Annotated in this window: 48 protein-coding genes and 1 riboswitch (2 of these 49 only partly in view); of the genes, 41 read left to right on the top strand and 7 right to left on the bottom strand. The window is 37.4% G+C overall.

Annotated elements, in window-relative coordinates; genetic code table 11:
• The 7 genes from cas4 to JJQ93_RS09445 all read left to right on the top strand — a co-directional run.
• Positions 1 to 88 carry the 3' end of a CRISPR-associated protein Cas4 gene (gene cas4 / locus JJQ93_RS09475; RefSeq protein ID WP_274893606.1) on the top strand. Its footprint begins 410 nt before the window's first position, so only the last 88 of its 498 coding nucleotides appear in the window; its start codon lies beyond the left edge, outside the window; it ends in the stop codon at positions 86 to 88.
• Positions 85 to 1077 carry a type I-B CRISPR-associated endonuclease Cas1b gene (cas1b, locus tag JJQ93_RS09470; protein ID WP_274893605.1) on the top strand — a complete coding sequence of 331 codons (993 nt, stop codon included), beginning with the start codon at positions 85 to 87 and terminating at the stop codon, positions 1075 to 1077. Before cas4 ends, cas1b begins: the two co-directional genes overlap by 4 nt.
• A gap of 12 nt (positions 1078 to 1089) precedes the next feature.
• Positions 1090 to 1353 (top strand): CRISPR-associated endonuclease Cas2, encoded by a 264-nt coding sequence (gene cas2, locus JJQ93_RS09465; protein WP_085113686.1) that lies wholly within the window; start codon positions 1090 to 1092, stop codon positions 1351 to 1353.
• 172 nt (positions 1354 to 1525) lie between these two features.
• Positions 1526 to 3094 (top strand): ClC family H(+)/Cl(-) exchange transporter, encoded by a 1569-nt coding sequence (locus tag JJQ93_RS09460; protein WP_274893604.1) that lies wholly within the window; start codon positions 1526 to 1528, stop codon positions 3092 to 3094.
• Between the two features lie 3 nt (positions 3095 to 3097).
• The gene (locus tag JJQ93_RS09455; RefSeq protein ID WP_274893603.1) at positions 3098 to 3712 is read left to right on the top strand and encodes a MarR family winged helix-turn-helix transcriptional regulator; all 615 of its coding nucleotides are present in this window, start codon (positions 3098 to 3100) and stop codon (positions 3710 to 3712) included.
• Positions 3706 to 5931 (top strand): ABC transporter ATP-binding protein, encoded by a 2226-nt coding sequence (locus JJQ93_RS09450; RefSeq protein WP_274893602.1) that lies wholly within the window; start codon positions 3706 to 3708, stop codon positions 5929 to 5931. The genes JJQ93_RS09455 and JJQ93_RS09450 overlap by 7 nt, the downstream gene beginning before the upstream one ends.
• Positions 5931 to 7802: an ABC transporter ATP-binding protein gene (locus tag JJQ93_RS09445; protein ID WP_274893601.1), complete on the top strand. Its 1872-nt coding sequence runs from the start codon at positions 5931 to 5933 to the stop codon at positions 7800 to 7802. The genes JJQ93_RS09450 and JJQ93_RS09445 overlap by 1 nt, the downstream gene beginning before the upstream one ends.
• Positions 7803 to 7843: 41 nt before the next feature.
• On the opposite strand, the gene JJQ93_RS09440 is transcribed toward JJQ93_RS09445, so the two are convergent.
• Together JJQ93_RS09440 and JJQ93_RS09435 are read right to left on the bottom strand one after the other, a co-directional pair.
• On the bottom strand, positions 7844 to 8692 hold the full coding sequence (locus tag JJQ93_RS09440) for a 2-oxoacid:ferredoxin oxidoreductase subunit beta (RefSeq protein ID WP_085113682.1): 849 nt from the start codon (positions 8690 to 8692) through the stop codon (positions 7844 to 7846).
• A 20-nt stretch (positions 8693 to 8712) separates the two neighbouring features.
• The gene (locus tag JJQ93_RS09435; protein ID WP_274893600.1) at positions 8713 to 10401 is read right to left on the bottom strand and encodes a 2-oxoacid:acceptor oxidoreductase subunit alpha; all 1689 of its coding nucleotides are present in this window, start codon (positions 10399 to 10401) and stop codon (positions 8713 to 8715) included.
• 393 nt (positions 10402 to 10794) lie between these two features.
• Between JJQ93_RS09435 and JJQ93_RS09430 the strand changes: the two genes are divergently transcribed.
• Positions 10795 to 11574 (top strand): MBL fold metallo-hydrolase, encoded by a 780-nt coding sequence (locus JJQ93_RS09430; protein ID WP_274893599.1) that lies wholly within the window; start codon positions 10795 to 10797, stop codon positions 11572 to 11574.
• Between the two features lie 7 nt (positions 11575 to 11581).
• Here the strand turns inward: JJQ93_RS09430 and JJQ93_RS09425 are convergent, their stop codons facing one another.
• The gene (locus tag JJQ93_RS09425; RefSeq protein WP_085113679.1) at positions 11582 to 12499 is read right to left on the bottom strand and encodes a DUF4830 domain-containing protein; all 918 of its coding nucleotides are present in this window, start codon (positions 12497 to 12499) and stop codon (positions 11582 to 11584) included.
• Between the two features lie 201 nt (positions 12500 to 12700).
• Here JJQ93_RS09425 and JJQ93_RS09420 point away from each other — a divergent pair, with 201 nt between their 5' ends.
• From JJQ93_RS09420 to serA, 8 genes are all read left to right on the top strand, one after another.
• Positions 12701 to 13141, top strand: coding sequence for an ACT domain-containing protein (locus JJQ93_RS09420; RefSeq protein WP_085113678.1), 441 nt, complete (start codon positions 12701 to 12703; stop codon positions 13139 to 13141).
• A 30-nt stretch (positions 13142 to 13171) separates the two neighbouring features.
• On the top strand, positions 13172 to 14431 hold the full coding sequence (locus JJQ93_RS09415) for a homoserine dehydrogenase (RefSeq protein WP_274893597.1): 1260 nt from the start codon (positions 13172 to 13174) through the stop codon (positions 14429 to 14431).
• Positions 14431 to 15486: a threonine synthase gene (gene thrC / locus JJQ93_RS09410; protein ID WP_085113676.1), complete on the top strand. Its 1056-nt coding sequence runs from the start codon at positions 14431 to 14433 to the stop codon at positions 15484 to 15486. Before JJQ93_RS09415 ends, thrC begins: the two co-directional genes overlap by 1 nt.
• Entirely contained in the window at positions 15479 to 16384 is a 906-nt protein-coding gene (gene thrB, locus JJQ93_RS09405) for a homoserine kinase (RefSeq protein ID WP_274893596.1), read from the top strand. The genes thrC and thrB overlap by 8 nt, the downstream gene beginning before the upstream one ends.
• 94 nt (positions 16385 to 16478) lie before the next feature.
• On the top strand, positions 16479 to 17840 hold the full coding sequence (locus tag JJQ93_RS09400; RefSeq protein ID WP_274893595.1) for a S41 family peptidase: 1362 nt from the start codon (positions 16479 to 16481) through the stop codon (positions 17838 to 17840).
• A 314-nt stretch (positions 17841 to 18154) separates the two neighbouring features.
• Positions 18155 to 19273, top strand: a complete 1119-nt coding sequence (locus JJQ93_RS09395; RefSeq protein WP_274893594.1) for a glycerate kinase — start codon at positions 18155 to 18157, stop codon at positions 19271 to 19273.
• Between the two features lie 126 nt (positions 19274 to 19399).
• Positions 19400 to 20485, top strand: a complete 1086-nt coding sequence (locus tag JJQ93_RS09390) for a pyridoxal-phosphate-dependent aminotransferase family protein (RefSeq protein WP_274893593.1) — start codon at positions 19400 to 19402, stop codon at positions 20483 to 20485.
• Between the two features lie 22 nt (positions 20486 to 20507).
• Positions 20508 to 22109, top strand: coding sequence for a phosphoglycerate dehydrogenase (gene serA / locus JJQ93_RS09385; RefSeq protein ID WP_085113671.1), 1602 nt, complete (start codon positions 20508 to 20510; stop codon positions 22107 to 22109).
• A 30-nt stretch (positions 22110 to 22139) separates the two neighbouring features.
• On the opposite strand, the gene JJQ93_RS09380 is transcribed toward serA, so the two are convergent.
• From JJQ93_RS09380 to JJQ93_RS09370, 3 genes are all read right to left on the bottom strand, one after another.
• A complete protein-coding gene (locus tag JJQ93_RS09380; RefSeq protein ID WP_274893592.1) occupies positions 22140 to 22358 on the bottom strand; it encodes a type II toxin-antitoxin system HicA family toxin in 219 nt (72 codons plus the stop codon).
• Complete coding sequence (locus tag JJQ93_RS09375; RefSeq protein ID WP_085113480.1) at positions 22337 to 22762, bottom strand: RelB antitoxin-like protein; 426 nt, start codon at positions 22760 to 22762, stop codon at positions 22337 to 22339. Before JJQ93_RS09375 ends, JJQ93_RS09380 begins: the two co-directional genes overlap by 22 nt.
• Before the next feature lie 143 nt (positions 22763 to 22905).
• A riboswitch (cyclic di-GMP riboswitch) is annotated at positions 22906 to 22989 on the top strand.
• Positions 22990 to 23070: 81 nt separating this feature from the next.
• A complete protein-coding gene (locus JJQ93_RS09370) occupies positions 23071 to 23889 on the bottom strand; it encodes a histidinol-phosphatase (RefSeq protein ID WP_274893591.1) in 819 nt (272 codons plus the stop codon).
• Between the two features lie 1176 nt (positions 23890 to 25065).
• On the opposite strand from JJQ93_RS09370, the gene pyrG reads away from it, so the two are divergent.
• From pyrG to JJQ93_RS09270, 20 genes are all read left to right on the top strand, one after another.
• Positions 25066 to 26664 (top strand): CTP synthase, encoded by a 1599-nt coding sequence (gene pyrG / locus JJQ93_RS09365; protein ID WP_045413076.1) that lies wholly within the window; start codon positions 25066 to 25068, stop codon positions 26662 to 26664.
• A 74-nt stretch (positions 26665 to 26738) separates the two neighbouring features.
• Positions 26739 to 27170 carry a type VII toxin-antitoxin system MntA family adenylyltransferase antitoxin gene (gene mntA / locus JJQ93_RS09360; RefSeq protein WP_274894088.1) on the top strand — a complete coding sequence of 144 codons (432 nt, stop codon included), beginning with the start codon at positions 26739 to 26741 and terminating at the stop codon, positions 27168 to 27170.
• A complete protein-coding gene (hepT, locus tag JJQ93_RS09355) occupies positions 27160 to 27591 on the top strand; it encodes a type VII toxin-antitoxin system HepT family RNase toxin (protein ID WP_274893590.1) in 432 nt (143 codons plus the stop codon). Before mntA ends, hepT begins: the two co-directional genes overlap by 11 nt.
• 32 nt (positions 27592 to 27623) lie before the next feature.
• Positions 27624 to 28664: an acyltransferase gene (locus JJQ93_RS09350; RefSeq protein WP_274893589.1), complete on the top strand. Its 1041-nt coding sequence runs from the start codon at positions 27624 to 27626 to the stop codon at positions 28662 to 28664.
• 87 nt (positions 28665 to 28751) lie between these two features.
• Entirely contained in the window at positions 28752 to 30320 is a 1569-nt protein-coding gene (locus tag JJQ93_RS09345; protein WP_274893588.1) for a DUF4127 family protein, read from the top strand.
• A gap of 14 nt (positions 30321 to 30334) precedes the next feature.
• Entirely contained in the window at positions 30335 to 30922 is a 588-nt protein-coding gene (locus tag JJQ93_RS09340) for an S-layer homology domain-containing protein (protein WP_274893587.1), read from the top strand.
• 508 nt (positions 30923 to 31430) lie between these two features.
• Positions 31431 to 33590 (top strand): stalk domain-containing protein, encoded by a 2160-nt coding sequence (locus JJQ93_RS09335; protein ID WP_274893586.1) that lies wholly within the window; start codon positions 31431 to 31433, stop codon positions 33588 to 33590.
• A gap of 82 nt (positions 33591 to 33672) precedes the next feature.
• Entirely contained in the window at positions 33673 to 34023 is a 351-nt protein-coding gene (locus tag JJQ93_RS09330) for an EamA family transporter (RefSeq protein WP_274893585.1), read from the top strand.
• A gap of 65 nt (positions 34024 to 34088) precedes the next feature.
• Positions 34089 to 34757: a PHP domain-containing protein gene (locus JJQ93_RS09325; RefSeq protein WP_274893584.1), complete on the top strand. Its 669-nt coding sequence runs from the start codon at positions 34089 to 34091 to the stop codon at positions 34755 to 34757.
• A gap of 101 nt (positions 34758 to 34858) precedes the next feature.
• Positions 34859 to 35746 (top strand): decaprenyl-phosphate phosphoribosyltransferase, encoded by an 888-nt coding sequence (locus JJQ93_RS09320; RefSeq protein WP_274893583.1) that lies wholly within the window; start codon positions 34859 to 34861, stop codon positions 35744 to 35746.
• A gap of 13 nt (positions 35747 to 35759) precedes the next feature.
• Positions 35760 to 37625: a hypothetical protein gene (locus JJQ93_RS09315; protein WP_274893582.1), complete on the top strand. Its 1866-nt coding sequence runs from the start codon at positions 35760 to 35762 to the stop codon at positions 37623 to 37625.
• A 2-nt stretch (positions 37626 to 37627) separates the two neighbouring features.
• Entirely contained in the window at positions 37628 to 37795 is a 168-nt protein-coding gene (locus JJQ93_RS09310; RefSeq protein WP_274893581.1) for a hypothetical protein, read from the top strand.
• A 115-nt stretch (positions 37796 to 37910) separates the two neighbouring features.
• The gene (locus tag JJQ93_RS09305) at positions 37911 to 38588 is read left to right on the top strand and encodes a response regulator transcription factor (protein ID WP_274893580.1); all 678 of its coding nucleotides are present in this window, start codon (positions 37911 to 37913) and stop codon (positions 38586 to 38588) included.
• Positions 38585 to 39964 (top strand): HAMP domain-containing sensor histidine kinase, encoded by a 1380-nt coding sequence (locus JJQ93_RS09300; RefSeq protein ID WP_274893579.1) that lies wholly within the window; start codon positions 38585 to 38587, stop codon positions 39962 to 39964. Before JJQ93_RS09305 ends, JJQ93_RS09300 begins: the two co-directional genes overlap by 4 nt.
• A gap of 86 nt (positions 39965 to 40050) precedes the next feature.
• Positions 40051 to 40950, top strand: coding sequence for an Rpn/YhgA-type helix-turn-helix domain-containing protein (locus JJQ93_RS09295; RefSeq protein WP_274893578.1), 900 nt, complete (start codon positions 40051 to 40053; stop codon positions 40948 to 40950).
• A gap of 139 nt (positions 40951 to 41089) precedes the next feature.
• On the top strand, positions 41090 to 41671 hold the full coding sequence (locus JJQ93_RS09290) for a Uma2 family endonuclease (protein ID WP_274894087.1): 582 nt from the start codon (positions 41090 to 41092) through the stop codon (positions 41669 to 41671).
• 148 nt (positions 41672 to 41819) lie between these two features.
• On the top strand, positions 41820 to 43427 hold the full coding sequence (locus JJQ93_RS09285) for an MptA/MptB family glycosyltransferase (protein WP_274893577.1): 1608 nt from the start codon (positions 41820 to 41822) through the stop codon (positions 43425 to 43427).
• A gap of 98 nt (positions 43428 to 43525) precedes the next feature.
• Positions 43526 to 45676 carry a glycosyltransferase family 39 protein gene (locus JJQ93_RS09280; protein WP_274893576.1) on the top strand — a complete coding sequence of 717 codons (2151 nt, stop codon included), beginning with the start codon at positions 43526 to 43528 and terminating at the stop codon, positions 45674 to 45676.
• 42 nt (positions 45677 to 45718) lie between these two features.
• A complete protein-coding gene (locus tag JJQ93_RS09275; RefSeq protein WP_085113465.1) occupies positions 45719 to 46684 on the top strand; it encodes a glycosyltransferase family 2 protein in 966 nt (321 codons plus the stop codon).
• Positions 46659 to 47063 carry a GtrA family protein gene (locus JJQ93_RS09270; RefSeq protein WP_274893575.1) on the top strand — a complete coding sequence of 135 codons (405 nt, stop codon included), beginning with the start codon at positions 46659 to 46661 and terminating at the stop codon, positions 47061 to 47063. The genes JJQ93_RS09275 and JJQ93_RS09270 overlap by 26 nt, the downstream gene beginning before the upstream one ends.
• Here the strand turns inward: JJQ93_RS09270 and JJQ93_RS09265 are convergent.
• Positions 47050 to 47985, bottom strand: coding sequence for a hypothetical protein (locus tag JJQ93_RS09265; RefSeq protein ID WP_274893574.1), 936 nt, complete (start codon positions 47983 to 47985; stop codon positions 47050 to 47052). The two genes, JJQ93_RS09270 and JJQ93_RS09265, sit on opposite strands and share 14 nt — an antisense overlap.
• Positions 47986 to 48368: 383 nt before the next feature.
• Between JJQ93_RS09265 and JJQ93_RS09260 the strand changes: the two genes are divergently transcribed.
• The 5 genes from JJQ93_RS09260 to JJQ93_RS09240 form a co-directional block, all read left to right on the top strand.
• Entirely contained in the window at positions 48369 to 49196 is an 828-nt protein-coding gene (locus tag JJQ93_RS09260; protein WP_085113459.1) for a DeoR/GlpR family DNA-binding transcription regulator, read from the top strand.
• Entirely contained in the window at positions 49141 to 50073 is a 933-nt protein-coding gene (gene pfkB, locus JJQ93_RS09255; RefSeq protein ID WP_274893573.1) for a 1-phosphofructokinase, read from the top strand. The genes JJQ93_RS09260 and pfkB overlap by 56 nt, the downstream gene beginning before the upstream one ends.
• A 6-nt stretch (positions 50074 to 50079) precedes the next feature.
• Positions 50080 to 50529 carry a PTS sugar transporter subunit IIA gene (locus JJQ93_RS09250; protein WP_045413128.1) on the top strand — a complete coding sequence of 150 codons (450 nt, stop codon included), beginning with the start codon at positions 50080 to 50082 and terminating at the stop codon, positions 50527 to 50529.
• Between the two features lie 12 nt (positions 50530 to 50541).
• The gene (locus tag JJQ93_RS09245; protein WP_085113456.1) at positions 50542 to 51900 is read left to right on the top strand and encodes a PTS fructose transporter subunit IIC; all 1359 of its coding nucleotides are present in this window, start codon (positions 50542 to 50544) and stop codon (positions 51898 to 51900) included.
• A gap of 480 nt (positions 51901 to 52380) precedes the next feature.
• Positions 52381 to 57671 carry the 5' portion of a pectinesterase family protein gene (locus JJQ93_RS09240; RefSeq protein WP_274893572.1) on the top strand. It continues 1114 nt past the right edge of the window, so only the first 5291 of its 6405 coding nucleotides appear in the window; the start codon lies at positions 52381 to 52383; its stop codon lies beyond the right edge, outside the window.

The raw sequence follows: 57671 nt of genomic DNA, 5'->3' as shown, positions 1-57671 counted from the left end.
AGATATTATAAATATGGACAAGGCGCCGGCTTTTAAGAAAATACCTTACTGCAAAAATTGTGGTTATAAGGAGTTTTGCTTATCATGAAAAAGCCTGTTTACATTTTTTCAGACGGTGAATTGCATAGAAAAGACAACACATTGTATTTTGAAGGAGAAAACGGCAGGAAGTTTATACCGGTTGAAAATACTTCTGAAATAATGATTTTTGGCGAAGTTAGTCTCAACAAAAGATTTTTGGAGTTTATCTCACAATCGGAGATAATACTTCACTTCTTCAACCACTACGGCTACTACATAGGGTCATTTTATCCGAGAGAGCATTTAAACTCTGGCTACATGATATTAAAGCAAGCGGAAAATTATATTGATGAGAAGAAACGTCTATTTATAGCGCAAAGATTTGTAGAAGGTGCATATAGAAACATCCGTCAAGTTTTAAAGTACTATCAAAACCGAGGCAAAAACTTGGATGACATCATTTATGCTATAGAAAGATTAGGAGATCTGATAGCTGGAACATCTGATGTAAATGAGCTTATGGCTATTGAGGGAAATATAAGGGAGTATTACTATAAATCATTTGATGAGATATTAGGAAATAGTGATTTTGAGTTTGATGTAAGAAGCAAAAGACCGCCAAAAAATTCTCTAAATGTCCTTATAAGCTTTGGAAATTCTCTTATGTACACAACAGTACTAAGCGAAGTTTATAAGACACATTTGGACCCAAGGATAGGGTATTTGCACTCCACGAACTTCCGAAGATTTACACTAAACTTAGACGTTTCAGAGATATTTAAACCTATTATTGTAGATAGAGTCATATTTACAGTTGTGAGTAAAAATATCATCAAAAAAGATGATTTTGACCAAGATGCAGAAGGGCTCTTGCTTAAAGATAGAGCGAAGATGGCATTCATAGAGGAATACGAGAATAAACTAAAGACCACGATAAATCATAGGTCGTTAGGCAATAATGTTTCATACCGCAGGCTCATAAGGCTTGAGCTTTACAAACTGGAAAAACATCTTATGGAAGAACAAGAGTACACGCCATTTGTTGCTCAATGGTAAAAGGGTGATATTATGTTTATCATACTAGTATATGATGTAAATGAGAAAAGGGTAAATAAGGTTCTGAAGACGTGCAGAAAGTACCTAAATTGGGTACAAAATTCAGTTTTGGAAGGTGAAATATCTGATGCAAATTTTAGAAAACTAAAGAGTGAGATCTCAAAGATAATCGACAAGGAGGAGGATTCAGTAATCATATATATTTTGAGAACTACTAAGTATTCAGATAGAGAGATAATAGGGCTTGAAAAAGGCGGCGAAAGCTTGTTTGTATGAGCTACCAAAGGAAATCGCTATTTATTATTTTTTGGGTAACATCAAGAGATATTTGGTGATATTTTTGCTTTCCACTGGCGCCATAGGGAAGGTTTTTGTCCTAGCTTATCTCTTAACATATATATAAATTTGTTGTATAATTTTTTTTATGAAACGTATGGGAGGCGGACTGATGGAAAGCAGCAGCCACATTTATGAAATGTTTAAAAACAGGGAAAATTTCAAAGACAGATTGATATTAGAGGGGATAGTTGTTGGAGTTTTGATAGGATTGGTCGTATCAGCTTTAAGGTTTGTATTAGAAAAAGCTGGTATCTATCTTTTGGATGTATACAGAGTTTTAGAAACGAAGATTTACCTTTTGCCTATATGGCTTATATTTTTAGTTGCGATAGGCATATTTACAAACTATATGCTTAAATTGGAGCCTATGATCAGTGGCAGCGGCATACCGCAGGTGGAAGGGACGATTATAGGCTATTTTAAATTAAATTGGCTAAAAATATTCATTATGAAGTTTGTAGGTACGATATTGATGATTGGTGCTGGGCTGTCTTTAGGACGGGAAGGTCCATGTGTCCAGCTTGGTGCATCTTTAGGTCAAGGTGTCAGCAGGTCATTAAAAAGGATGCGCTTTGAGGAGAAGTACCTTATAACTTGCGGCGCTGGTGCTGGTTTGGCTGCAGCGTTCAATGCACCGTTAGCGGGGGTTATATTTTCTTTGGAGGAGCTTCATAAAAATTTTTCTCCAATCGTTCTTGTGTCATCAATGGTATCATCCCTTACTGCGACATATATTACAGATACTTTTTTGGGACTTAAGACGGTATTTGATATTGCTAATATGCCGATTGTTCCGTTTTCTCAATATTTTTATCTGCTGCTTTTGGGAGTGATAATAGGTTTTGGAGGTATCATATTCAACAAATCGCTTCTAAAATCGCAAGATCTGTACAATAAATATGTAAAAATACCCCAATTGAAGATCTTTATTCCTCTTTTGCTATCAGTCATTGTAGGGTTTTTTCTGCCAATGGTGCTTGGCGGTGGCGAAAGCCTTGTAGATAAGATAAGTGGTGCGGATTTAGGATTTGTATTTGTTGCCATATTGCTTATATCTAAATTCCTTTTTACAATCATAAGCTATGGGTCTGGAGTGCCGGGAGGCATATTCATGCCACTTCTTGCAATAGGTGCGCTTATAGGCAATTTATACGGCATAACTATCATTCATGCCTTTAATATAAATAGCATATACCTAAAGGACTTTGTTGTGTTAGCTATGGCTGGATATTTTGCTGCTATCGTAAGGGCCCCTATAACAGGAAGCCTCTTAGTTACGGAGATGACAGGTTCATTTAGCCATTTGCTTGCTTTAAGCACTGTATCCATAACGGCTTACATTGTATCTGGCTTTTACGGAAATGAACCAATATATGAATCGCTGCTTGATAGGATAATAAAAAGCAAAGTGAACGTGGCTAATGTCGATGAAAGTGATGATGCGGCTAAAATATTATTTGAGATGCCTGTTGCTGTAGGGTCTTTTGTAGATGGCAAAAAATTAAAAGACATAGAATGGCCTCATAGTTGCCTTGTGGTTGGAATAAAAAGAGGTGGGAAGGAGATAATACCAAAAGGAAATACGAAGATACTGGCTGGTGATTATATAGTCTTGCTGGGGAATGAAAAAGATGTTGTAAACATAAAAAACAATATAAGGAAGATGACTGAAATATAAATTATGAAAAAAGTTAATGGGATTTTCAGAAAGCCTATTGACTTTTTTATTTTGCGGCGATATAATTATTTAGCATCCGAAATATTCGCGTACAAAATATACGGTTTTGAAATGTTGAAAGAAGGTGAAGAATTTTTGAAGGAGTACAACGAAAGAATAGATGTTTTAAAGACTTTAAAGTCAATAATGAACATGATTCACAAAAACATGGAAAGCGAGTTTAAGGATCTTAAGATAACAGGACCTCAAGGCATGATCATCGGAATCCTTATGCACCATGGAGAGATGAAGATAAGCGATTTAAGTGAAAAGATGGGGCTATCAAGCAGCACTGTCTCAGGCATAGTAGACAGGCTGGAGAAGCAAGGCATGGTAAAGAGAGTAAGGAGCAGCGATGACAGGAGGGTTGTCTATGTGAAGGTAGACGAGGATTTCAAAAAGAGGTCTAAAGAAAGCTTTAAGAATATTTATGAGAGATTTGAGGCTATAATGAGCAAAGCGACAGATGAAGAACATGCTGATATCGTAAAGGGGCTTAATACCCTTAAGAAATTGATTGAATCAAGCAGTAGTCAAAGTAGTGATGATTTTAAGAAAGGTGGTTTTGATGGATGCTAAAATTACGGAAATATTTTAAGCCATACATCTTTATAACTATTGTTGCCATACTATTTATATTTGTTCAGGCAATGAGCGATTTGGCCCTTCCTGACTACATGTCAAACATAGTGAATCAAGGCATACAGCAGGGAGGCATTGTCAATGCTGTGCCGGATGCCATAAGAAAAAGCACCATGGATAAACTGACATTGTTTATGAATGACAGTGATAAAAACAATGTATTAAATGATTATGTGTTAGTTGACAAAAACAGCTCAGATTACGATAAGTACGTAAAAAAATATCCTGATTTAAAGAAAGAGCCTATATACGTATTGAAGAACATAGACAAGACAGAGATAGACAAGATAAACCTTCCGATGGGCAAGGCGTTCTTGGCTGTATCAGGTGTTGAAAAGATGAAGTCAAGCGCTAAAGGCGGATTTATCACATTTAACAACATGAAGATTCCAGCAAATGCCGATCTATTTGCGCTATTTGCAAAGATTCCTGAATCAGAGAGGCAGAAAATAACTGATGACATGAATAAGAAGTTTACTTCCCTTGGCGACAACATGGTTATACAGGCTGCTACATCGGCAGTAAAGTCAGAGTATAAATCATTGGGAGTAAATACAGACAAGATCCAAACCAACTACATTTTGTCTACAGGGCTTATAATGCTACTCATTACTCTTTTAAGCGCGGCATGTTCCATAATGGTGGGATTTTTAGGTTCCAGAGTTGCCGCTGGTTTTTCAAGGGACATAAGGAAGAAGCTCTTTACGAGAGTTGAGAGCTTTTCAAATGAAGAATTTGATAAGTTTTCCACAGCGTCTTTGATAACAAGGACCACAAACGATATAACCCAGATACAAATGCTTATCGTCTTTATGATAAGGATGATATTCTACGCTCCTATGATAGGCATAGGCGGTGTCATAAGAGCCGTTGGGAAAAGTGCGTCTATGTCATGGATAATAGCATTGGCAGTCATAGTGCTTTTAGGGTTGGTTTCAACTGTGTTTTCTATTGCATTGCCTAAATTCAAGTCTGTGCAGAAGTTGGTGGACAGGTTAAATCTTGTGGCCCGCGAGAATTTGGCTGGTATGATGGTTATAAGGGCTTTTAATACTCAAGAGTTTGAGGAAAACAGGTTTGATAAGGCAAATCGCGACATCACAAATACGATGCTATTCATAAACCGCGTCATGATCACTATGTTTCCAGTCATGATGCTTATAATGAACGGCATAACCCTTCTCATTGTATGGGTAGGTGCACATGACATTGCCAATTCGTCGATGCAGGTTGGCGACATGATGGCATTTATGCAGTATGCTATACAGATAATATTTGCCTTCCTTATGATGTCCATGATGTTTATCATGATACCGAGGGCATCTGTGTCTGCATCCCGTATTGCAGAGGTATTGGAGACACAGCCTACCGTTGTGGATCCTAAGGAAAGCAAGAAGTTTGACGATACTCAAAAAGGCGTCGTTGAATTTAGAAATGTTTCATACAAGTACCATGGAGCAGAGGAATACGCCATATCGAATATATCATTTAAAGCAGAACCGGGTAAAACTACAGCTATAATCGGCTCTACAGGTGCTGGAAAATCTACCCTTGTCAATTTGATACCGAGATTTTACGATGCCACAGAAGGTCAAGTTTTAGTAGACGGTGTAGATGTAAGGGATGTGAAGCAGCACGATTTAAGGGAAAAGATTGGCTATGTGCCTCAGAAGATTTCCCTTTTTAAAGGCACTGTCATGTCAAACATAAAGTTCGGCAATGAAAATGCTACAGATGAAGAAGTTAAAAAGGCTGCAGAAGTGGCTCAGGCAGCAGAGTTTATAGAAAGACTTCCAAATGGCTATGACAGCGAAATTTCGCAAGACGCTACAAATATTTCAGGTGGACAGAAGCAGAGGCTGTCTATCGCAAGGGCCCTTGTCAAAAAACCGGAGATATATATATTTGACGATAGCTTTTCAGCCCTTGATTTCAAGACAGATAGGGCTTTGAGAAAGGCTTTAAAGGAGTACACTGGAAATAGCACTGTCATAATAGTAGCACAGCGCATATCAACTATAATGAATGCAGATCAGATCATAGTTTTAGATGATGGCAAAATAGCTGGAATAGGCACACATGACCAGCTTATGAAAACCTGCGAGACGTATAGAGAGATCGCTTATTCGCAGCTTTCAAAGGAGGAATTGGCATAATGGATGGAAGAAACGCAAATACTCCAAGGCGGCCCGTCATGAGAGGACGTGGTCCTATGGGCGGTCACGGTCCTATGGTGGGCGGTGAGAAAGCCAACGACTTTAAAGGGACAATGAAGAAATTGATGAAGTATCTTGGCGAATACAAGATTTCCATATTTTTCGTCATACTTTTTGCGGCAGGAAGTGCAGCACTGTCTATAGCAGGGCCTAAGATACTCAGCAAGGCTATAACGAAGCTTTACGAAGGTGTCATGGCAAAGATAGCAGGTACAGGAAATATTGACTTCGACTACATTGGCAGAATAATCCTCCTGCTTATAGGCCTTTACATCTTAAGCTCAGGTCTTGGCTATATACAAGGCTGGATAATGACAAACGTGGCAATGAAAGTCACCTACAAGTTTAGGCGGGACATAATGGAGAAGATAAACCGCATGCCGCTTAAGTACTTTGACGGCACAAACCACGGTGAAATACTATCCCGTATAACAAATGATGTTGATACAATAAGCCAGACATTAAACCAGAGCATTACACAGATCATCACATCTGTCACATCGGTAATCGGTGCTTTAATAATGATGCTTACCATAAGCGTAGAGATGACAGGTGTTACATTTTTGATGATACCTGTATCAATGGGAATCATCGCTCTTATAGTACGCTTTTCCCAGAAGTACTTTAGAGAGCAGCAGGATTACCTTGGCCATGTTAATGGTCATGTAGAGGAAATGTACGGCGGACACGTAGTCATGAAGGCATTTAACTACGAAGAAAGAAGCGTAAAGAAATTTGACGAGTACAACAATGAGCTTTACAATGTGGCATGGAAATCCCAGTTTTTAACGGGGCTTATGATGCCTATAATGAACTCCGTAAGCAACTTAGGATATGTAGGCGTTGTGGTATTGGGCAGCTACCTTGTGATAAATGGCACTATACAAGTCGGTGACATACAAGCTTTCATTCAGTACGTAAGGTCATTTACACAGCCATTGGCGCAGATCGCCAACATATCCAATATACTTCAGCAGACGGCTGCATGTGCCGAGAGGGTGTTTGAGTTCTTAGACGAGGAAGAAGAAGTGCCTGAGATAGAGCATCCTGTAAAACTTGAAAATGTGGAAGGCCATGTGCAGTTTGATCACGTGCACTTTGGATACAAACCAGATAAGATAATAATAAACGACTTCTCAGCCGATATTAAACCGGGTCAAAAAGTGGCCATAGTGGGACCGACAGGTGCTGGCAAGACGACGATGGTAAAACTCCTGATGAGGTTTTACGATGTAAACGCAGGAAGGATATTGATAGATGGACATGACATTAGAGAATTTACCAGAAGCGATTTAAGGTCATTGTTTGGCATGGTATTGCAGGATACTTGGCTTTACAACGGCACCATCATGGACAATATAAGGTACGGAAACTTAAATGCCACAGATGAAGAAGTCATAAAAGCCGCAAAAGCAGCTCATGTAGATCACTTCGTTCACACGCTGCCAGATGGTTACAACATGGTTTTAAACGAAGAAGCATCAAACGTATCACAAGGGCAGAAACAGCTTATAACTATAGCCAGAGCCATACTTAAAGATCCAAAGATATTGATACTGGACGAAGCCACCAGCTCTGTTGACACACGTACAGAGATCCTCATACAGAAGGCAATGGATAACCTTATGAAAAACCGCACAAGTTTCATCATTGCCCACAGGCTTTCTACGATTAGAGATGCTGATCTCATACTTGTCATGGATCACGGTGATATTGTAGAGCAAGGCACCCACAAAGAGCTTCTTGCAAAAGGCGGATTTTACGCTAAGCTTTACAATAGCCAGTTTGAAGATGAAGAAGTCGCAAGCTAATAAAAAGGGAACCATCCAAATAGGTGGTTCCTTTTTTTCAATTATCTAAAGTCATCTAAGTATTTTTCCGCCATCATCGGGTCCAATTTAGCATCTACCAATGGTGGACCATCCTTCAAAAAGCTTATATTATCTATATACGTAGGTTTTTCCACCTTGTATATTATGCCTATCGGTATCCTGTCGCCCCACTCATCAGCTACTTTGAAGGCATTGTCTAAATCGGTGTAGTCGTAGTCGTCTGGAAGCTCATACACCCTGTCATTGTACCATTTAAACGTATTTACCTTATTAAATGTGACACATGGCTGGAAGATGTCTAAAAGAGCATAGCCGTCGTACATTATGGCTTCTTTCATCATCTTCTTAAGATGTTCATAATTTCCAGAAAAGCTTCTTGCTACAAATCCAGCTCCCATTGTGAGAGCCAGCTTTATTGGTTTTACAGGGTCTAAGATTACGCCATCAAATTGCAAACTTGTCTTTTGACCTTTTGCCGTCGTAGGTGATGCTTGACCTTTTGTCAAGCCGTATATTTGGTTGTCGTGGACGAAGTGGGCAATGTTGGCGTTTCTCCTTATTGCGTGTATAAAGTGGTTTCCACCTTCACCGTACGTATCGCCATCTCCGGAGTCTATTATCACTTTAAGGTCCTTGTTTACGATGTTTATGGCTGTGGCAGGAGGCAAAGCCCTTCCGTGAAGGCCGTTAAACCCGTTTACGTTTATGTAGTGTGGCATCTTTGCGGCCTGCCCTATTCCTGATGCTATCACAACTTGATGTGGCTTTAGGCCAAGCTCAGTAAGGGCATCCTTTAAAGCGTTAAGTATGCCGAAATTTCCACATCCAGGGCACCACGCCGTTTCATAGGTTTCAAATGCGGTGTTCATAAAATCATCCCTTTCTCAATTTAATACAAGCTTGACGATCTTGTCATTTCTCTCACTTTGTCGTAGATGTAACTTGAGCTCATCATGCGTCCATCGTATTTAAGTATGTGTTCATCTGCCTTTATAAGGGCGTTTTCTCTCATGAGGCTGTCAAGCTGTGCTGTGGCATTTTGCTCGACGTCTATTATCATCTTTGCAAATTTTCCGTACTTTTTTATAAGCTTTGTAGGAAATGGCCATATATCGCCAAATGACAATGCTCCTACTGACATTCCATCCTTTAAAAGCATGTCTACTGCTTCTTTTACAGGGCCGTACGTTGAACCCCAGCAGGTTATGAGGATATCAGGATTTTCAGTTCCCATAAATAGGGGCTCTTGAATTTCTTCTTTTAATAGCTTGAATTTTTTCATCCTCTTATTTACCATCTTTACCCTTACATCTTCCGACTCTGTAATGTGGCCAAATTCATCGTGTTCATCGCTATCTATAAGGACTGTGGCGCCTTCTACTTTGCCTGGTATTATCCTTGGTGATATGCCGCTTTCTGTCAGTTTGTACCTCTTATACACGCCATTTTCCAATGCTTCATGGCCTGACATATGCCTTTCTATTGTCACCTTAGTGAAGTCAAAAGGCTTTACAGTCACACCAGAGTCTGCCAGGTACTGGTCGCTTACAAGTATGACAGGTATCTGGTACTTGTCTGCTATGTTGAATGCCCTTGCAGTCTGATAAAAAGCATCTTCAGGGTTTCTTAATGATATCACCATCTTTGGAAATTCACCGTGGCCTGAATGGATTATGAACATTAGATCCCCTTGCTCTGTCCTTGTTGGAAAGCCTGTGGCAGGTCCCGGCCTTTGGACTTCCGTTATGACGATAGGGATTTCTGTTATCCCAGCTAAGCTTATGCCTTCCACCATCAGCGCAAATCCTCCACCTGAGCTTCCTGTCATGGCCCTTACTCCGGCGTAGGAGGCTCCTAATGCCATATTTATGGCAGATATCTCATCTTCTACTTGCTCAACTACTATGCCTGCATCATGCGATTTCTTAGCGATGTAGGTCATGACGCTTGTAGATGGTGTCATAGGGTATCCTGAGTAAAATTTGACTCCTGCAGCGATAGCTCCCAATGCGATAGCTTCATTGCCGCTTATGTAGATGTTGTCATCCTTTTTTCCAAGCGGCACGTTAAAAATCTGCTTTGCCATGCTGTAGCCAGCGTCGATAGCCTTTATATTTGCATTAAGCACATCGCCTTTGAATTCATCGTCTAATACGGTATGAGATACGTCTAATGGAATGCCAAAAAGTTTAAGCAGTACGCCTACGGCAGCAGTGCCTAAAACGCGGGGATTGCCGCACTCTTTTGCAACTGCTTTAAAATCAAATGACAAGTATGTGTCGTTATCTGAAATGGATTTGTCTAAGATGAGTTTTCCTGAAGGTTTCAAACTTTTAGCGTGCAAATTTACAGTGTCTTCATCGAGAGCGATTATGGCATCAAACTTCTCATCGTGTGAATAAATCGGTTTGTCGCCGAACCTTACCTGAATGAAGTTGTGACCGCCTCTTACCCGCGACATGTAATCTTTCATGGAAAATACATACAAGCCGCATCTTTTCAAGGTTTTTTCGATTATGTATGACAAGGTGTCTATTCCCTGACCGGCAGCACCGCCGATCAATACATTGTAGTCCATACATTAGTCCCCCTTATTTACAATATCTTGTAATTCAATTATACCACTATTGATAATTATTATCAATAAAAATGGAATATTATTTTTAAATAAATACATTTTACAGATGAAAACAGCTAAAACAATTCGCCTGTGATTATCCCACGAGTTATCCACATGTAAATGTGCATATGTGGATAAGTCCTGTGTTAAAAACTCTTATCTCGAATGTACTATTTTTAGACAAAAAACGACTGTGTAAGTGCTGTGAAAAAAGTTGCTCACATTTTATATGTTGATAAGTCTTGAAAACAGACTTTCTTCAAGTTGCCATAGAAAAAGGATTCTACTTGTTATATAATATTAGAGGACTTATGAAATTTGGAAGGGGGTAGCCCCGTTTTTGGGTATCTTATGAGGTTCTGTTCACTTAGATCTGGAAGCAGCGGAAATGCCACATATATAGGATATAAAGATGTACATATACTTGTGGACGCAGGCTTAAGCGGCAGTACAATAGAAAAAAGCCTTTTAAACATAGATGTAGATCCGCACAACATCTCGGCGATTTTGATAACGCATGAACACAACGACCACATAAAAGGCGCAGGCATATTGTCCAGAAGGTATGATATTCCCATCTATGCCAATGAGGCCACATGGACTTCTATGGAAGGCTTTATAGGAGATATTGAGCCTCACAACAAGCGATTTTTCAAGACAGGCGAAGACTTTACATTAGGCGATGTAAAGATACGGCCATTTAAAAAGTCCCACGATGCTTCAGAACCTGTAGGTTTCTCGTTTTTTTGCGGTCAGAATAAAGCCACCATCGCTACAGATTTAGGGTATATAAGTAGAGGGGTGGCAGCGAACATAATGGACTCTGACGTAGTGCTATTAGAGTCAAATCACGACGTGGATATGCTGATAAACGGCACGTACCCATGGCCTTTAAAGAAAAGAATACTTTCGCCACATGGACATCTTTCCAATAAAGATGCAGCAGAGGCCATAAAGAAGTTTATAAAGCTTAAATCGATAGGCAAAATCTACTTAGGACATCTAAGCCAAAACAACAACAAACCAGAGATAGCGTACAAGACGGTTGTAGATGCGCTTAAGGAAGAAGGCATAGACTACGAGATAAATATGGCTTTGCGGTATGCAGAAAGCGATATTGTGGAAATATAAAAGGGCCTTATGGCCCTGTTCCTATTGATTCTATCTTCCACGGTGAGTCTTTTGTTGACTTTGCTATTATAAAGAAGAACGTATTTCTTCCACTTCTTATAGATGTATTATTTTCACTTTTTAACGTCAGATTTACTGTCACTTTGTACTCTTTGCTCTCGTAGATATTTCTATTCTTTGAAGGTGTGTAACTTTTATTTTCATCTATGCTTAATACAGTTGCCGATTTTGTATTTAGTTCCAGGCTGTTTGACTCAAAATCGGCATTGTAAAGGACGCCTGCAGGCCTATTGACGTAAAGCATATCGTGCAGCACATCGATAGATAGTGTTGAATATATTAAGCCTTTGTCGCCTTTGTTTATGCCATTAAAATAAGCGTATATTAGTTCTTCAGGTGTAAGCTTGTCTGTGGATGGTGATGACATTTGCTTTAGGAAACCGTGGGATGCGACCCAGTCTATCCAAGGCCTTTCTGTAAGGGTCTCGATGTAATTTTTCTTAAGCGAAAGAGGCGTTGACGCGTTGAATTCAAGCCACGCTCCTATTATATTTTCTCCATCCCGTAAGATGACTGCATTGACAGGGTATGTGTACTTGCTGCTTTCACCCTGTCCAGGAAGTTTTTCATTCAACCTGTAGATCACAGCTTTTACTGTCTTGCCTTTGTACTTTTCTATATTATACCCTATGTCTCTCGACAAAAAATTCACTTCAGTCCAATAAAGTCCAACAGGCATAGATGTGCTTTGAATCTTCCAATCTGATGGTATCGTCACATCAAAGTAAGGAGATTCTTTCTCAGGGCTAAAGCCGTATTTAAGCAAAAACTTCGTATCATCATTATAAACATTAAATTGGCCGCCAGAACAAGCAGTCAAAAATATCGTCAATGCAATACACACAAAAATCAAAAATTTCTTCAAATTCATCTCCCCTTTAAAACATTTACTTATATTATATAACAAATTAAATGCTAATTCGTTACAAAATTATAAATTTTTTAAGGCACATTTATGTCCAAAAGATAATTTGCACTTGATTTTTTTAAAAAGCTGTGATAAAATGTTCACAATACATGGATATATGTACACTATATAGATACATGGCTGAAAGGGGGCGGAATCTTGCAGGAAGAAAGCAAATTTTACATCATAAGGGAAGAAGTACTATCTGAAGCATTGAAAAAGACCATCTTGGCGAAAGAGCTTTTGGAGACAGGTGAAGCTAAGACCATAAACGAGGCAGTGAAAAAAGCAGGCTTATCCAGAAGTGCGTTTTACAAGTACAAAAACTATATTTTCCCTTATTCCAAATTTTCTAAAGGGAAGATAGTGACCCTGTCCCTTTTATTAGAGCACATGCCAGGGATACTGTCGTCAATACTTGATGTAATCGCCATGATGAAGGGCAATGTCATAACTATAAACCAAAGTATGCCGTCCCTTGGCGTTGCAAGTGTCTCTATATCCATAGACACGCAGTACATGGTAAAAGGCATCGAGGAGCTTATAGAGAAAATAGAAGAAGAGCACGGTGTCAGAAAAGTAGAGATTCTTGGCGAATAAAATATTGTTTTAGAGAGGAAGGAATTTGCTGTGAAGATAGGTTTAATGGGGCTTGGAACTGTCGGTTCAGGTGTTGTACACCTGATAGAAGAAAATGGGGATGCCATTGAGAAAAAGATTGGCCAGAAGATAGAGATTAAAAAGATACTTGTGAAGGATCCAGAGAAGAAAAGGATCAAAGAAGCACAGGGCAAAATAACCATAGATCCCTACGACATCTTAGACGATCCAGAGATAGATGTGGTTGTGGAAGTTATGGGGAAAGAGCACCCAGCACTGGAGTACATGAAAGAAGCCATATTAAGAGGCAAAAATGTCGTTACAGCCAACAAAGAAGTCATTGCAAAACATGGTAAAGAGCTTATAAAGTTGGCAGATGAAAACAACGTAAACCTCCTTTACGAGGCGTCAGTAGGTGGCGGCATACCTATCATAAGGCCATTGAAAAGCTGCCTTGCTGCCAACAAGATACACGAGATAAAAGGGATCTTGAATGGAACCACCAACTATATACTGACAGAGATGAAGTCGAGGGGATTAAGCTTTGAAGGAGTATTGAAAGAGGCACAGCAGAAAGGGTATGCGGAGCTGGACCCTACAGACGATGTGGATGGGTTTGATGCTGCAAGAAAGCTTGCCATCCTTTGCACACTTTCGTTTAACAAGTACGTCATGCCTGATAATATATATACAAAAGGCATCAGGACCATATCAAAAGAGGACATAAAGTACGCCGATGAATTGGGCTTTACCATTAAACTTATAGCTTTTGGCAGGCTTGACGAAGATGAAAAGTTGGAAGCATGGGTACATCCTGTCATGATATCAAAGAAAAACCCGCTAAATGGGGTAAACGGTGTATACAATGCCATCTTGGTGGAAGGCAATGCGGTTGGAAGGCTTATGTTCTACGGACAAGGCGCCGGCATGATGCCTACAGCCAGTGCAGTTGTGGCCGATGTCATAGATGTGGCAAATCACATACCTACTCAAAACGGCTATGATGATGCAGTGATGAAAGACATCGTGGATACAGTATCCAGATACTATATAAGGATAATAGCACTTGATAAACCTGGCGTCATGAGCAAAGTCACAGGAGTTTTAGGGCAGGAAGGCATAAGCTTAGTGTCTGTCGTTCAAAAAGAGGTATTGGGAGAATATGCTGAGATAGTCCTTATAACCCACAATGCCTTGACAAAGAATCTGTTTAGTGCATTGGATGAAATAGAAAGGCTAAAAGAGGTTGACAGAGTCGCCAGCGTAATAAGAGTAGAGGGGGAAGAATGATGGAATGGGATGGAATAATAAAGTCGTACAGAAGCTACATGCCTAAAATAGACGATGAGAACATAATCACGTTAAAAGAAGGAAATACACCCCTTATAGAAGCTGAAAACATCGAGAAAGATTTTCCGGGGCTAAAGATCTACTTAAAGTATGAAGGTCTAAATCCCACAGGCTCTTTTAAAGATAGAGGCATGACGGTAGCTGTGTCCATGGCGAAGCAGGAAGGTTCACAGGCTGTCGTGTGTGCATCAACAGGCAACACATCTGCGTCGGCGGCTGCTTATGCGGCAAAGGCCGGACTTAAATGCGTAGTCCTGATTCCAGGTGGAAAGATAGCATTAGGCAAACTGGCTCAGGCGATAGCTTATGGTGCAGAAGTCGTCGCCATAAACGGCAATTTTGATGACGCATTAAACCTCGTCAGGGAGATATCTAAAAAGCACCCTATAACCGTAGTAAATTCCATAAACCCGTACAGGTTGGAAGGGCAGAAGTCATCATCGTTTGAAATATGCGATACGCTTAAGAAGGCTCCTGATTATCTGGCACTTCCTGTTGGCAATGCAGGAAATATTACGGCGTATTGGATGGGCTTTAAAGAGTATTACCGCAATGGCATGATCGGTAGTCTGCCTAAGATGATAGGATTTCAGGCGGCAGGCGCAGCACCTATCGTAGAAAACAGGGTATTTGAGCATCCTGAGACGATAGCCACAGCCATAAGAATCGGCAATCCAGCCAGTTGGCAGAAAGCCGTCGCTGCAAGGGACGAATCAGGGGGCTTAATCGACAAAGTGACGGACGATGAGATATTAGAGGCGTACTCATATCTTGCTAAGAGGGAAGGGATTTTTGCAGAGCCTGCCTCATGTGCTTCTATTGCAGGCGTCATAAAGAAGTACAGAGAGGGTCTTTTCAAAGAGGGAGATACAGTCGTCTGCGTCTTGACAGGAAACGGGCTTAAAGATCCTGATACAGCCATAAACTTAGGCGGGAAAGGCGTAAAGACTGTGGATGCTGATTTGAAGTCATTGGAAGGTGCAATATATGGTTAAGTCTGTCTGCGTGAGGGTGCCTGCATCTACAGCTAACTTAGGTCCTGGGTTTGACTGCCTGGGTATTGCGCTAAATCTTTACAATGAAATCTACATGGAGATAAAAGGCCATAAACTTGAAATTGATGTTGAAGGGGAAGGCATTTTAAATATAGATCGGAACGAAGAAAACCTCGTCTATAAGGCGGCCAAAAAAGTTTTTGACAAAGCCAATATTTCTGTAGATGGGCTTTACATAAAGTCTAAAAATGGCATTCCGACGGGAAGTGGTTTGGGAAGCAGTGCAGCAGCTATAGTAGGTGGTCTTGTAGCTGCAAATGCCTTAATCGGAAGTCCTTTAAGCCGGGATGAGATATTAGATATAGCCTCATCGATGGAAGGCCATGCTGACAACGTATCGCCTGCTTTAAACGGCGGCTTCAATGTGGCTACTTTTGATGGGAAAAAGACTTATTTTGTAAAAAAAGAGTTGGACGATAATATTGCGTTTTTGGCCTTTTACCCTAAAAGAGAGCTTTTGACTTCAAAGGCAAGAGGCGTGTTGCCGTCTATCATCGAATTTAGAAGCGCAGTATTTAACGTGGGAAGATCATCCCTTTTTACAGCGTCCATATTTTCAGGCAGATATGATTTGCTTAAATATGCTTCGCAGGATATGCTTCATCAGGTGTACAGGAAAGAGTTCATTAAAGAGATGTACTATGTGATAGAGGAAGCGTTGGATAAAGGGGCATATGCTGCATTTTTAAGCGGTGCAGGGCCTACCATGATGGCTATGGTTGATAGAAGTGCCTTAAGCCATGTGGAGGAAGCCATAAAGAAAGTGTACAAAGATAGAAGCATAGAGTGTAGCGTTTATAAGTTAAAGTGCGACAATGACGGCGCTACAATCATATAAAGGTCTAATATTAGGCCTTTATTTCGTATTTGCGTAAGATGGTTGAAAATTTTATGGTATAATTAAGGTAAATTATTCTTAAGGAGGCTATCTTATGAAGAGGCATTTATCAATTTTTATGGCATTTGTAATCGTATTGACACTTGTTTTATCTGCACCTATAGGGGTTTTTGCTGCCACAGCAACACAAGACGACATAAGCAGCTATCTAAATGATTTAGGCTCATTTATGCAGTTTATAAAAGAAAATTATGCAGGTGATGTCACGTACGATCAGATGGAACAAGGTGCCATACAAGGCATACTATCTTCACTTGATAAGTACAGCACGTATTTCACAAAAGATGAGATGAATTCCTTTATGGAATCTACTTCAGGCACATTTACAGGAGTAGGCTTGGAAGTAGAAGAAAGAGGACAGGACATAGTAGTCGTATCTACTATAAAAGGTTCTCCAGCTTATAAGGCGGGTATACAAAGTGGTTACATAGTAGAATCTGTCGATGGTAAAGACGTAAAAGGCATGGACATAGCAGACGTCACAAACCTCATAAAAGGTGATAAGGGAACAACTGTAACTATCGACTTTCTTGCAAACGGCAAGACGGTTGAGTACAAGCTTGTAAGGGATGTAATAAGCATAAATCCTGTCACATACAAGATAATAAACGGTGTTGGGTACATAAGCATAAGTGAGTTTAACGGAAATACTTATGACAATGTAGCAAAGGCTCTTGACTATATGGATCAAAACAATATAAATAAGCTTGTCATAGACTTAAGGGATAATCCTGGCGGGTATCTTCAAGAGGCTGTAGATGTGGCTAATTTCTTTGTGCCTGCAGGGCCTGTTGTAACGGTGGCTATGAACAGTGGAAATGAGACGTACTATTCATACTTGAAAAACCCTAAGTACAAGATAGCGGTTCTCATAAACGGAAACACCGCATCTGCTGCGGAAATACTATCTGGCGCAATACAAGACACAAAAGCAGGAATCCTTGTAGGGGAAAATTCCTACGGCAAAGGGACAGTGCAAGAGGTATTTCCATTTTCTGATGGCAGTGGCATGAAGCTTACAATCGCTAAGTATTTGCTTCCATCTGGCCGCTCCATAAACGGAGTAGGGCTTAAACCTGATGTGGAAGTGAAAGACAGCAGAGTGTTTTTGCCTCAGCTTATATACACAGATGATGTGAAAAAAGGCGATACAGGGTACAATGTGAAGCTTTTGCAGTCGTACTTAAGCCTTTTAGGCTACTACAAAGGTGAGCCAAATGGGTACTTTGGCAATGATACGTACGATGCACTTATAAGCTTCCAAAAGTACGCAGGCATTCCGACAACAGGTGTCATGGATAGAGGCACTGTCGATGCACTTTCGTACTTCTACGGCTTGACACTTCAAAACGATGCACAGCTTGACAAGGCCATTGAGCTTTTAAATCAACAGTAGATGAGAGAAAACAATTTTGATTCGTTCGCTCTCGGAGTTGAAAAGCGACTAAACTAAAGCTCGATCTTGAACTTCAGCAGGGTTCCGGGCACATTCGGCGTCCATGCCTCAAGTGCCCGTCTCAGCCATCCATGGCTTCGACCCTGCTTTCGTTCGTCGATCTCGCCAAGTTTAGTTATCGCTTTCCAACAAGTCGCTTCACTCATTCAAAATTGTTTCCATTGTTATCATGGTATTAAGAAAGTTTCACATCTTTTATAGGTTAAATATGGATTCTAAAAGATATTTCACTATTTAAAAAAGGTGGTGAAACAGTGAAGATATTAGTCGCGCCTGACTCCTACAAAGGAAGTTTGTCATCAAAGGAAGTCATAGAAGCTATGACGGAAGGTATAGAAAGAGTTGTAGATGCTGAGATTATAAAAGTGCCTATAGCTGACGGTGGAGAAGGTACAGTAGACGCATTGATTTCTTCATCAGGTGGGAAAATCATAGAAACAGAAGTGATAGGCCCTCTTGGCAATACTGTAAAAAGCTTTTTTGGAATCTTAGATGATGGCACAGCGGTCATAGAGATGGCTGCATCGTCTGGTTTAAACCTTGTGCCAGATGACATGAGAAATCCTTTAGTCACTACTACGTACGGCGTAGGGCAGCTTATACGAAAAGCCCTTGACGAAGGATGCCGCAGATTCATCGTAGGCTTAGGCGGCAGTGCCACAAATGACGGCGGCGCAGGCATGATGGCGGCTTTAGGAGCAAAGCTCTTAGATGAAGACGGGAAGGACATACCTTACGGTGGAGGAAATCTTTCAAAGTTAGAGAAAATAGACGTAGATGGCTTGGATAAGAGGATATACGAAAGCAGCTTCACAGTGGCATCAGATGTCATTAATCCTCTTTGCGGCAAAAACGGTGCATCTTACGTTTACGGTCCTCAGAAAGGCGCTACACCTGAAATGGTAGAAATTCTTGATAACAATTTAAACCATTATGCAAATGTTGTAAAAGAAACATTAGGCAAAGATTTTAAAGATACGCCAGGTGTTGGCGCAGCAGGAGGATTGGGGTTTGCCTTGATAGCATTTTTAAATGCCAAGATGAGGCCTGGCATAGAGATAGTGATGGAGGTTGCCAAACTGGAGGAAAAGATAAAGTCTTGCGACATAGTCATAACAGGCGAAGGCAACACAGACTTTCAAACTGCGTTTGGCAAGGCGCCGGCAGGCATAGCCACGATTGCCCAAAGATATGGTAAGAAAGTCATAATCCTATCAGGCGGTTTAGGTAGTGGATACAAAGAGCTTTATAAAATAGGTGTTACAGCTTTGTTTAGCATAGTGGATAGGCCTATGACGATAGATGAAGCCATGCATGATGCCAAAAGGCTTATAGCTGACAGGATGGAGGACATAATCCGCTTATTTGTTTAAATTTGTATAAGGTAAACTAATACATATCATAATGTCTACTTATAGTAGACATTTGTTTTTTACTATTGCATTTTTTTCTTTAATAGTTTATCATATTAAATAAATATTTAAAAAGGTGTGAAGCTTATGAAAAATAGGATTCTCATGACGCCGGGTCCTACTATGGTGCCAAATGAAGTATTGGACGTATGCCACCTTCAGCCGTATCACCATAGGACGCCGGAATATTTTAAATTATTTTCAGATCTTAATTCAAACCTTAAAAAGATATTTAAAACAAGTATGGATGTGTTGACGCTGACGTCATCTGGTACAGGCGGCATGGAAGCCGTCGTGGCGAATCTCTTTAAAAGAGGCGATAAAATCTTGGTGGCCAGCATAGGCCATTTTGGAGAGAGGTTTTACGACATTACAAAAGCTTACGGACTTGATTCTGATATTATCGATTTTGGTTGGGGCAATGCAGTCCATCTTGACATTTTAGACGATGCCTTGAAAAAACATAAGTACAAGGCTTTGATTGTGACGCAGAATGAGACGTCAACAGGTGTCACAAATGACGTAAAATCAATAGCTGATGTAGCCAAAAAGCATGGTACGCTTATGGTAGTTGACGCAGTAAGCTCATTAGGCGGCATACCTCTTGATATGGATGAATGGGGATTAGATGCGGTCATTACCTGTTCACAGAAGTGCCTGATGTCCCCGCCGGGATTAAGCTTTGTTGCATTAAGCGAGAGAGCGTGGCAGATGGCAGAGGAGTCTGATCTTCCTAAGTATTATTTTGACCTTAAAAAAGCGAGAAAAGGCGTGCAAAACGAAAAGCCGGACAATCCATATACACCAGCAGTTTCCACTGTGATGGCTGTAAAAAAAGCCACAGACATGCTTCTTCGAACAGGTATGGACACAGTATACAAAAATCAGCATGCAATCGGTGAAAGAGTGAGGAAAACCGTAAAAGACATGGGGCTTAAGCTTTTTCCAGATGAGGCAATATCGTCAGATCTTTTGACGGCAGTAGAAGTTCCGAAAGGATATAAAGCTGGAGATATAATAAACTACATGTCAGAAAAAGGTGTGCTTGTGACAGGTGGACAAGGGAATTTAAAAGGTAAGATAATCAGGATTGGCCACATGGGCTATGTCACAGATGAAATGCTTGACTTGACGTTTGATGCACTAAAAAGCGCATTATCGGATTTATCTTAATTTTATTTAAGGGGGATTTATTGTGAAAGTATTGGTGACGGAGAGAATAGCCGAAAGCGGCTTGGAGTACCTTAAGAGTCATGCGGATGTGGACTTTAAACTGGATCTATCGCGAGAAGAACTTTTGAATATCATAGGCGATTACGATGCAATAGTCGTGAGAAGTGTTACAAATGTCGATAAAGAACTTATCTCAAAGGGAAAGAATTTAAAAGTAATAGGAAGGGCAGGCAATGGCGTCGATAATATAGACCTTTTGGCAGCAACGGAAAAAGGCATAATTGTCGTAAATACTCCTGAAGGCAACATCATATCGGCTGCAGAGCATACGATTGGGCTTATGCTATCTATTGCCAGAAATATACCACAAGCGTATATTGGCGCAAAAAACGGCGACTTTAGAAGAAACAAATTTAAAGGTGTGGAGCTAAGCGGAAAGACTGTAGGCATAATCGGACTTGGCAGGATAGGATCGCTAGTTGCCACAAGGCTTGCATCATTTGATATGAAAGTCATTGCGTATGACCCGTATATACCAGACAGCCGCTTTGAAAAGTTTGGCGTAAGAAAAGTTTCATTTGACGAGCTTTTGCAAGAATCGGATTTTATAACTATCCATACACCAAAGACGGAGGAGACCATTGACATAATAAGCCATGAGGAATTCAAGAAAGTCAAAAAAGGCGTGAGAATCGTAAATTGCGCAAGAGGCGGTCTTATAAATGAAGAAGCTTTGTACGATGCAGTCAAAGAAGGAATTGTTGCTGCGGCTGCACTGGATGTGTTTAAAGTTGAACCGTCTTATGACAGGGAAAAGCAGGACTTTCACAATAAGCTTTTAGAGCTTCCAAATGTTGTAGTGACCCCACATTTAGGTGCTTCAACTGTAGAAGCTCAAAACAATGTAGGCATATCTGTAGCAAAAGAAGTGATAACGGCATTAAGTGGAAAACTTTACGGCAACATAGTAAACCTTCCTGATGTAAAAGCCGATGAATTTGGAGAATTGAAGCCGTACATGAAGCTTTGCGAAGCAATGGGTTCACTTTACTATCAAATAAGCGATGTGCCTGCAAAAACGGTAGAGATAATATACAGAGGAGAAATATCCGGTCTAAACACTGAAGTCGTCACGCTTCATGCCTTGAAAGGACTCTTAAAGCCTGCATTGAAAGAAGGCATAAGCATTGTGAATGCAAGGCTAAGAGCAAAGGAAATGGGGATAGAAGTAATAGATGGCAAGATAGAAGAAATAGATCATTATTCAAGCCTTGTCACCATAAATGTGATTGACACAAAAGGAGAATCTTATAAATTTTCAGGGACAACGTATGGCGATGAAATACGTATCGTAGAATACTTGGGGCACAGGGTTAACTTTGAGCCTACAGAGTACATGCTTTTTGTTAAAAATAAAGATGTGCCAGGTGTAATTGGACACATCGGAAATGTATTGGGGGACTTTGGCATAAACATATCTTCCATGCATGTAAGTCCCAATAAAAACGACGGGACTGCTCTCATGATCGTTAATACAGATAGAGAAATCCCTATTGAAGCCGTAGAATCATTAAACAAACTAAATAGCATATTGAGGGCAAAGGCAGTGAAAAATCTGATATAAAAAAATCTCCCATTCGAATGGGAGATTTTTTTATATCTTGCTATTAAAATATTCTTCCGTAACTTGTAATTGCTTTTTTAAGATCTCTTGCCATAAGTGCTTCTTTATTTCGCCGCTACCCATTGAAACCTTTGTGCGTCGTATATTTCCATCTTTATCCCGCTTTATATAAAAGTAATGATCTGTTTTTTTATACAATTCCCAACCGTCTCTTTCTAAAAAGCGCTTTAATTCCTTCCATGTTGGCATTTAATAAGCTTTTTAACTCCTTCAGGATTATCTTGTAGCAGTATATTTAATACATAAGGTAGATGTTCTCTACGGTTGGGAGCCGAATACCAATATTGAAAATCGTTATAAAAGTCTTCTGCATATTCAATCATGTCAGCAACAAGTAAATTTAATGCTTCATTTTCGTCTTTGCCATTGACAACAATGTCGATTTCATTTAAAGAAATTGTTACAGTACCATCATCTTCATTTAGAACATTTGCTGTAAATGTATAAGCTGTTAACATTTCTTTAATCATGTCTATATTAGAAACAAAGACGTAATCCTTTGTTCGCTTTATAATTTTAGGTTTTTCCCGAACAACTGAATTGATGAAATCTGCCCATTCTTTGCGTACATCTGTAGCATTAACTGTAAACATCTTATTCATTCCCCCTATCACCTCCCATTATATCATATTATGTATATTATGTACACTATGCACATTTTATAGCTTTGAGTGTAAAAAAATTTTTTATCAAAGAAGGAAAATTATGTTTTATGTCGAATATTAGAAATATAAACAAAAAAATAGGATTCTGTGAAGCATAACCTGTATCTGGGCACCTGGGTTATGCGGAGATAGTGGTGCAACCGGCCGTAGTCTTTACTGCGGCTTTTTGCTTTATGGGGATAGGGGTTTATATACGGCAAAAGGATAAGCTTATGCTTATCCTTTTAGCGTATATTTTATATCTTGTACGGTATTCTTTTTCTCTTGTCAAAATAGTTAAGAGTGTCAATCCCAAATGATTTCACGTAATTATATGCTTTGTCAAAATCTCTTGCTACATCTTCCGGCGTATGTGCATCAGAGTTTACAAGAATAGGGATATTGTACTTTTTAATCATTGACATTATCTCTTTAGATGGATATATTTCACCTACAGGTTTTCTCCAACCTGCTGTTGAAACTTCCACAGCTATTCCGGTCTTTGCTATATTCTTAATATTTTCTTCTATTTTATCATAAACCATTGGCGTTGGTCTGTACTTAAAAATTTTTACCAAATCGATATGGCCTATAAAGTCAAAGATACCCGTTTCAGCCATTTTTTCAATCATATTAAAATACTCTAAATACACAGAGTCCACATCGCAGGACTCCCAGATATCAAGGCAGTCATCAAGATCTATGCCCCAGTCATCGATCCAGTGGATGGAGCCTATCACATAATCCCATGGATATGGCTTTAAGAAATCCATAAGCTCTTTTTCTTTGCCTGGTATATAGTCTGCTTCTATGCCTAATTTTACAGGAAGTCCCATAGACTTTGCTTCATTTATAAGCGATACATATTCATCTATGTCTTGACCGTTGTACTTTTTAATCCATTCCCCTCTAAAGCCGTCGCTTCCAAATGCATCGTATCCTTTATCAAATCTGTATCCATGCTCTGATATGCCTATCTCTTTAAGGCCTTTATCTAATGCCGTATCTACAAATTTTTTAAGCCAATCAATCGTGTACGGTCCTCTTTCTATGTGTACGTGATAATCTGATGGCATATATTTTCCCCCTTTACATTGATAAACTAATTATAATATCAAAACAAAAACATTGCAATAACTCAAGAAAACGTATGATATAATAATGGTAGCCTCCAAGAAGGGAGGTGAAACAATGGCCACTGGTGGCAAAAGGCGGAGAGAAAACCGCCAAATAGACTGGTACAAAGTCACAGAAATACTGCTTAAGTTATTAGAGATAATAATTAAGTGGTACACGAAGTGATATGTACATAGTCGAGAAAAAGGTGAGGGTAGCAGCCTCACCTTTTTCTATAAACAATGACCACTGGCTTTAAATTTGTCTATATATATTATACCACATTATTGTATTTTTCAAACATTTTTCAGTAAAAATATTGCAATAGCAGGTAAAAACGTATGGTATAATAATGATAGCCTCCAAGAAGGGAGGTGAGCGTTGTGACCGCAGGCAGCAAAAGGCGGAAAAGAGGCCGCCAAATAGACTGGTACAAGATCACGGAAATACTGCTTAAGTTATTAGAGATAATAATTAAGTGGTACACGAAGTGATATGTACATAGTCGAGAAAAAGGTGAGGGCAGCATCCTCACCTTTTTCCATAACATTGTGACCACAGGCTTTAAATTTGTCTATATATATTATACCACATTATTTTATTTTTCAAACATTTTTCAGTAAAAACATTGCAATAACAGGTAAAAACGTATGATATAATAATGGTAGCCTCCAAGAAGGGAGGTGACAAAGTGTCCACAGGTAGCAGAAGGCGGAGAGAAAACCGCCAAATAGACTGGTACAAAGTCGCGGAAATACTGCTTAAATTATTAGAGATAATAATTAAGTGGTACACGAAGTGATATGTACATAGTCGAGAAAAAGGTGAGGGTAACGGCCTCACCTTTTTCTATGCAAAGTGTCCACAGGTTTTAAATTTGTCTATATATATTATACCACATTATTTTATTTTTCAACCCCCTTTACATTCAAAAAAATCTCATATATAATAAAAAAGTATTTATTTTTTTTGGGGTGTTTTTGATGAGTCATTATCGAAGAAAATTTAAAAAACCATCAAAAAATTAAAGGGATAAGAGTCTCTATTTTTAAGAATAGAGATTTTTTTAATGCCTTTCACTTAATTAAACGCATTTAATGCACGATATAAGATAAAATAAAAGATGAGGTGAGACGATGTCAAAGTATATATTTGTGACGGGCGGTGTTGTGTCATCATTAGGCAAAGGAATAACAGCAGCGTCATTAGGGAGGCTATTAAAAAGCCGCGGCATTAGCGTGGCGGTGATAAAATGCGATCCATATATAAACATAGATCCGGGAACCATGAGTCCATACCAGCATGGCGAAGTATTCGTTACAGAAGACGGTGCAGAGACGGACTTGGATCTTGGCCATTATGAAAGATTTATCGATATAAACCTTACAAAAAGCAGCAATATAACGACAGGTAAAGTGTACTGGTCTGTCATATCAAAAGAAAGAAAAGGCGATTATTTAGGAGCTACGGTTCAGGTAATTCCCCACATTACAAATGAGATAAAAGAGAGAATAAGGCGAGTAGGGAAAGAGCAAAATGTTGACTGTGTCATCGTGGAGATTGGCGGTACCGTAGGTGACATAGAAAGTTTGCCGTTTTTAGAGGCTATAAGGCAGATAGGCGTCGAAGAAGGAAAAGACAATGTCATGTTCATACACGTTACACTTGTGCCACATCTCGGCAAGACTGGTGAACTTAAGACAAAGCCTACACAGCACAGCGTAAAAGAATTAAGATCCATTGGCATACAGCCAGACATGATCGTCTGCAGGACGGAGTTTCCTCTTACAGAAGATATAAAAGAAAAGATTGGCATGTTTTGCAATGTTAAACCAGATGCTGTCATTGAAAATATCGATGTAGACTCCATCTATGAAGTCCCACTGGAGCTTGACAGGCAAAAAGTAGATGAATACGTCATAAATAGGTTAAACTTACCGGCAGGTGAGCCTGATCTTAAGGAATGGAGAGCATTTGTTGAAAAAGAGAAAAATCTGAAAAAAGAAGTAGAGATAGCTTTAGTAGGAAAATACGTCGAACTGCACGACGCGTATATAAGCGTTGTAGAATCGTTAAGACATGCAGGAATATACAACGACGCCAATGTAAAGATAAGGTGGGTAAACTCTGAAAATGTAAATGACGATACGGTTGACGAGCTTTTAAGAGGTGCGAAAGGCATCCTGGTGCCTGGAGGATTTGGCGATAGAGGCGTAGAAGGAAAAATAAGGGCAGCTCAGTACGCCAGAGAAAACAAGATACCGTACTTAGGGCTGTGTTTAGGTATGCAGTGTGCGGTGATAGAGTTTGCAAGAAATGTAGCAGGACTTAAGAACGCCCACTCTACAGAGTTTAACGGTGCTACGCCATACCCTGTCATAGACCTTATGCCTGAGCAAAAGGACATAGACGAGAAGGGCGGCACAATGAGGCTTGGAGTATATCCTTGCAAGCTAAAGGAAGGCACAAAGGCTTATGAAGCATATAAAGATGAGCTTATATATGAACGTCACAGACACAGGTACGAGTTTAATAACGAGTATAGAGAGCTTCTCACATCAAAAGGACTTGTATTGTCAGGCTTATCGCCGGATGATAGACTTGTAGAGATAATAGAAGTGAAAGACCATCCATATTTTGTGGCATCACAATTCCATCCAGAGTTTAAATCAAGGCCATTAAGACCCCACCCACTATTTAGGGATTTTATAGCTGCAGCATTGTTGATGAAGTAATAAGGATCCGCTTTCGGATCCTTTTTGATTTGTACCTTTTTTGTGATATAATGACAATGAAAATTAGTAAATTGGTGATAATTATGAGAAATTTAACAAATATCAAAAAACAGATTGATTTGCTTGTAGATTATGTAAAAGAAAATCCTAATATATTAGCTTTGTATATCTTTGGATCGTATGGGACGGAATATCAAAATGAAAATAGTGACATCGATTTTGCTGTTTTATATGAACGTATGCCAAGCCTTAATGATGAGCTTTCATTAGAAGTAAAATTTTCGGAAATATTAGGCACAGATGATATAGATTTAATAAATCTAAATAAAGCATCTCTTGAGTTTAAACATAAGGTAATCTATACAGGCGATCTATTGTATTGCAGAGATTATTTAAAATTAGCTGATTTTAAAGAAAATGTTTTTAAGTTTTACGGTGATTATGGAATAACAATGAAATTTTTTTACGACGATTATTTGAAAGGACTGAAAGAAAATGCCCTATGATGTTGAAAAAATTCTAAAAAAAATTACCATCATAAAAAATTGCATAAAGAATCTTGAAGAACTTGCAAATTTAAAACCAAAGGAATTTGTATCAGATTTTATATATTATGACTCTGCTAAATATAATTTGCAAATAGCTATAGAGGCGATGATAGATATAGGAAATCATATCATATCAAGGAAGGGACTAGATTCCCCAAAAACTTATGCTGATACTTTTGAAATTCTAGGGAAATACAATATTCTGCCTATTGATATGGTAAATACATATAAGCAAATGGCGAAGTTTCGCAATAGAATCGTACATTTTTATGATGATGTCAATGAGGAAGAAATTTATAGTATCCTACAAAATAATTTAATTGACTTTAAAAAGTACATTAATTCTATAGGTACGTTTTTAGGTCAGAAACTAATATGAGTTGCACATGATATTTTTAAGGAGAGAGATTGATGACGAAATCACGCATAGGCGAGATCGATATACTTAAAGGGATAGCTATAATAGCGGTTTTGATGATACATACTACTTCAAATGCAGTTGTTCAATTAAACAAATCATCTTTATCTTATATTATATTCGCTATTATAAACAGGCTTTCACAGTTTGCGGTTCCAGCATTTATATTCGCATCAGCCATGCTTCTCATGTACAATTATGGCGATGGGTGTGATTGGAAGTTATTTTACAAAAGACGGCTTAAAAACGTATTGATGCCGTATGCTGTCTGGACAATAATATACGGTGCATATTTGCATATAGTACATCATGTGCCATTAAGATCGATATTGACAATTAAAAATATCTTCTTTGGTGGCATGTTTTACCATCTCTACTTCATAGTCATAATAGTACAACTGTATGTTTTGTTTCCTGTACTGCTTTATATATATAGACTCATAAATAAAAACATACATACGATTGTGCTATCTATTATAATACTTCAGGTAGCAAGTATATTGCTGTTCAAATACTTCATAAGTAGATATTACCAAAATTCTAGCCTTCTTTTTATAACGTACATATCGTTTATAATTGCAGGCATGTATGTCGGTGAAAACATACATAAGTTAGGAGAATATTACAGCAAAAGATTGCTTAATTCGTTCATTGTTGTAGTTTTATTTGGTTATCTTTTTGTTGATATATCCCTTAGGGCATTTGCAAATAAGCATATAGACTCTAACCTGTACAATATTTATTATTACGCATTTGCGCTTGTAGCGTCGTTATTCTTTTTTGCCCTATCGGCAAAGATATTGAATTACCATGCTTTAAGCGGTTTATTGGCAAGTACAGGCAAGCTTTCATTTGGTATATATCTGTCACATCCGCTATTTTTAGATGTGGTAAATCACTTTTTAAATACAGGCAACCCATATCTATACGATATTTACATTATAATGACATTTATACTGATTTACGCAGTGTCTTATCTTTTCGCAATGATTATTAAAAAACAAAAATTCGGTGTGGCTGTCGTCGGAAAGTGATACCTTTATAGTAGAATGGCAATAAATGTTGTTGAAATTTGTCTTTCATAGTGTTACAATAAAGGCAAAAACAGGTAGGGGTTTTATGTGTTAAAAAAAATAGTTGCAATTTTACTCATCCTAAGCACTTTGATTTTGGCATCCGGTTGTAGTTATGTCAGAAAGAATTTTAGCTTAAATGATATAATATTTGTTCCTTTAGACAGTAGACCTGTAAATACACAAAATGTTTCAATACTCACAAAGATATGGGGCAAAAACTTGATTTTGCCGCCCAAAAATGTGATTGATGATTATACGAAGCCCGGAGATTTTGAGGCACTTCAAAAATGGCTTGATGAGGAAGCGTCTAAAGATGATGTTTATGCTATAGTCATATCGGTGCAGCAGTACATAAATGGCGGACTTATAGCATCAAGAGATACCAAATATTACACGGATTACCAAAAAAAGCTTAGAGATTTATATGAATTTATTAAAAAAAATAAGAAGAAAAATCTAATCGTGTTTTCCGTGGTGCCAAGGCTTAAACCTACACAATTCAGTGATCCGGAATATCTAAAATACAGCCAGCAGATTGTGGAGCTTTCAGAGTTGGAAGATTTGATTGATTTGTATCACAGGAAAAGCGATGAGATCAAGCTAGAGCAGATAGAAAAAAGCATACCCAAAAGTCTTGTAGATGATTATGACACTCTTTTTAGATTGAATACTGATATAAACAAAAAGCTTATAGATTGGACAAAAGATGGATATATAAAGACATTAGTCATCGGCAATGATGATACATCACAGTACAGCATGACAAACATGACATCAAGGAAGTTAAGCCAATATGTAAAAAGTCATGGCGCAATGGATAAAGTATTTGTACTTCATGGTGCAGACGAGATTGGGATGGAGATAATATCAAGGCTTGCAAACGAGTACTACAAGCAGAAGCCTTCTTTTCGGGTCATATACGATGTCAAGAATCCTGAAAATGTCATACTGCCGTTTGAAGGTGCAGACCTTGAAAATATTGTTGAAGAAAAAATTAATTTTATAGGAGGAAAAACGGATAGCAATGGCGAATTAATACTGTATATACATACAAATAAAAATTTAGGAATAAAAAGCGACATAGATAAATATAAAAATATAGGACAAAATTTCGGGATTGCTGATGTGGCGTATACAAACATGGCAGATGCAAATGTTGTTGATGCTGTGCTTAAAGATGATCCGATTGATATAATGTACGCTGGATGGAATACGCCCAGCAATGCTATAGGGACAGTTATATCTGAGATACCTATTAAAGAGATACTTGATAAAAAGCTAATATCTCATGACAAAAGAGATGAAGCTGTAAAAAGCTTTGTGTCTTTTTCATTCATACGCATGGCTGATGACTACGGATATCAAGCCATAGTTAGAGATGAGATGTATAAGTGGGCTGAAGCAAATGGCATAAATAAAGACTATATAAATGTAGAATCATCAAATAACGAATTGTCAAATAAAATGAAACCAATATTAGAAATGCTGTCAAAAACATATGAAGGCAGAGTGGTATTGGGGAAGAAAATAAAAAAAATTGAAGCCAATGTTGCGTATCCGTGGGACAGGATGTTTGAGATAGAAGTCATGCCTCATGTTGAACTAGGTAGCTAAGGAGGATGAAAGATGTGAAGTTTTTTAAAAAATTTCTTTTATCAATAATTATCGCCTCTATGATAATAAATATTTGCTTTGCAGATGCCTTATATGCTGCATCTTTTTCAGATGTCAAGCAAGATGCACCATATGCTGAGGCTGTAAATTATCTATCAGATCTCAATATAACACAAGGCATAGGCGGAGGACTTTTTGGTGTTGGTAAGCCTGTTACACGTGCAATGATGACGGTATTCATAAATAGACTTACGGGATACAGCAGCTCAGCAGAGAAATTAAAGACAACACCATCGGCTTTTAAAGATGTGCCAAAAAATTACTGGGCATTGGGAGATATAAACTTAGCTACTCAGCTTGGCTTTGCACATGGCGTTGGAAATAATCTGTTCAACCCAGAAGGGAATGTCACATACATACAAGCATTGGGGTTTATCTTAAATGCACTTAACTATAAAGATCTGAAGTGGCCTAATGGCGTCATGCAAAAAGCAGATGAACTAGGCCTTACAAAGGACATGTCTTATAAGCCTGATGATGTCATAACAAGGGAAAATTTAGCTGTCATAATGTACAGAGCTCTTTTTTTGAAGGTGCAATAGAAGATGGTAAAATAATGGATGGCTAAATGTAGTAATGACGCTAATGTTAAGCGAATATTACAGTTTTATTACAAATTGGCAACACTTATTGACCTAGAAAAAATGACCTGATATAATAAACTTGTGGTTAATTTAGGAAGGTGTCTCTATAACGCGAACTTTGACAAACGACTTATCATATGGATGAGTCTATATTGGTCTACTGCTACTAACAAAAACAGTAAAAACGTTAAACTGTAAGTAGATCTAGATCTCCTAAGAAACTTATTATAATCTGTTTTAACATGATGATAATAGGTGACTACAGGAGAGGCCTTTTAAAAAAGAGGCTTTTTCTGTAGTCACCTGTAAGCTGACTACAGGGCTATACATAAAGAAAACAAAAGGTTATCCTTATATCAATAGGAACCGCGAAAGGGAGTGATGTTCTGCAAGAAAAGGCAGGCAGGCCAATAATACACTTAGGTTTTTCTAAAAAATATACTTATATCAATAGGAGGTATAGTAAATGTTAAAAGGCAAAAAGTTAGTAGCAGTATTGCTCACATTCGTAATGGTAATGGCATCGATGGTAACTGGTTTTGCTTTCACCTATGTAGGCGGAGCAAGTTCTTCAACATCATCGTCTAATACGGGTCTTAACCAAGGAACTCCAGCTCCAAGTTGGGATTATCAAGTAAAATTTGTAAATGATACAGTAACACCAGGTTCTACAACTACATTGGAGATTGAAGTTGTAGACAATCAAGGCAACATAGTAAAAGATGCTACACTTTTAAAATCTCTAGCTGATACAATGACATTAACATCTGATAAGAATACATTGGTATTCAGTAATGTAGGTGGTACTCAGTATTTAAGCACTGTTACAGTATCAGGTGCTACTTACAATCAGGGAGCTACTGTTATTCCTGATTACAAGATAGGATTAGATCCTAATTCAACAGGTTCTTTGGCAGTTGTATCCACAAGCGGATGGAGTACAACAGTACCAAGCTTTTATGTAGCTAAATATGGTCAGGTTCAATTATCAGGCGCTACATCAATCAATGGGAAAACAGTTGATTACTCGTTAGCAAGGTTATACTTCAATGGCTTAACACCATCTGTAAGCTTTGCAAGTGGTAATAATGTACCATTGGAATCATATCCAGAAACAGCAACAATAACAGCTCCAAATGCTGATTATACACAAAATGCCAATGCTGAATTATTTGAAAATGGCAAATTACTTGCAACATTTACATTAACACCAAATAGCACTCAGACAGGATATGCTCCAGTTGTATTGCCACCATTATCTGCATCAAACACATATACACTAAGAGTATATGGTCCTGCAAAGTACTATAATTATTATGATGGTTCTTCATCACCATATTATGCTTCTGGTACAGTAACATTAACACCAAAAGCAGCATCATCAACAGTTGTAGCACCTACTGACAATGCTTTGGCAGGATATTATAATGATACAGTTACATTTACATTAAACGATAAATTACCAAATGGTGATACACAATCAGTAAATAGTAATTTGAAAGTTGATCTAGCAAAATTTGTAAGACTTACAGTATTAAAATCAGATAATTCTACACAAGATTCAAATGTTTCTTACATTGATCCAGACAACAAATATTTTGCAAATGGTGGATGGTTTGAAGTAACAAGTTCTGGATTAGAACCAGTTAATAAAAATACAGATGGTTCATTTAAGAGCTATGGCAGTGCTATAAGTGGATCATATGATTCATCAACTGGCAAGATAACACTTAATGATGTTAAGATTCCTACAGGTGATTATCTGAAAGTTGAAGGCGCTTACACGGATTATGTTTACAATAATTACGAACAAACAATTACTTCATTAGGTAAGTCATTAAAAGATTTAGGATATGAAAAGACATTTGTTGTAGCTGATTTGCAAGCTAAAGTAGGTACATTGACAGCTGATAAGACATCATTAAATTCTAATGATTCTCAGCTCGTTACATTTACAGCTAAAGATGTTCATGGAAATCCAATAAGCGGTGCAACATTGACATTTAGTTCACCTGTTGTAATGTTAGGTGGTACTGGTTCATCTTATTCAAATGTAACAAATACAGCAACAACTGATTCAAATGGTAAAGCCACTGTTACATTGTACTCAGCATTCCCAGCATCAATAACAGTAAAATGTGTTGATAATACTAATAATAACAATGAGTTGACAAGTGAAGTAACATTAACAGTTGGCAATGCTACACCATCAACAGTAGTATTTACACCAGGTTCAACAACATACACAGTAAATGGTGTTGAGAAGACAGCTGATGCTGCTCCATACATCACATCAACAGGTCGTACAGTAGTACCAGCTAGATTCCTTGCTGATGCACTTGGTGCACAAAGCTACTTTGCATACAGTGCAGATGGTCATTCAGTTGTAACATTTGTAAAAGGCACAACAGTTGTTAAGTTCGTACTTGGTTCAAATCAAGTTACAATAACAAAGAACGGCGTAACTGTTACTGATACAATGGATGTTCAAGCAACAGTAAATGACCAGAATGGCAAACCAGTAGGAAGAACATATATCCCAGCTAGATATCTAGCAGAAGCTTTAGGATATACAGTTAACTACGATGCAACAACAGGTAATGTTACAGTAACAAACGCTCAATAAGTTAGATAAAAAAATCCGGTATCATGAGATACCGGATTTTTTATGCTATAATATAATATATAATATCACACTGGAGGTTATCATGTTAACTATTTTGATTTTACTAAGCATCATTCTTAGTGCATCAGCACAGCTTCTCATTAAATTTGGCGTAAAAAATATTAGCATGACAGGTAGTGTTTTACACGTATTGGTTCAATATATTAATATATATGTCATATTAGGTATTTTAAGTTATGTAGGAAGCATGATTGTATGGCTCTATATTCTTACAAAAGTGGATGTAGGTTATGCATATTCATATACAAGCCTTGGATTTGTCTTAGTCATGCTATTTAGCATAATCTTATTTGGTGAGAATATAAATACTTTTAAGATAGCAGGGACATTTTTTATAGCACTAGGGATAATACTTATTGCAAGAGGAAGATAAAAAGTATTTAGTGCTCTATTATTTATGTAATAATCACCAATTTATGAAAGGATTGAATATCCATAATGAAACTGGCGTTTCATGTTCATACGAATTATTCCCACGATGGTTTTTCAAAATTGCCAGATTTAAAAAAACGCCTTGTAAGAAAAGGTATTGATATAGTTGCCATAAGCGATCACAATACATTAAAAGGTGCGGTAGAAGCGGAAAAATTATTTGGCGATGATGTTAGAGTAATCAAATGCGAGGAGATAAAGACGCAAGATGGTGAGATTATTGGTCTTTTTTTAAGTCAAGAGATTCCACCGCTTTTATCCATAGAGGAAACGATAAAGAGGATAAAATATCAAGGGGGACTTGTATGCGTCCCACATCCGTTTGACAGGATGAGAAAGTCAAAGATACACTTAGATGCATTGTACAGAATAATTGATGAGATAGACATTGTTGAGGTTTTTAATGCTCGGAATATATATCCACAAGATGATAAACTTGCACTTGATTTTGCAGACAAATACGGTAAACTAAAGATATGTGGGACAGATGCACATACTTTATTTGAGATAGGGTATACATATGTAGAATTGGAGGGCTTCAAAGACGCAAAGGGGTTTTTAAATAGTCTGAAAGATGCAAAATTGCATTTTAAAAGAAGTGGCATTTATGTACACTTTTTTACAAAGGGCAAGAAGTATTATAATAAATTTTTTAAATCTAAGTTAGATGTTTAGCATTTATGATTTTATGCAAACTAAAATAATTTTCGTCTTTATATTGTTTTATAAATTGGTTATTGGAAAGTTGTATAAAAATTAAGAAAGGTGAAATTATTATGGAACGAAGTGAAGCGTACACTTCAATTGAAAAATTTAAAGGTTTAATAAAGCTTATGAGGCCAAAGCAGTGGATTAAAAACGTGTTTGTTTTAGCGGCTCTGATTTTCAGCAAAAGAATGCTTGATGTTTTATCACTTAAGGAAACTTTATTTGCATTTATACTGTTTTGCGGAATTTCCTCCAGCGTCTATATAATAAATGACATAGCCGATATTGAAAAAGACCGAAAACATCCTAAGAAGAGATTAAGGCCATTGCCATCAGGGCTTGTTAAAAAGAGACATGCGGCTATATTGTTTTTTATACTTGTTTTGACATCATCAGTATTATCATTTCTGATTAATGTAAATTTTGGCATAATTGTTTTAAGCTATTTCATAATAAATCTTGCATACACTTTTTATCTAAAAAATATTATCATAATCGATGTAATGGTTATTGCTATAGGATTTGTACTGAGGGTAATTGCTGGTGCAGAGGCAATAGGCGTTGCAAGCTCACCATGGTTGCTGCTATGTACACTTCTATTGTCATTATTTCTTGCAATTACCAAGAGGAAAAATGAGGTTATCGTCCTCGATGATAATGCAAAAAGCCATAGAAATGTCCTTGATGAATACAGTGTGAAACTTCTTGACAATATGCTTTCAATAGTAACGTCATCAACTATAATAGCGTACTCCCTTTATACTTTTTATGCTGGAAAAGGTTATTACATGATGATAACGATACTTTTTGTGATATATGGTATATTCAGATATCAATACCTTGTTGACAGCAAAACATTTGGAGGAAGCCCTGAGATGGCATTTTTTGAGGATAAGCCTTTTCTTATTAATGGGATTTTATACTGCATTACTGTCATTTTGATATTGTATATCTAAAAAGGAGGATATCATGGGCTTTACATTAGGTCTTATATTATACATTGTTTCGACGTTACTGCTCATAATGACATCCGTTAAATGGACGAAGTGGATTAAATTAAGTAATACTTCCGATAAAATAGTTGTGTCATTTATTTTTTCAATAACTGAAATTCTTTTAATAAATATAGTACTGGGGATATTGCTTAAAATGCTTTATCCTATGTATTTATTTATCTTTGCTCTATTAATTTTTTTATTTACATGTTTTTATTTAAAAGATTGGTCATTTAATATTAAGTTTGAATCCATAAAGGATTTTTTCAACGATGTCAAATTTGGACCTCTTATGATAATATTGTCATTACTTACAGCAATCGGTGTAATATGGGTGGTTTATATTACATTGATTTATCCTCCGTATGGCACAGATGAGCTTATGTATCATCTTGTAGGGCCTGTTGAATGGATGAAACATGGCATGATATTCAATATTCATCAAGATTACATATCACAGTGGATTAATTGGTATCCCAAAAATACTGAGATATTATTCCTATGGAATATGATATTCTTTAAAAATGATGTAATCGTCGATGGCACACAAGTGGTATTTGCGCTTATAGGTGTTATAGGGGTTTATGGAATAGGAAGAAAAATTGGACTTAATAAATATTACTCATTATGTGCAGGGTTATTATTTTTCTTGACACCGATTGTATTTATACAATCAAAAACGGCTTATATTGATGTTGCATTTTCAGTTATGGTGATTTTGTCATTAAATTTTCTTATACATCTGTATAAGGAATTTAGCCTAAAGTATATATACTTGTTTTCGCTGACTGTTGCATTTATGAGTGGCATGAAAGGCTCTGGACCTATTTACGCGGTAATATTTTTGGTATTATTGGCGATTGTTTTGATAAAGCATAGAAAAAATGAGAATTATAAAAATTTAGCATACGGTCTGACTATATACATATTGTTCTCAATTACACTTGGCGCTTTTTGGTATTACAGGACATGGTATTTTTACGGGAATCCTATTTATCCATTTACACTAAGTTTTCACGGGATAACGATATTTAAAGGTCTTGGCACAGCTAAGCAAATCATATTCGATCCAAATCTTTTGCCTCAGATGAAGGGTATGGGGTACTTTAAGCAAATTTATTTTTCGTGGTATGAAAATTTCAACTTCTTAAAAGGATATTCTTACGATACACGTATAGGCGGATTTGGCGCTGTATGGTATATCGTAGCGATGCCTGCTATTTTGATATTTACTTTAAAATCAATAATAGATAAAAAGTGGGTCAACATTTTTTTCGCCATTTCTACTGGAATACTATTTTTAGCTTCATCAGAAAATTGGTGGTCCAGATACGTTATATTTATTGTTGCATTGGGATATGTTGCCATATCTTATATTATGCAAAACATTAAATTTACAAGAATTGTTGCACTGCTTATTATTTCATTAGTTACATTTAGTTTTACAGTTTCTATAAAAGGGTATTTGCCAGCAAACATATCGTCGAGAGAGACATTTAATGAGTTGAGAAAGACACCAATACTTGACAGAAGCTCTTATATGGCAAATTCATTTTATGGAGATGATATGTCGTTTTTAAAAGGCGTGAGAAATAAAAATATTGCATATTTTCTTCACGCATATATTTATCCGTTGTACGGTGAAGGACTTTCAAATAATCTTTTTTATCTGGGTAATATCAAGAATGAATCATCGTTTAAAAAGTATATTGAAGAAAATAGGATTGATTATGCAATGGTAAGTATAGGTTCTATTTATGATAGATGGTTAAAAAGTGATAGAGATTTCAAGTTGATATTTGTTGGAAGGCAACATGATGTATACAAAAAGCTTAGATAAATATGAATAAAGTATATAGAAAGGTGTTAGAAATGATATCAAAAATTTTAGATGCTTTTTTTGGATTGTTGTTTTTAGTTATGGTGACATTATTGGCTTATAAATATTTTAAAGATCCATCAAAATTAGATATTTTAAAAGAGTCAATAAATTATATTAGAACTCTTTAAGCTTATCAGAGTATTTACTTTCACACACTTTTCACACAATTTCTTTAAACATTTGTTATATTTATGTGATAAAATAATAAACAAAGTTAGTATAGTGTAAAAGCTGGTGATTAAATTGCCAAGAAAGATATATCTTGTAGAGGATGAGAGAAGCCTAAACCTTCTTTTGCAGAAGTACCTTGAGAGGGAAGGCTACAGTGTCACTACCTTTTTTGATGGAAGCACAGCGATGGAAAGGATAAACGACATGCCTGATCTATGGATACTTGACATAATGCTTCCTGATGTAGATGGATATGAGCTTATAAAAGCCATAAAGGAGCACAATAAGTCCACGCCAGTCATATTTATGTCTGCCAGAAATGAGGAGCTTGACAGGGTGGTAGGCTTAGAGCTTGGAAGCGATGACTACCTTTCAAAGCCTTTTTTGCCTCGTGAGCTTGTCATTAGGACAAATAAGCTTATGGAGAGGATATACGGAAAAGAAGAAGATGGCAGCGATGACATTATACAAGTAGGCGATTATACATTGAGTGAGAAGCAAAGGACTGTCTATTTAGGCGATAATGAGATACAGCTTACGAATAAGGAGTATGAGCTTTTTTGTTACCTTGTAAAAAATAAAAATATCGTCGTGTCAAGAGATCAGATATTGAATAACGTCTGGGGAGAGGACTATTTCGGCTCAGACAGAGTTGTAGATGACACTATAAGAAGGCTTAGGAAGAAAATAGATAAGTTAAATATAGAAACTGTATATGGTTACGGCTATAAACTGGTGTGTAAATCATGAAGAAGATATTTAGATTTAGATCACTTGCAATGAGAATATGGATGACATTTACTGCTGTCATACTTATAATAGTATGCAGTCTGTCGATGCTTTATATCTTTGCTTATAGGAGAGTAGAAGAAAACAACAAGATACAGGATTTAAAAGTTTCCCATGAGATGCTTCTTAAAAATAATAATAATTTCAGTGGCAACTACAACAATTTTTCCAGATTAAGAAATCTAAGAGGAGGAGACAACTTTATTGTTGATTTCGATACTGCAAATAGACCTTTGATTATAGACATAAATCACAGAGAGCCTCCACCAGACGTTCATACTCCATCCTTTGATTCACTTGGCGTTAAACTTTGGATGTCCAGCTTTATAAAAGGCGGAAACATGAATGAAAAGCTTTATAGAGAAGTCTACAACAACATGGAGTACTTCTTTATAATAAGCACTGTAAATTACGATTCGTCTAACAAAGCTTATCTTGTGTCGTACGTGCCAAATATCGTTGACAATACTATTCTTTATCTGGTCATTGCTATAGGGATAATATTCATCATCATTGGATTTTTTACGTCTATAATCATAGCAGGATACATCTCAAAGCCACTTAAAAAACTTGAGGAGTATACCATGAGGATAGCTCATAAAGACTGGAAGGAGCCTATAAATTTAGACAGAGAAGATGAGATAGGTATGCTGGCAAATTCCATGAATATGATGCAGAAAGAGCTAAAAAGGGCAGACGAGGAAGAAAAGCTGTTTTTACAAAGCATATCGCACGATCTAAAGACACCTGTAATGGTTATAATGAGCCATGCTGATGCCATAATAGATGGGGTGTACATCGATTCATTGGAAAAGACTGCCGGCATAATTAAAGACGAAGCCATAAGGCTTCAGAAGAAAATAAACCAGATGCTTTATCTGAATACACTCGACTATGTGCTGGAGAATGACACCAAAACTGACTATATAAATTTAAAAGATCTTGTGAGCAACATAATAAGCAGGTTTGAAATCATAAAAAGCAGTATTGAATGGGACTTAAGCTTAGATGAGGTGATAATAAAGGGTGATAGGGACAAGATAGAAGTCAGCATAGAAAACATCCTTGATAATGCCTTAAGGTATGCCGATGAAGTGATAAAAGTGACGCTTAAAAAAGAAGGCCAGTATGCATATCTTGACATATACAATGACGGACCAAAGATCGATGAGAGGCACATAGGTCATATATTTGACAGGATGTACAAGGACAAGACGGGAAACTTTGGTTTAGGACTTGCCATAACGAAGAAAATCGTAGACTTCTACAATGGTGAGATAAAAGCTGTAAATAGGGACAAAGGCGTAAGCTTCATAATAAAATATCCTTTAAAATAAAAAATGGAGTTTTAATGCAAATCTATTCTTCTTTAGTTTTATATGATATAATGATTGTAAGAAACTAAAGAAATGGAAGGAAGAATATGAGCCAAAATTACGATTTAACGATGAAAAATATTTTTTCAGATATGGCAGATGACATAATGAGCTATTTTTTGGGACTACAATACACGAAAATCGACGAATTAAATATAGAATTTGCAAGAATAGAACGCAGAGACAGCGACATGATATTCAAATGCACAACAGACAAAGGAAATGTGGCTGTGCACATAGAATTTCAATCAGAAAATGACGGAAAAATGCCTTACAGGATGCTGAGATATTCCTTGGAGATAATGGAAAAGCACAATCTCTTACCATATCAGATAGTTGTTTATGTAGGAAAAGACAATGTGAAAATGGAAAATAGCTTAAGCTATGACTTTGGAGAACAAAATACGCTGAACTATAAATACAGAATAATAAATGTTGGTGACATAAAATATACTGATGTTGTAAAGACAGATTATTATGATTTATATTCCCTTCTTCCGCTTATGGATCAAAATAGAAGGAAAGAAGAAGGGGAAAAATATTTAGAAAGATGTGTTGAAGCGATAAAAGATATTCCATTAGACATAAACAAAAAGAAAGATATAGCGTTTAAGGCAGAGATATTATCGGGTATAGTTTATAAAAAAGAAGTTATTGAGAAAGCTTTTTCGGAGGTGGTAAGAATGTTTAGGATTGAAGAATCAGAAACATACAAAATGATAATAGAAAAAGGCATAGAAAAGGGTATTAAAGAAGGTATTGAAAAAGGTATAGAAAAGGGTATTAAAGAAGGTATTGAAAAAGGTATAGAAGAAGGTATTAAAAAGGGTGCAAAAGAAGAGAAAATTGCAATAGCTAAAAAGTTATTAAAAAACGGCATGTCTATCGATAAGATAGCAGAGATTACAGAGTTATCAGAAGATGAAATAAAAAAATTGATGAATTAAAATATTTTAATATATTTTTAAAAAGCATGATGCGTAATAGGTAAGATATCATCGTGCTTTTTTTATTATAAATTTACAATTAGTGGTATAATTATTATAAAATATACTGATAGTTTTGGTATTAAAAGAGGTGAAAAATATGGCAGTTGCAGATAAAGATGAACATATAAAATACACATACAAAGATTATCTGAGCTGGGCTAGTGATGAGAGATGGGAGCTTATAGAGGGAGTTCCGTATAATATGAGTCCATCACCGACGCGGAAACATCAGAAAGTTGTAGGAGAATTATTTGCCTCTATCCATGATTATCTAAAAGGAAAAACTTGTGAAGCTTACAGCGCTCCATTTGATGTAAGATTGTTTGCTGAAAATGTCAGTGATGATAATGTGACAAATGTAGTTCAGCCTGACATAGTGATAGTGTGTGATCCAACTAAGCTGGATGATAAAGGTTGTAAGGGAAGTCCAGATATGATTATAGAGGTAGTTTCTCCTTCAACATTAAAGAGAGACTTAAAGGAAAAATTCTATTTGTACGAAAAGGCAGGAGTAAAAGAGTATTGGATCGTATTTCCTGATGAAAAAACTATACTGTCTTATTATTTAGGTGAAAATGGCAAATACCAAAGACCTGAAGTATATTCAGAAGAAGACAATATAAAGGTCGGGATTTTTGAATCTTTGGAAATCCAATTAAAGGATATCTTTCAGAATTAAATGTAAGGTGTGATTTTTGTGAAGAAAAGCAATCAGCGCATGCTGGTTGCTTTTTTTTCACACAGAAATCACACATTTTTTTAATTTTTTTGCAACATTTAAGTTTTATAATTTCTATAGGCAGAATAAAAGAAAAGGAGATAAGGCGATGGGCAAAAAGGTGGTAAAGTACAGTTTGGCATTTATCTTGGTTTTGTCGGTGATTTTAAGTGTGTACTCACTGTACCACTACAGTGGAAGCACAGAAGGGTTTAGGGGAAATTTTCAGCACAGTTTCATACAAGGCAGTACAAATAGAAGTTGGGGCAGTGGAAACACAAATCAAGGTGTCTGGCAAAGAGGCAATCCTTCTCAAGTAAATGGACAGAATGGCCAATCCCAATGGCAGATGCCTCGCAGTAGAGGAGATTTTGGAGGGTTTAGGGGAACATCATCAAAGTACGGCGTGTATATAATGGCGTATGCGGCGATTGTCTTTTTGCTGTTTATTTTAAGCTACTACGCTTTGAAGAATAAAAAGTTTAAGTTAGATTTGCAAAGTGATGTATTTATCATAGCGTCACTATTTTTGATAGGATTTTTCATGAGGCTTTATATAGCTGCAACTATTGAAGGTTATTCAGGTGATATAGGGCTTTTTAGAAGCTGGGCACAGTCTGCATCGCAGGACATCTTAAACTTCTACAAAAATACTCCAAGCTGTGATTATCCACCGCTTTACATCTATGTGCTTTACTTAGTAGGCAAGATAGCCTCAATTGGAAATCTATCGCATTACTACAACGTGCTATTGAAGCTTCCATCGATTTTAGCTGATATTGCATCATCTTACATCATATACAAAATAGCAAATAAGCATTTTGCAAAAAACATAAGTGCGTTTATGTCGTCTTTGTACATCTTCAATCCAGCCGTATTCATAAATTCGTCTGCTTGGGGACAGGTTGATTCGTTTTTCACGATGCTTGTGATAATGGCGGTGTACTTTCTGTCAGAAAAAAATCTGTGGCTTTCATCGGTGTTTTTTACAGCAGCAGTGCTTATGAAGCCGCAGGGAATTATATTTGCGCCGGTCTTGTTTTTCGAGGTCGTAAATGAGAGAAGTCTAAAAAATTTCTTAAAGGTTCTTGTGGCGTCATTGATTACGGCAGTTATAGTATTAGTGCCGTTTGCCATAGGTCAAGATCCCTTGTGGATATTTAAGCTATATGAAAAGACTATTTCAGAGTATCCTTACGCATCTGTAAATGGCTTCAATTTCTATGGATTGCTGGGAGCAAACTACGTGAATTCTGGCACAAGATTGTTTGTATTTAGCTACAGCACATGGGGGTTTATATTCATAGTTTTGACTACATTGTTCTCTTGGTTTATATACATCAAAGGAAAAAACAGCAACTTTGCATACCTTGCAGCGCTTTTGCAGATTGCTTTAGTATTTACATTTTCAACAGGGATGCATGAAAGATACTTATTCCCTGCTGTAGCATTAGCAATATTGACATTTTTGTATGTGAAAGACATGAGGCTATTTGGGCTTTTTGCCGGTTTCAGCGTAACAAGCTTTTTAAACATGTATTACGTCCTGTTTGGAGGGTTGAGAAATTCTTTTGGGTTTATACCTATGATGGTTTCATTGGCAAATGTTATAATGGCAATTTACCTTGTAAAAGTATCTTACGATGTAGCTATCATAAATAAGGTATGCACTTTTGATTTAGATTCACAATCACACGAAATTCACACAACTATTTGAAACTTATAAGACATTCTGAGGTTATATTGAAATATATGGAATAAGCCTATATGAGCGATAAAATTATTACAATTGGTTAATAGATTGGAGGATGAACAATGAAAAGATTGAAGTTTAATAAAGACAATATCGGCTTGTATTTAATCTTACTATTATCAGCAATATTGAATTTTACCAATTTAAGCATTGAAGGATACGCAAACCAGTATTACGCTGCAGGTGTAAAAAGCATGAGCATGAGCCTTAAGAACTTTTTCTTTGTTTCATATGATCCGGCTGGATTTGTCACGATAGACAAACCACCATTGGGATTTTGGATACAGACCATTTTTGCCAAGATATTTGGCTTTAGCGGCATAAGCATATTGCTGCCGCAGGCCATAGCAGGCGTCGTGTCAGTAGCCTTAATATACGTCCTCGTTAAAAGGTATTTTGGCAAGACAGCGGGGCTTATATCAGCATTGGTTTTGGCGACAACACCTGTATTTGTGGCAGACAGCAGAAACAACACGATAGACAATATGTTGCTTATGACCCTTTTGTTTGCAGTTTTGGCCTTAATGAAAGCTTTAGATACAGGTAAACTTAAGTATTTGCTGTTAAGCTTATTTTTAGTAGGCGTTGGCTTTAATGTAAAGATGCTGGAAGCATACATGATAATTCCAGCAGTGTATATAACGTACATCTTAGCATCGAAGATAAGCTTTAAGAAAAGGATCGGCTATCTGTCATTGGCTACCGTTGTGTTACTTATTGTATCCCTTTCGTGGGCAATCATTGTTGACATGACTCCTCAAAGCATGAGACCTTATGTAGGTAGCAGCACAGACAATTCAGAATTAGAGCTTATTATAGGCCACAATGGGCTTGAAAGGCTTGGGCTTGGCAGAAACACAGGTTTCGGCGGTGGATTTGGCGGCGGCCGCATAGGAAACTTCAATGGCGGAGAATTTCGAAGATATTTTGGCAATTTCAACGGTCAATTTAATCAAGGTACATCAAGGACGTCAGTAGATACGGTATCAAGCGCTACTAAGAATGGCAGTAGCTCAAATAGCGCTCAAAATACACCACCTGCAAACCAAGGCAATTTTCCAAGGTTTAATGGGCAAAATGGTGCAAATCCAAATTTCGCAGGCGGCAATTTTGAAAGGCCAAATGGCAATAGAGGCGGAATGGGCGGTATGTTCGGTGGAGATGAGAAAGCCAGCATATTGAGGCTTTTTTCAAACAACAGCTTGTCTGACCAGATAATATGGCTTTTCCCCATGGCCATCTTCGGATTTTTAGCAGAAATTTTAAGAAAAAGGCTTAAAAGGCCATTTGATGATGGTAGGAAGCTTTCTCTGATATTGTGGATTTCATGGCTTGTACCTGTGTTTATATACTTTAGCTTTACAACAGGTATGTTCCATCCGTACTATTTGACGATGATGGCACCTCCTATAGCGGCACTTACAGGCATAGGCATCGTTTCAATGTGGGAGATGTACCAAGATGGCGGTGCAAAGTCATGGCTTTTGCCTTTATCGCTTGTGGCTGACAGCTTAGTCGAACTTCTAATATTGTACTACCACTACAATACATCTAACATTACAAAGTACATCATGTTGTCTGTTGCAGTGCTTTCTATCGGATCGGCAGTAGTTTTGTCATTGATGACTTTTGCTAAGAATGGCGGATTTAAAGTCAAAAAGGCGATGCTTACAGTAGGTGTAATAGGGCTTTTGATAGCGCCTACTATCTGGTCAGCCACGACGCTATTTTATCCTATGAACGGTACAATGCCATCTGCAGGATTAGAGCTTATGACAGGTAGAAATAGGTTTGATTTCGGTGGCGGAGATATAAATGGCAGCACAGATTCTAAGCTTATAAGCTTCCTTGAGAAAAACAAAGGCAGCGCAAAGTATCTATTAGTCGTATCATCATCACAAAGCGCTGATAGCATAATCATAAAGACAGGTGAACCTGTGATGGCATTAGGCGGCTTCTCAGGATCTGACAATATTTTAACCCTAAGTCAGTTTAAAGAGCTTGTGAAAAAAGGCGAAGTAAGGTATGTGATGACAGGCGGAATGGACAGAGGCTCCAACAGTGAGATAATGAACTGGGTAAGAGAAAATGGAAAACTTGTGCCTACAAGCCAGTGGAGCAGCACAAATTCTACTCAAGCCGGCATTGGCTTCGGAGGATTTGGCAGAGATTTTGGAGAACTCTATGATCTTAAAGGTGTCAATGTCAACTGACATTGACACTTGGACATAAATATTTTGAAAGAAGGGATAGATATGTCTCATATAAAGTATTCTGTTGTCATACCTGTGTACAACGAAGAACTTCTTATTGAAGAATCGTACAGGCGGCTTAAAAAAGTCATGGACTCAACTGATGAGACTTACGAGCTTATATTTGTAGATGACGGCAGCCATGACAAGTCAGCAGAGATTCTAAGTGGGATAAGCATGAATGATAGAAATGTGAAGCTTATAAGCTTTTCGAGAAATTTTGGGCATCAGACAGCCATAACAGCCGGCATGGACAATGCCAAAGGCGATGCAATCATCGTAATCGACGCAGACCTGCAAGATCCACCTGAAGTGATATTAAAGATGATCGAGAAGTGGAAGGAAGGATACGATGTTGTGTACGGCAAAAGGGCGGAGAGAAAAGGGGAATCATTCTTTAAACTTTTTACGGCAAGGGTTTTCTACAGATTGCTAAAAAGCCTTACAAATGTAGACATACCTGTTGATACAGGTGATTTTCGCTTGATAGATAGAAAAGTATGTGATGTAATGAATTCTATGACATCAATAAAAGAAAAAAACAGGTATATAAGAGGGCTTGTAAGCTGGGTAGGTTTTAAGCAGATAGGTGTAGAATACGTAAGAGATCCAAGGCTTGCAGGTGAAACGAAATACACACTTAAAAAGATGCTTAAGCTGGCCATGGATGGTATTACGTCGTTTTCGTATGCACCGCTTAAATTGCCTTTGAATTTGGGCATTTTTCTGTTAGTTACAGGATTTGCGTATTTGATTGTAGAGCTTGTCTTAAAGGTCGCAGGCGTTGATGTATCGATAGAAAATACAGTCATAGCTGTAAATATGATCTTATTCGGCTTAAACTTTTCGGTCTTAGGAGCATTCGGAGAGTACATCGGAAGGATATACGATGAAGTAAGGGATAGACCATTGTACATCATAGCCAGAAAGGTGGGGTTTGACGATGGAAAGACAGGAGAAACAAGATAATAGCAAAGCAGGGTTTTTACAGTTTATAAAGTTTAATCTTGTAGGCATAGTAAATACTTTGGTGGATTTTTCGGTTTTCACCGTTCTTACGTTTTTTGGGATGTACTACATGGCGGCGCAGGTGATATCTTATAGCTGTGGTGTTGTAAACAGCTTTATCATGAATAAGTATTGGACATTTGGCGACAAATCAACTCCGCATGGATACGAAGTATTCAAATTTATCGCTGTAAATGGTGTGTCATTAGCGGTATCTCTTTCTATCCTGTATCCACTAAAGCCGGTTGTAGGAGTCATTTCTGCCAAGGTGATTGCTACATTGTTTTCAATGATGATAAACTTTGTAGGCAGCAAGCTTTGGGTGTTTAAGAAGGCCTAGTCCTCTTTCTCGACACTTCCAATAGCTTTCTTTCCAGCTCATCTACGTCGTACTTCCTCTGTGGATATGAATTGAAGTAGTTTCTTGGTGCCGTATTTGACGATGCGGCATCTTTTAGTATCGATTTGTCTTTCAAGTAGTTTTGTATGACTTTTTCTAAGAACTTTGCTGGATATTTTATGTCCTTTCCCTTCATGCGAGATATGCACAGATTCATCTCGTCATCTGTAAGATGGTACTTGTCTTTAAGCATGCCTTTGTCTATGTACTTAGGCGTGCTTTCACTTTTTTGATACATCATATCATTGATATGATTGATAGATATACTATCAGAATTAATATCTATCATATCATTCATATCTGATATGATCATATTGTTTTCACTTTTTGAAAATGGAATGCTTTCAATGTTTTTAACATCATCTACCTTTTCACTATCTGAAATTCGGTTTTCAGTTTCTTTATCTGCGTATTCGCTTTTGTCGATGTATGGCATATGAGTGAAATCACCGATTGTCATATTTTGCCAATCACAAAATTCGGTTATTCTACCGTTTTCGCCATATTTGTACGTGATGCCTTCGATGGATGTATTTTGTCTTAATGTGTAGTATTTCTTTTGCCGCAATTTGTCCTCGTTGTCGACGTAGCACACCAAAAATCCGTCTTTTATGGCATTTTTCAAGCTTTTACTTATGATGCCTGTAGATAGACCTGTGCCGCTGTCTATTCTTTTGCCGTTTTCGTATTTTCCCTTCTGTATTTCATCTATAGTAAGTTTTACTGGAATGCACTTTCCATTCTTTATTGTATGCTTTGCGATGTACATTATGATTTTTAACTGTGAACCGGATATTGAAGATAGACTTTCAAAAAAATTCTTTGGCACTATCCCGTATTCTTCCTTAAAACCATTTATCATTTTTTAAACCCCCATTTTCATCATTTTTAAATAGATCTTAAATAGATGTTGCTTGAAAAATATTATTATAAGCGAACGATTAATGGAGTTTTCGTGATATATCACGATGAATGTAGCGCAGTTTGGCGTATGAGCGAAAGCGAAAGCCGTCACAACGCATAGACGGCGTTAGCCAAACAAGCGAAATGAATCGCTGATATATAGAAAACGAAATTTGTGAGCGTTAATAATATTTTTCGAATTTTTCCAAGTTACATTTATAATGTAGTAAAAAAGTGAAAATCTTATATATAGGCAATTGACAAAAAAACATTTTCATTGTATAATCATAATTGAGCATAATCAATCAAAAATTATCATCTATTTTGAATGGATGTGATTGGATGTTTGGGGAAGAGCGCAGGATGAAAATAGCCGAGATACTAAGCAAGGATAAAAGCATTACGGTGTCTGAGCTTAGTGAGATCTTAGGCGTGTCAGAATCCACCATAAGAAGAGATCTAAAGATGTTGGAGATAGACGGGTTTATACAGAGGACACATGGCGGTGCCATATTGAATACGCATACACATTACGAGCCGTCGTTTGTTGAGAAAGAGGATTATGAGCTTCCATCAAAGATGCAGATCGGCAAGATGGCAGCTTCACTCATAGAAGAAGGCGATTCTGTAATCCTTGATGCTGGCACTACTACGCTGATGATTGCAAAATCCCTTCAAGATATACATCTTACAGTTGTGACAAACTCTCCTATCATTGCCATAGAACTTTCAAACCGCAATAATATTGAGCTTATAGTTACAGGCGGTATAGAGAGGCTTAATACAAAAGCGCTTGTTGGCCCTATAGCTGAGATGGTGATAAGGAATTTTAAAGTTGACAAAGCTTTTATCGGTGCAAATGCCATATCCTATGAGAACGGGCTTATGACACCAGATATTATAGAGGCAAACACGAAAAAGGCGATGATAGATGTCTCTAATGAAGTTTATGCAGTAGTAGACCACACCAAGTTTGGGAAGAAATCTTTTGTAAAATTTGCAGACATAAGCGATATAACTGCCATTATAACTGATGACGAGCTGGACTACGAGATAGTGAGAAAGTATGAACAGGCCAATGTGGATGTACTAAACTTTGGAAAGGATGTATTAGATGGTTACGACGGTGACGGTAAATCCGGCGATAGACAGGACGCTAATAGTAAATGATATTAGATTAGGAGCAGTAAACAGGGTGTCAAGAACCATAATCGATGCAGGCGGTAAAGGCGTAAATGTCGCAAAAAACTTAAAAAATTTAGGCTGCGACGTTAAGTGTTTAGGCTTCATGGGACCAAACGGCAAGTACATCGAAAATGTCCTAAGTGAATTAGGGATAAAGTTTAACTTTGTACAAATAAAAAATGATATAAGGACAAACATAAAGATAGTTGATGAGATTAGACACACTTATACAGATATAAACGAAGCTGGTCCAGATGTTTCTCAAGATGAAATAGAAAAGCTGATTTTGAGCATAAATGAGCATGCTGATTTATCGGATGTGATTGTTTTGTCAGGTAGTTTGCTACCTAACATGGATAAAGATTTTTACAGACAAATAATTGAGAAAGTCAACGGAAAAGGCGTAAAAGTCATATTGGATGCTGATGGAGATGCTTTAAAGCTTGGCGTAGAAGGAAAGCCTTATATGATAAAGCCAAATATTCACGAGCTTAGAAGGATGACAGGGAAAAATCTTGAAAGTGTTGATGAGATTATTGAAGAAGGCATGAGGATAATTGAAAGTGGGATTTCAATTGTGGCAGTATCGATGGGTGGTAGTGGAAGCATCGTGGTGACAGAGGATAAAGCTTACAAAGTAAACCCAATAAAAGTTCAGGTGAAAGGGACAGTAGGAGCTGGAGATGCCTATGTGGCAGGTTTTGCCTATGGCTTAAGCGAGAATCTTTCCATAGAAGAAGCTATAAAGATGGCATCATCTGCATCTACATCAGTTATCATGAGGGAAGGCACTAAAGCGTGTTCTTTAAAAGATGTGGAAGAACTTAAAGAAAAAGTTGAGATTGAAGTAATAGAAAGGTGATAAACGATGATTGAAGAAATACTTGATAAAGACATGATGATATTTGATTTGAAATCAAAAGACAAATTATCTGTATTAAAAGAGCTTATAAAGCCATTGGTAGCAAAAGGAGCCATTGAGGACGAAGGCAAGTTTTTGGAAGTGGTATTAAAAAGAGAAGAGGAGTTCTCCACAGGCATTGGGATGGGTGTTGCTATACCGCATGGGAAAAGCAGTTTAGTGAAAAAGGCTTCATTAGTTTTTGGAAAGTCGAAAGATGGCATAGACTATAGCTCAATGGATGGAAAACCAGCGCATCTATTTTTTCTCATTGCAGCACCTGAGGATTCTGACAACCTGCATCTTAAGATTTTAGCTAAGCTTTCAAGGTCATTAATGCATGAGGAGGTGAGAGATGAACTAAATAAGGCTGAGACTTACGAGGATGTCATAAATGCTTTCAAAAATTATGAATAAGGGGGATTTTTGATGAAAAAGATTGTCGCCATTACTGCATGCCCTACAGGTATAGCCCATACCTATATGGCTGCAGAAAACTTAGAAATGGCAGGTAAAGAGCTTAATGTGGCTATAAAAGTTGAGACACAAGGGTCTATAGGGGCAGAAAATCAATTGACAGAAAACGACATAAATGAAGCGGATGCGGTCATAATTGCTGCCGCGACAAAAGTCGACAAGTCCCGCTTCGAAGGTAAACCTATACTGGAAGTTCCAGTTGAGGAAGCTATAAAAAATCCGAAAGAATTGATTGAAAAAGCATTGAAGATGGAAAAACCAAAGAATTACGTAGAAAAAGTGGAAAAGATTCACGAAGAAAGGGCCAGCCAAAGGACAGGCGCTTATAAGCACTTGATGACAGGTGTATCATACATGATACCATTCGTAGTAGCAGGAGGTATATCCATAGCACTTTCATTCCTATGGGGATACAAGGCATTTCAGGTGCCAGGAACATTGCCTGCTGCATTGATGCAAATTGGCGGTGGCTCTGCATTCGCACTTATGGTTCCAATACTTTCGGGATTTTTGGCTTATTCTATAGCAGATAGACCTGGACTTGTACCAGGTATGGTAGGTGGTATGTTAGCAGTATCAACTGGTGCAGGATTTTTAGGCGGTATCATATCTGGTTTTCTTGCTGGTTATACAGTCTACTACCTGAAAAAGACCATAAAATTGCCTAAGACGATGGAGGGCTTAATGCCAGTTCTTATACTACCTGTATTATCGACGCTTATCGTAGGCCTTCTCATGATATACGTTGTTGGTACGCCTATGAAGACCATAATGACAGGTCTTACAAATTGGCTTAAAGGCATGAGCTCTACAAATGCAGTCATATTTGGCGCACTATTAGGACTCATGATGGCATTTGACATGGGTGGTCCTGTCAACAAGACAGCATACACATTTGCAACAGGTCTTTTGGCATCAAATGTGTTTATGCCTATGGCAGCGGTTATGGCTGCAGGAATGACACCGCCTTTAGGATTGGCACTTGCCACAGTCATATTTAAAAATAGATTTACGAAAGAAGAAAGAGAAGCAGGTAAAGCGGCATGGGTTTTAGGTGCATCATTTATAACAGAAGGTGCTATACCGTTTGCTGCAGCAGATCCATTTAGAGTAATACCATCCATCATGGTAGGATCCGCAGTTACAGGTGCACTTTCCATGTTGTTCCATATAGAACTTAGAGCGCCACACGGCGGAATATTCGTAATACCAATCGCTGTATCAAATCCGCTTTTGTACATTCTTGCTATACTTGTCGGCATGGTCGTGACAGCCTTCATGATAGGACTTTTGAAAAAGAAAGTATCGTGATTTATATAAAACATCGCTCCAGAATATGGGGCGATTTTTTTGTTGCTATTGACATTTGGTGTGATAAGATATATAATAAATTACGAAGAAAGTGTTCACGTTAACAATTTATTAAGAGATATTTAGATAAAAAGTTAAATAAAAATAAAAATAATCTAAAATATGTCAATCTAATAATTTTAATCTTATAAATGATAATTATTTATATATCATAGTATCTTTTGCTGTTGTTTTCTATTGTTTTGTAAAATTTCTGAATCTTTATATTTTTTTCAATAAACATCTTTGATAATTAAAATTGTTAACGTGTGCATAAGACTTTAAATTCCTTTTATGGACTTCTTAAGCGCTGTCAAAAACTCTTTACGCACAATTTTGTTAACTGATGCGAATTTTGAAGATGGGAGGTGAAAAGGTTTATAATTTGATTTTAATTTAAGCTGGAAAAATAATTGATATCTTGTCTTAGGAGGGAAAATGATGGGTATAGGAAAGAAACTTAATAGCTTCGTTTCATTCTTATTGGCATTTCTCATGGTGTTTACAATGCCAATGAGTAAAGCATTTGCAGATACTACTTCTTCTGGACCGGCAGCACCTGTTGATCTTCAAGTTTTATCAGGTTCTGTAACCGATACAGGCTTTACTCTTGTCTGGCACAAACCGGACAATTACAGCGATATTACCGACTACAAGATAACGGTAAGCGATAGCGTCTATGAACAAGTGTACTATGCAAGTGAGAATCAAACTGTTGCAAGCCAGTATATAAAGCAATTTTACGATAATAATGTCGGGGATTTAAAGGATGACAATGGAAATACTGTGATGAGTGCATATAAGATTTCTATGCATTCATTTGTGCTTACAGGGCTTAAACCTAATACACTGTATACGATTCAAGTACAATCTGTAGATGCTAATGGCAATACATCAACGCCAGTTACAATAACTCAAAGCACTGCGCCTTCAATACCGAGTGAAAACATCATAAATATAGAGTCAACAGGCGCTATAGGTGATGGCGTGCTGGCGGACGATGTAAATGGAATACCGTCATCAGGTACTTTAAATACGGCAGCAATACAAAAGGCGATTGACGAATGTCCAGACGGTGGCGTTGTATTGGTGCCTGCAGGGAAAATATTTGTCACAGGACCTATACATCTTAAAAGCAATATGACACTTGATGTAGAAGGTACGCTTTTAGGTACCACAGATCCAAACCAATATCCAAATCCATACGATACTGATACGAGCCAAGTAGGACAGAAGTCAGCGCCTCTTATTTCTACAGTCAGCACGGATGTGTACGGTAATACGATACAGTATCAAAATATAAGGATTGTAGGACATGGCGTGATAAACGGCAATGGATGGGCGCAAGTTTCCAGCAAAGATACCAGCGTGCCTATTGATGATCAGTTTGATCAGTATCAAAAGGGAAATAGCAGCAACATATCGACTACTGCGAAAAACCACCTTGCCTTAAATCAGTTTAATAAATATTCATCTCAAGGCACCAGCAATGCCTATGCTACAAGGTCTAACTTGATGGTATTTAACAATGTCAATGGGCTTTACATCGGTGACGGGCTTACGGTGACAAATCCGTCTTTCCATACAATATCTGTCACGAATTCGCAGAATGTTGTTTTAAACCAATTGATTGCCTCAACTTATGACTGCAATAATGGTGATGGCATAGATTTTGGCAACAGCACAGGTTTGACTGTTGTAAATTCTGTATTCAATACAGGGGATGACGATGTAAACTTCGATGCAGGCGTTGGACTTTCAGGTGAACAAAACCCTCCAACGGGAGATGCATGGGTGTTTGACAACTACTTTGGCAGAGGACATGGTGTAATAGCCATGGGCAGCCATACTGCAGCGTGGATTCAGAACATCTTAGCTGAGGATAACGTCATAAATGGAACCGCTATAGGGCTAAGAGGTAAATCTCAAAGCGGCAATGGAGGAGGCGCAAGAAATATTACATTTAGAGATAGTGCCCTTGCGTATATAACAGATAATGATGGTTCACCATTCTTGCTAACGGATGGATATTCAAGCGCATTGCCTACAGATACCAGCAATTGGGCTCCAGATGAACCGACATTCCACGATATCAAAGTTCAAAACTGTACTGTTAATGGTTCTAAAAAATATGCTATATTGATTCAGGGTGCTCCGGATGGTTTTGATTACAATATTACTTTTGACAATGTCGCCTTTGGAGCAGGAACATATCAAACAAAGATATCATATTTGAAGAATAGTACATTCAAAGACGTGGTATTTTACGGTTCAACGCCAAATTACGACGGCGATAAAACTACGCCTGTAAATCCTTGGTTTTTTGTTCACTCAAGTGGTCTTCAATTTTTAGGAACTACGACACAGCCGTCTATACCAGAGTGGCCATCGGATAACACTGCAACAGTATCAAATGTCACATATAATAGTGCGTCGATTAAATGGTCAAATGCTGCTTCTGGTACATTTACAGGATACCAACTAATTGGTAATGACGGTGTAATATTGGCAAAGGTAGACGCAAATACTACATCGTACGGTCTCACAGGGCTTACACCAGATACAAATTATACAATAACTGTTGAAGCTACTGATGATCAAAATAATACAATATTTGGACCTATGGTTACTTTTACTACTGCTAAAGGCAGCAGCAGCGATAATGGGCGAGGAACTGAAACAATAGATTATAACAAAATAGATGTGTGGGATTTTGGTGCAGAACAATTGGATCCTGCAAAATATAATAATAAAATTACAGTCGACATTATAAATAGTCTATATCCGGGTGTTACACCAGGTACATCAGGTGTTAATATAAATGGTTTTACTCTTAATAACGGCGAGTTTTTGTTCAATGATGGAGGAAAGCTGAATACTCACAGACTTAGAACTATAAATACACAACTTACTCGATATGATCAAAAATCATTGAAAAGCAGCGATGGAAGTACGACATACACTGGATACCTTTATTCAAATTCTAGTGGTAACCCTAATGTATACCTTGGCGTCTATCTCTACAAAGATGACATTGTGACATTGGTTGTTGCTTCAAATGGCAATCCTTCTACAATTGCTTTTGAATCACCGAGCGGTAAAGTATCTACGCAAGTTCATACTTTAGGTTCCAGTACCGCAAGCGTAATGACATTTTATGCATCTGAAGAAGGCCTTTACAAGATATACTCTAAAGATGAAAAACTCGTAGTGGCTAGAGTTTACAGACAGCATACAAGACCTGTAACAGTAAGTGGTACAGTGACGGCACCGTCAGGTCTTACAAACTACGGAATAACATTTACCAATAGGCAGACAGGTGAAGTTACGACTGCTGATGTAGTAGATGGCAAATATAGTGCCACTTTAAATGAAAATTACGACTACGATGTAAGCCTTTTTAATGCCAATGGATATATAATAACAGGGCCTAAATCGCTGTCTATAGCTAATGGTGCTGGTGGTCAGACTTTTAATGTCAATATTGAAGCTGTTTCGCTTGTTACAATAGGTGGTCACATAATAGGACTTCCATCAGATGAATTAGCAAAACTTAAATTGAATTTTTCATCATCAACTACTTATATGCCAGAAATAAATATATCTAATGATGGTTCATATACTGTTCAACTTGAAAGTGGTGTGACATACACAATAGACGCGGAAGGCGTTAATGATTATACTCTTAATGAAAATACTATAAGTGCAACAAGCGATGAAACACATGATTTTGTTTTTACAGCAAAGCCAACCTACCAGGTTACATTAAATATATCTGGAATTGATGATACTATTAAAAACAATGCTGTAATAACATTCACAAACGTAAATGAAGTAGGTTATAGCTATTCATTTAATTTGACTGATAATAATATTAAATTAAGAAATGGACAATATAAAATAACAATAAGTGGTATTGGTGAATATCCCGTAGTATTAGCACCAACTCCTGATTTAAAAATTAAAGATGCACCTGCCACAGCAAATTTGGATTTCAAATCAATGACAAAATGGTACTTTGCAATTTATAATTCGATTTCTTCAGGTCCAGGAATTGAAACAATAAATGGATCTAAGTATTATTTAGGGCTTAAATTATCTAATAGTGGTGTTTCAGAGAATAATTATTACTTACTGCTTTCTAAAGGTGGAACAATTGATGTTCCTGTAAAGTTGGGAGATATTGTCTTAGTAAGCTATACAAGTAGTGCAGCATTTACTTTTGACAATAACGATGCTACAAAAGTAGATGTAAATCTTGGAAGCACTAATCAAATAAAAACGGCTACTTATGTAGCGCCTTCAGAAGGATATGTTACAATATCGGGTATTGAAGGGAATAATAGCACACAGACATATTTGACTAGTATTAGAGTCTATACACCAGTACCATATAGAGAAACAATAACTGTTGGTTCAACAGGACGTGATTATACAACTATAAATGATGCATTAGATGCAATAAGAGCTATGAATCGTCCAAATAATGAGAGAGTTACTGTTGAAATAGATCCAGGTAATTATGAAGAAATGTTAGTTGTAGATGTGCCAAATGTTACTATAAAAAATGCAAGTACACAGCCAAGCATTAATTTGACAAACGAAGGCGTTGGAATTGACCAAAATGCAGTAAGGATAACTTCATATTATGGTACAGGGTATAGCTACTATAGTATGGGTCCTGATGGTAAGTATCATGCTGATTTATTAGCAGTAAATAAAGCAAATGGATATCTCTCTTATCATAATCCTGGAGCAGGTACAACTAATGGTAGCTTTTGGAATGCCACAGTTGTGATTTATGCGGACGGATTTGAAGCTGATGGGATTATATTTGAAAACTCCTTTAATCAGTATATCTCAGACAAAGAAGCAAATGATATAGTTGTACCAGAAGCTGGAAACAAAGGCATTAGACCTACAACATTTGGAGATACTTCAGTACAGAATAAATCTTATGTTGAGAGGGCAGCAGCATTAGCAATTGCAGACAATGCAAAAGAAATTTATTTTAACAATTGTAGATTTGTTGGAAGGCAAGATACATTGTATGGCGGTAATGGTGCAATTGCAGCATTTAATAAAAGTGCTATTATGGGATCAACTGATTATATATTTGGCCCAATGACTGCTGTGTTTTACAAATCTCAACTTGTTATGAATACTAGTGATGCAAGTAATGATGTAGCGTATATTACAGCAGCTCAACAGTCTTCAGGCAGAGGCTTTTTGATGTACAATTGTACCATTACATCAACGACACCTGGTGTTGATACGGCCTCTACAAAACATTCTAAACCCGGATATTTTGGAAGACCATGGTTAGCAAACACTAGTGAAGTTGTGTTTGACAAAACGATTATTGAGCCAACTGATTATTATGGAGACTTGCAGTCGTTAATTCAACCAGCTGGATGGCTTTCGACGCTTGGCGGAACATCGCCTAAGATGTATGAATATGATACTATGGAGAGTTTAGCAGGTGTTAACAATTCATCACAACGCGTTTCATGGTCTACAGTTTTAAGAGACGGAAAGTTATTAGATGGAACAGATATTTCCACTGCAGATAAGGCCATAACAGCATTTCTTGGAGATTGGAGACCTTTTGAAATTGATGCACAAGATGACGTTGCTGTTATTGTAAATCCTGGCAATAATAACGGTAACACCGGAAATACAAGTAGCGGTACAGGCAATACGAGAAGCACAAGCGGCAATAGCAGCAGTGC

The organism is Thermoanaerobacterium sp. R66 (genome assembly GCF_028895185.1).
Taxonomy (GTDB): domain Bacteria; phylum Bacillota; class Thermoanaerobacteria; order Thermoanaerobacterales; family Thermoanaerobacteraceae; genus Thermoanaerobacterium.
Note: the sequence above shows the minus strand (reverse complement) of the source record. Positions and strands in the feature narration are given on the sequence as shown.

Coding starts and splice junctions, on each gene's coding strand:
- JJQ93_RS09330 (WP_274893585.1), top strand. CDS start 33,673: ATGTTAACTATTTTGATTTTACTAAGCATCATTCTTAGTGCATCAGCA.
- JJQ93_RS09295 (WP_274893578.1), top strand. CDS start 40,051: ATGAGCCAAAATTACGATTTAACGATGAAAAATATTTTTTCAGATATG.
- JJQ93_RS09265 (WP_274893574.1), bottom strand. CDS start 47,985: ATGATAAATGGTTTTAAGGAAGAATACGGGATAGTGCCAAAGAATTTT.
- JJQ93_RS09285 (WP_274893577.1), top strand. CDS start 41,820: ATGGGCAAAAAGGTGGTAAAGTACAGTTTGGCATTTATCTTGGTTTTG.
- JJQ93_RS09440 (WP_085113682.1), bottom strand. CDS start 8,692: ATGAACACCGCATTTGAAACCTATGAAACGGCGTGGTGCCCTGGATGT.
- JJQ93_RS09290 (WP_274894087.1), top strand. CDS start 41,090: ATGGCAGTTGCAGATAAAGATGAACATATAAAATACACATACAAAGAT.
- JJQ93_RS09450 (WP_274893602.1), top strand. CDS start 3,706: ATGCTAAAATTACGGAAATATTTTAAGCCATACATCTTTATAACTATT.
- JJQ93_RS09435 (WP_274893600.1), bottom strand. CDS start 10,401: ATGGACTACAATGTATTGATCGGCGGTGCTGCCGGTCAGGGAATAGAC.
- JJQ93_RS09430 (WP_274893599.1), top strand. CDS start 10,795: ATGAGGTTCTGTTCACTTAGATCTGGAAGCAGCGGAAATGCCACATAT.
- JJQ93_RS09320 (WP_274893583.1), top strand. CDS start 34,859: ATGGAACGAAGTGAAGCGTACACTTCAATTGAAAAATTTAAAGGTTTA.
- JJQ93_RS09315 (WP_274893582.1), top strand. CDS start 35,760: ATGGGCTTTACATTAGGTCTTATATTATACATTGTTTCGACGTTACTG.
- pyrG (WP_045413076.1), top strand. CDS start 25,066: ATGTCAAAGTATATATTTGTGACGGGCGGTGTTGTGTCATCATTAGGC.
- JJQ93_RS09300 (WP_274893579.1), top strand. CDS start 38,585: ATGAAGAAGATATTTAGATTTAGATCACTTGCAATGAGAATATGGATG.
- JJQ93_RS09350 (WP_274893589.1), top strand. CDS start 27,624: ATGACGAAATCACGCATAGGCGAGATCGATATACTTAAAGGGATAGCT.
- pfkB (WP_274893573.1), top strand. CDS start 49,141: ATGGTTACGACGGTGACGGTAAATCCGGCGATAGACAGGACGCTAATA.
- JJQ93_RS09260 (WP_085113459.1), top strand. CDS start 48,369: ATGTTTGGGGAAGAGCGCAGGATGAAAATAGCCGAGATACTAAGCAAG.
- JJQ93_RS09280 (WP_274893576.1), top strand. CDS start 43,526: ATGAAAAGATTGAAGTTTAATAAAGACAATATCGGCTTGTATTTAATC.
- JJQ93_RS09245 (WP_085113456.1), top strand. CDS start 50,542: ATGAAAAAGATTGTCGCCATTACTGCATGCCCTACAGGTATAGCCCAT.
- JJQ93_RS09370 (WP_274893591.1), bottom strand. CDS start 23,889: ATGCCATCAGATTATCACGTACACATAGAAAGAGGACCGTACACGATT.
- JJQ93_RS09250 (WP_045413128.1), top strand. CDS start 50,080: ATGATTGAAGAAATACTTGATAAAGACATGATGATATTTGATTTGAAA.
- cas2 (WP_085113686.1), top strand. CDS start 1,090: ATGTTTATCATACTAGTATATGATGTAAATGAGAAAAGGGTAAATAAG.
- JJQ93_RS09460 (WP_274893604.1), top strand. CDS start 1,526: ATGGAAAGCAGCAGCCACATTTATGAAATGTTTAAAAACAGGGAAAAT.
- cas1b (WP_274893605.1), top strand. CDS start 85: ATGAAAAAGCCTGTTTACATTTTTTCAGACGGTGAATTGCATAGAAAA.
- thrC (WP_085113676.1), top strand. CDS start 14,431: ATGGAATGGGATGGAATAATAAAGTCGTACAGAAGCTACATGCCTAAA.
- JJQ93_RS09270 (WP_274893575.1), top strand. CDS start 46,659: ATGGAAAGACAGGAGAAACAAGATAATAGCAAAGCAGGGTTTTTACAG.
- JJQ93_RS09335 (WP_274893586.1), top strand. CDS start 31,431: ATGTTAAAAGGCAAAAAGTTAGTAGCAGTATTGCTCACATTCGTAATG.
- JJQ93_RS09380 (WP_274893592.1), bottom strand. CDS start 22,358: ATGCCAACATGGAAGGAATTAAAGCGCTTTTTAGAAAGAGACGGTTGG.
- JJQ93_RS09445 (WP_274893601.1), top strand. CDS start 5,931: ATGGATGGAAGAAACGCAAATACTCCAAGGCGGCCCGTCATGAGAGGA.
- JJQ93_RS09390 (WP_274893593.1), top strand. CDS start 19,400: ATGAAAAATAGGATTCTCATGACGCCGGGTCCTACTATGGTGCCAAAT.
- JJQ93_RS09455 (WP_274893603.1), top strand. CDS start 3,098: ATGAAAAAAGTTAATGGGATTTTCAGAAAGCCTATTGACTTTTTTATT.
- thrB (WP_274893596.1), top strand. CDS start 15,479: ATGGTTAAGTCTGTCTGCGTGAGGGTGCCTGCATCTACAGCTAACTTA.
- hepT (WP_274893590.1), top strand. CDS start 27,160: ATGCCCTATGATGTTGAAAAAATTCTAAAAAAAATTACCATCATAAAA.
- JJQ93_RS09275 (WP_085113465.1), top strand. CDS start 45,719: ATGTCTCATATAAAGTATTCTGTTGTCATACCTGTGTACAACGAAGAA.
- JJQ93_RS09400 (WP_274893595.1), top strand. CDS start 16,479: ATGAAGAGGCATTTATCAATTTTTATGGCATTTGTAATCGTATTGACA.
- JJQ93_RS09325 (WP_274893584.1), top strand. CDS start 34,089: ATGAAACTGGCGTTTCATGTTCATACGAATTATTCCCACGATGGTTTT.
- JJQ93_RS09375 (WP_085113480.1), bottom strand. CDS start 22,762: ATGTTTACAGTTAATGCTACAGATGTACGCAAAGAATGGGCAGATTTC.
- JJQ93_RS09310 (WP_274893581.1), top strand. CDS start 37,628: ATGAATAAAGTATATAGAAAGGTGTTAGAAATGATATCAAAAATTTTA.